We start from the raw sequence: 57,671 nt of genomic DNA on the forward strand, positions 1-57,671 counted from the left end.
CCCTGTGCATCGCGGCATACGGGTTTCTGATGGCTGAGCGAATGACTGCCGAGAAGCCCATCGGCGGCAAAAAAAACTTCGCCATCCGCGCGTTGCCTGAAGTTCCCGAAGATTACGTCCCGAGGGGTAGCCCAGCGCGCTCAGCGCCACGTGCCGACGTCAATCACGTCCTTGCGGCACCTGCTGAGCTATGAGTTGAACCTTCGATTGGGCTCATGCACGTGTTGCGGCCGAACGTCGCCATTTTTATGACACAGTAAGACTGGTGGCAGGGCTGCTGAGCCGCCTCGCGTTGTTTTGATTGATGCGAATGTGTTCTTCGCACCTCGGATGAGAGACCTCGTCATGCATCTGCATGCGGAAGAGCTCATCAACATCCATTGGACGAAGGAAATCGAAGCAGAGTGGGCGCGCAACGTTGTCGCCAAACAAGACGCTGACGCTGAGGGCATTCAGGCCTGCCTTCGCGGTATGCGTGACGCTGTTGACGGCTGGGAGGTGACCGGATACGCCAAGCACGTCCCGAAGTTTGAAACCGTTGACCCGAAGGACCAGCACGTAGCTGCTGCCGCGTACAAGCTGTCGCTCGATGACTGGCCAGGTCAACCGGTGGCTCTGGTGACCAAGAACGTCAAGGACTTCCCCGCAACTGCGTTTGCAGACACGCAGCTCACCCGCTACTGCCTCAGCGGGTACATCGACGCGCTCTATGCAGCGGAGCCAGAGCGAGTTATCAAAGTCGCCGAGGGCTGTCGCAAGAAGCTGAAGGCGCCGACCTTGGACAAGGAGCGCTATGTGGCCGTCTTGATGACCCACAAGTGCGTCGGCCTGGCGCAAGGTCTTGCAAAGGCGTGGGGCGTGGAATGTCCGGTGGTCGACAAGGACGGAACCTTGTACTACGAGTCCGACCGCTCAAAATTCAAGGCGCCTGCAAAGAAGGCGGCCGCCAAGAAGGCAGCGAAGCCCTAACGCTCGGCGCTGTCGGCAGCGACTCGGGGGTGACTGCATCCAAGGCGGAAAGCTCGGCGTCGAGAAGATGAATCTTTTCGGGCAGCATCGCTGCCTGGTGACGACACCGATCGACTTGGCCTCGCAGCCCTGCGTGCCATGCTGCGCCGGGCCGTGGTGGCGTGGTTCGCCTACGTGTTCCTGCGCGTGGCTGGGGCTGCCGGGCGCTACTGAGCGTCGGTCGTCAGGGCAGGGGATTGGTGCTGACCGCCGCATCGAAGCGGCGCAGCCACTCCGGCGCCACCTTCATGCTGCAGGCCAGGTGGCGCTGGGGCGGCGCCGGCATGCCGGGCAGCAGCACGGCTTCCAGCGCCTGGGCATGGGGCTCGCCGCGGCGCTGCCATTCGCGCAGCTCGCCGGCCACCGAGATGGTGAAGTCCGCATGGCCGCGGGCCAGCATGGTCGGCGGGTGGGCGCTGCTGGCACTGGCCCGCAGTGGCGCAGGGTTGCGCTGGGCGATCCAGCCATTCAGCGTCGCGCCGTAGGCCACGCCGTCGTACACCAGCAGCTTCAGCTGCGGGGACAGCACGGCCGCGCGTGCGCTGAGCAGGGCTCGCAAGGTGGGCGCCGCGTGGCGCGCGACCAGGAAGACCTGCTGCTCCTCCTGGTGGATGGGCCGTGAGAAGCGCGCGAAGCGCCGGCGCTCCGGCGTGTCGAACACGCCCAGCACGCACAACGGTTCGGTGTTGCGCTGCAGCGCCTGCAGGCTGCGCTTGAGCGGCACGGCCTCCCAGCGCAGTGCCAGTCCGGCGCGGTGGGCCCAGGTGGCGACACGGCCGGCCATGGGCAGTGCGGGCGCGCCGTCCGGCCCGCTGCCGGGCAGGGGGATGTGGTGCACCACCATGACCGGCTCGGTAGCCGGCGCAGCAGCGGCCTCACCGGTCAGCACGGCGAGGGTGGCGACAAGGGAGCGGCGCAGCATCGGGGTGGAAGCCAGGGCTGCCCCGATTCTGCGCCTCGCCGGCGCGGGGCGACTCAGCCCGCGAAGCGAGGCGCGCCGGGGGCGGCCAGCGCGTCGGCCTGCACCAGCGCGGCCGCCCGCTCGATGTCGGGCGCCAGGTAGTGGTCGGCCGGCATGCTGGCGCAGTGCTGGCGCAGGCGCGCATGCAGTGCTTCCACGGCGGGCGAGCTGGTCAGCGGGCGCAGGAAGTCGATGCCCTGTGCGGCGGCCAGCAGCTCGATGGCGACGATGTGGGCCGTGTTGTCCAGCATCGCGTGCAGCCGGCGCGCGCCGAAGGTGGCCATGGAGACATGGTCTTCCTGGTTGGCGCTGGTGGGCAGGCTGTCCACGCTGGCCGGGTGGGCCAGGCTTTTGTTCTCGCTGGCCAGCGCCGCCGCCGTCACGTGAGCGATCATGAATCCACTGTGCAGGCCGGCATCGGCCGTCAGGAAGGGCGGCAGGCGCGAGATGCCCGGGTCGATGAGCATCGCGATGCGGCGCTCTGCGATGGCCCCCACCTCGGCGATCGCCAGCGCGAGGTTGTCCGCCGCGAAGGCGACGGGCTCGGCGTGGAAGTTGCCGCCCGAAATGAGACCCCCACGCCCCTGCGGGGCTGCCCCCCGAGGGGGCTCGCCGCCTGCTTGGGGCGGCCCGGCGCTGGCGTCGGTCATGCAGTCGTCAAACACCAGCGGGTTGTCGGTCACGGCGTTGGCCTCGCGCACCAGCACCAGGGTGGCGTGGCGGGCCTGGTCCAGCGCTGCGCCCATCACCTGCGGCTGGCAGCGCAGGCAGTAGGGATCCTGCACGCGCTCGTCGCCCTCCCGGTGGCTGGCGCGGATGGCGCTGCCGGCGGCCAGCGCGCGGTAGATGCCGGCCACCTCGATCTGGCCGGGCTGGCCGCGTACCGCGTGGATCCGGGCGTCGAAGGGGCCGTCGCTGCCACGGGCCGCGTCCAGCGTCATCGAGCCGCTGGCCAGCGCGGTGGCGAACAGGCCCTCGAAGCGGATCAGCGCGTGAAGCGCCAGCGCGGTGCTGGCCTGTGTGCCGTTGATGAGGGCCAGGCCTTCCTTGGCAGCCAGCGTCAGCGGTGCCAGGCCCAGGCGCGCGAGCTCGGCGCCGGCCGGTACGCGCTGGCCGTCCACCAGCGCCTCGCCTTCACCCATCAGCGCCAGCGTCAAGTGGGCCAGCGGGGCCAGGTCACCGCTGGCGCCCACCGAGCCTTGCGCGGGCACGTAGGGAATGAAGCCGGCGTTGAAGGCGTCGAGCAGCGACTGCACGACGACACGGCGCACGCCCGAGAAGCCGCGCGCCAGGCTGCCGGCCTTGGTGGCCAGCATCAGGCGCACGACGGGCGGGCTCATCGGCGCGCCCACGCCGACGGCGTGACTGCGGATCAGGTTCAGCTGCAGCGCGGCGAGCTGGTCCTTGGCGATGCGGGTGCTGGCCAGCTTGCCGAAGCCGGTGTTGACGCCGTAGACCGGCGCGTCACCCGCGGCGGCGGCGGCCACCAGCGCGGCGCTGGCGTCGACGGCCGCCCAGTCGTGCAGTTCAAGCGTGATGCCGCCAGCCGCGATGTCGGCCAGCTGGGCCAGGGTCAGGTGTCCGGGGTGGAGGTTCATAGTGAAGGCAGCTTGAGTTCGTTCTGGCGGGCGCAGGCGATGGCTGTGTCGTAGCCTGCATCGGCATGGCGCATGACGCCGGTGGCCGGGTCGTTGAACAGCACGCGCGACAGCCGCTGGGCAGCTGCCTCGGTGCCGTCGGCGACGATGACGACGCCACTGTGCTGCGAGAAGCCCATGCCGACGCCGCCGCCATGGTGCAGGCTCACCCAGGTGGCGCCGCCGGCGGTGTTGAGCAGTGCGTTCAGCAGCGGCCAGTCGGAGACGGCATCGCTGCCGTCCTGCATGGCCTCGGTCTCGCGGTTGGGGCTGGCCACCGAGCCGCAGTCCAGGTGGTCGCGGCCGATGACGATGGGGGCCTTGAGCTCGCCGGTCCTCACCATCTCGTTGAACGCCAGGCCGGCCAGGTGGCGCTGGCCCAGGCCCAGCCAGCAGATGCGCGCCGGCAGGCCCTGGAAGGCGATGCGCTCGGCGGCCATGTCCAGCCAGCGGTGCACGCGCGTCTCGTCGGGGAAGAGTTCCTTGATCTTGGCGTCGGTCTTGCGGATGTCTTCCGGGTCGCCGGAGAGCGCCACCCAGCGGAACGGCCCGCGGCCCTCGCAGAACTGCGGGCGCACATAGGCCGGCACGAAGCCGGGGAAGTCGAAGGCATTCGCCACGCCCTGGTCCTTGGCGACCTGGCGGATGTTGTTGCCGTAGTCCACCGTGGGCACGCCCAGGGCCTGGAAGTCCAGCATGGCCTGCACATGCACGGCGCAGCCCTGCGCAGCGGCGGACTTCAGCGCGGCGTGCTGGGCCGGGTCGGCCGCAGCGGCCCGCCATTGAGCCACCGTCCAGCCGGCTGGCAGGTAGCCGTTGAGCAGGTCGTGAGCGGAGGTCTGGTCGGTGACGATGTGCGGGGCGGGCGCGGTGCCCGCTTTCACGCGCCGCACCAGCTCGGGCAGCAGCTCGGCCGCATTGCCCAGCAGTGCGATGGAGATGGCCTTGCCCTCAGCGCCGTAGCGGCGCAGGCGCTCGATGGCGTCGTCCAGGTCGGTGGCCTGCTCATCCACGTAGCGGGTCTTGAGGCGGAAATCGATGCGGCTTTGCTGGCACTCGATGTTCAGCGAGCTGAAACCCGCGAACGTGGCCGCCAGCGGCTGCGCGCCGCCCATGCCGCCCAGGCCCGCCGTCAGCACCCACTTGCCGCGGGCATCGCCGCCGTAGTGCTGGCGGGCGGCTTCGGCAAAGGTCTCGTAGGTGCCCTGCACGATGCCCTGGGTGCCGATGTAGATCCAGCTGCCGGCCGTCATCTGGCCGTACATCATCAGCCCGGCGCGGTCGAGCTCGTTGAAGTGCTCCCACGTGGCCCAGTGCGGCACGAGGTTGGAGTTGGCCAGCAGCACGCGCGGCGCATCGGCATGTGTCTTGAACACACCCACCGGCTTGCCGCTCTGCACCAGCAGCGTCTCGTCGTCGCCCAGCGTGCGCAGCGTGCCCAGGATGCGGTCGAAGGCCTCCCAGTTGCGCGCGGCCTTGCCGATGCCGCCGTACACCACGAGCGCATCCGGGTTCTCTGCCACTGCGGGGTCGAGGTTGTTCTGCAGCATGCGGTAGGCGGCCTCGGTCAGCCAGCTCTTGCAGTGCAGCTGGGTGCCGGTGGGCGCTTTGACGGGGCGGGGCAGGGCGGTCATGGGTACTCCTGTGGGGCGCGTTGGACTCTAGTTGTCTATACAAGTCAAGTCAACTAGCATCCGGACATGCCCAGAATCGCCAGCCCCGAGCCCCAGTACCTCAAAGTCAAGAACCACCTGCGCGAAGGCATCGCCAGCGGCCACTGGGTGGCGGGCGACCTGCTGCCCAGCGAGGGGGCGCTGGTGGCGCAGTTCGAGGTCAGCCGCATGACGGTGAACCGCGCGCTGCGCGAGCTGGTGCAGGAGGGGCTGATCGAGCGGGTGCAGGGCGTGGGCAGCTTCGTGGCGCAGCTGCACCGCATCTCCTCCACGCTGAACGTGCGCGACGTGCACGAAGAGATCGTCGAGCGCGGCGGCCAGCACGAGGCGCGCGTGCATGCGCTGCTCAAGGGCAAGGCCACGCCGCAGCAGGCGGCCGAGCTGGGTCTGAAACGAGGGGCGCCGGTGTTCCTCAGCCTCATCGTGCACCTGGAGAACGGCCAGGCCATCCAGTGCGAGGAGCGGGCCGTCAACCCGGCCTGTGCGCCGGACTACCTGGCGCAGGACTTCACTCGCATCACGCCCACGCATTACCTGCTGGACGTGGCGCCACTGTCGGAAGCGCGCTACATGATCGAGGCGGCCCTGCCCGGCGAGGTGGAGGCCAAACTGCTGGGCATCGGCCGGCGCGACCCCTGCCTGGTGGTCAAGCGCATCACCTACAGCCGTGGCGTGGCCGTCACGGCGGTCAAGCTGACCCACCCTGGTGCACGTTACCAATTGCAAGGGAGCTTCTCGGCATGAGGTTTGCCGGCCAGTGCTGCCGACAATCCGCGGCGAGCCACTGAAGCGGGAACGAGAACATGAGTTGGAGCAAGGTCAGCGCGGCAGACGTCCAGCCGCAGGCCTGGAAGAACGGCGGCGGCACCACGCGTGAGCTGCTGGCCTGGCCGCATGCGCACGACTGGGTGCTGCGCGTCAGCGTGGCGCGCGTGGACCGCGATGGGCCGTTCTCGGCCTTTCCCGGCGTGCACCGCCAACTGGCGGTCATCGGCGGCGCCGGGCTGCGCCTGTTCGACTGGCCGCAGAGCATGGGCGACGAGCCGCTGGGCTTCGACGGCGGGCTGGCGCCGGACGCCCAGCTCATCCGCGGCGCGACGGACGTGTTCAACGCCATGGAGCGTCACGGCAACCTGGAGGTCATGCCGGCCAGCCGGGTGTTGCTGCCGCGCACGCCGTGGGTGGGCCTGTTCACCGTGGAAGGCGGGCTGCTGGAGCATGGCCACCGCGCCATGCCGCTGGCGCCGCTGACGCTGGCCTGGTGCGAGGCGCCTGCCGCGCAGAGCTGCGTCTTCATGGGACCTGACGCCACCGCCAGCCATGCCTGGTGGCTGACCTGGAGCGCCGACACATGAAGCTGTGGCGGGGTGGGCGCCTGGCCACGCTGGCCGGGGACCGCGGCTGGGGCCTGATCGACGATGGCGCGATGCTGGTGGATGGCGGCGTGCTGCGCTGGGTGGGGCCGAGCGCCGAGGCGCCGCCGGCCGACGAGGTGGTGGAGCTGCATGGCGCGCTGGTCACGCCGGGGCTGGTGGACTGCCACACCCACCTCGTCTATGGCGGCAACCGCGCGCAGGAGTTCGAGCAGCGCCTGCACGGCGCCAGCTATGCCGACATCGCCCGGGCTGGCGGGGGCATCCGCTCGACGGTGGCGGCCACGCGTGCCGCCAGTGAGGCCGAGCTGCTGGCCTCGGCCACGCGCCGCGCCCAGGCGCTGATGCGCGAGGGCGTGACAACGCTGGAGGTCAAGTCCGGCTACGGGCTGGACGCCAGCACCGAGGCGCGCATGCTGCGCGTGGCCCGCCAGCTGCGTGGCGTGGACGTGCGCACCACCTACCTGGGCGCCCATGCGCTGCCACCCGAATTCAGCGACGCCGATGCCTACATCGACGCCGCCTGCGCCTGGCTGCCGGCGTTGCATGCCGAGGGCCTGGTCGATGCGGTGGACGCCTTCTGCGAGAACATCGCCTTCAGCCCGGCCCAAGTGGCGCGGGTGTTCGAGGTGGCCGGCCGCCTGGGCCTGCCCGTCAAGCTTCATGCCGAGCAGTTGAGCGACCAGGGCGGGGCCGCACTCGCCGCCCGCCACGGTGCGCTGAGCTGCGACCACCTGGAGTTCCTGAGCCCGGCCGGCATCCAGGCCATGGCCCAGGCCGGCACCGTGGCCGTGCTGCTGCCCGGTGCCTTCTACGCGCTGCGCGAGACCCGGCTGCCACCCGTGCAGGCGCTGCGAGATGCCGGCGTGCCGATGGCGATCGCGACCGACCACAACCCGGGCAGCTCGCCCACGCTGTCGCCGCTGCTGATGCTGAACATGGCCTGCGTGCTGTTCCGCCTGACGCCCGAGGAGGCCTGGCGCGGGCTCACCGTCAATGGGGCGCGTGCCCTCGGGCTGCGCGACCGCGGCCAGCTCGTCGCCGGCCAGCGCGCCGACTTCTGTCTCTGGGATGGCGCTCATCCGCGGGAGCTGGCAGCATGTTTTGGGCATAACCCGCTGATAGAACGGGTGTGCCAGGGAGGAGCATGAGCGTCTATGAACTGCAGCGCGGTCGCGTGCCGCTGCTGATCAGCCTGCCCCACGTGGGCACCGACATCCCGCGGGCGCTGGCCGACAGCCTGGTGCCCCGTGCGCTGGCCAGCGAGGACACCGACTGGCACCTGGCGCGCCTGTACAGGCCGCTGGCCGAGGCATTGGGCGCCAGTCTCATCGTGGCGCGCTACAGCCGCTACGTCGTCGACCTGAACCGCCCGCCGGACGACCAGCCGTTGTACCCGGGCGCGTCGGGCGGCACGGGCCTGGTGCCCACGCGCTTCTTCAGCAGCGAGCCGCTGTACCGCGACGGTGCCGAGCCCGATGCTGCGGCTGTGGCCGAGCGCCGCACGGCCTACTGGCAGCCCTACCACGACGCGCTGGCCGCCGAGCTGGCGCGGCTGCGCGCCGCGCACGGCCGGGCGCTGCTGTTCGACGGCCACAGCATCCGCTCCGAGCTGCCCTGGCTGTTCGAGGGACAACTGCCGGCGCTGAATCTGGGCACGGCCGATGGTGCGTCCTGCGACCCCGCCATCACGCGCCGACTGGGCGCGGTGCTGGCCGCGCAGGCGGCCTACAGCCAGGTGGTCAATGGCCGCTTCAAGGGCGGCTACATCACGCGCCACTACGGTCAGCCCGGCCGGGGCGTGCATGCGGTGCAGCTGGAGATGTGCCAGCGCTGCTACATGGACGAGGCGCGCGATCCGCGCGAGGCCTATGACGAGGCCGCCGCCGCCCGCGTGGCGCCGCTGCTCGAACAGCTGCTGAAGGAGATGCTGGCATGCTGAAGCAACTCCACGCCCCCCTGGCCTGGGTCAACGGCGGCTGGCAGCGCGATGTGCTGCTGACCGTGGACGGCAGCGGCCACTGGGCCGAGATCACGGTCAACCACCCGGCACCGCCCGGCGCGGAGCTGCTGGCCGGGCCGGTCATCCCCAGCCTGGTCAACGCGCACAGCCACGCCTTCCAGCGCGCCTTCGTCGGCATGGCCGAGCGCCGCGAGGCCGGGCAGGACGACTTCTGGAGCTGGCGCGACCGCATGTACGCGCTGGCGCTGCGCATCTCGCCGCAGCAACTGCGCGCCGTGGCCAGCCAGCTCTATGCCGAGCTGCTGCGCGGCGGCTACACCCAGGTCTGCGAGTTCCATTACCTGCACCACCCGGCCGCCGGCCAGGCGTTCGAGGACGAGCTGGACATGGCCTGGGCGCTGGCCAGCGCGGCCGAAGACACCGGTATCGGCCTGACGCTGCTGCCGGTGGTCTACACCCGCAGCGGCTTCGCCGCTGCCGGGTTGCGCCCCGACCAGCATCGCTTCGCGGCCGACGCCGACTGGGCCTGGCGGGCCTGTCAGCGCATCAACGCGGCCGGGCTGCCGCGGGTCAACGCGGGTGTCGCGCTGCACTCGCTGCGCGGCGCGTCGCCGGCCGACATCAAGCGGCTGCGCGACGTCATCGGCGGCCACGACCTGCCGCTGCACATCCACGTCGCCGAGCAGACGGCCGAGGTGGCCGACTGCCTGGCCGCCACCGGCCAGCGGCCGCTGCAATGGCTGGCCGAGGGCGGCCACCTGGACACGCGCTGGCAGCTGGTGCATGCCACGCATGCCGAACCGGCCGAGATCGAGGCCGTGGCGGCCAGCGGCGCCGGCATCGTCATCTGCGCCGGCACCGAAGCCAACCTGGGCGACGGTTTCGCTGATCTGCCGCGTTGGCTGCAGGCCGGGGTGCCGCTGACGGTGGGTTCGGACAGCCAGGTCACGCGCGGCTGGGTGGAGGAGCTGCGCTGGCTGGAGTACGGTCAGCGATTGCTGCACCGGCAGCGCAACATCGCCGCGCTGCCCGGCGTGCAGCCGTCCAGCGCGGCCCGGCTGTTCGAGGCGGCCGTGCATGGCGGCGCCCGCGCGGCTGGTTTCGCGGCCTGGGGCCTGACGCCCGGCGCCCGAGCCGATGCGCTGGTGCTGAACCGCGATGCCGATGGCCTGCGCGGGCTGCCGGACGACGCGCTGCTGGACGCCGTCGTGTTCGGCAGCAACGGCACGCCGTGGCAGTCGGTGTGGGTGGCGGGCCGGGCGCGGCCCTGGCGCGAGCCGCAACGCGTGGGCGACGCCTTCCAGCAAGCCATGCGTGATTTGTGGCTTGGCGAAGGGATCGCCAGCCGCTAGTCTCCCGCCACAACCTACGAGGGAGTGGCGATGAAGCTGAGTGATTTCACGATCAAGGCGCGGCTGCTCGCGCTGGCGGCTCTGGCGGTGCTGGGCATGCTGATCGTCGGCATGCAGGGGCTGCGCAGTCTGTCCCAGTCCAAGGCCGACTTCGTCCACTACGTCGACAACGACGTGCAGGCGCTGACGCTGCTGGCGGGCATCCGCGCCGGGGTGGGCAACCTGCGGCGCTACGAGAAAGACCTGCTCATCAACCTGGCCGATGCCAAGGCCGTTGAGCGCTACCGCAAGGACTGGACGACCACCTTCGACAAGGTCTCGGACAGCCTCGGGCGCATCGCCAAGCTGGACATGCCGGCGGACGTCAAGCGCATGCCCGAGGAGCTGCAAAAGGCGCTGCAGGACTACCGGGGCGGTTTCTCCGGCGTGCTGGACCGGCTGGGCCGGGGCGAGTTCGCCGACACGGCCGCCGCCAACCAGGCCATGGAGCCGGTCAAGGCGCCGGTGCGGGCGATGGACAAGGCGCTGGGCGAGATGACCGACCGCATCGACAAGCATTCGGCCACGCAGGTGGAGCAGGTCGATGCGCACCAGTCCAGTATCCGGCGCAACTTGCTGCTGGTGGTCGTGGCTGCCGTGCTGCTGCTGCTGGCCTACACGGTGGTCAACATCCGCTCCATCCTGGCGCCGCTGGCGGCGGCCGTGCAGGCGGCCGAGCGCATCGCGGCGCACGATCTCAGCCAGCCCGTGCGCGCGGACGGCCGCGACGAGACCGCCGCGTTGATGCGCGGCGTGCAGGGCATGCAGGCCTCGCTGGTCCAGGTGGTCAGTGGCGTGCGCTCCAGCACCGACAGCATCGCCACCGCGTCACGCGAGGTCGCGACCGGCAGCCAGGACTTGAGCAACCGCACCGAGCAGGCCGCGTCCAACCTTCAGGAGACGGCCTCGGCCATGGAGGAGCTGACGGTGAGCGTCACGCACAACGCCGAGTCCGCGCGCCAGGCCCAGCAGCTGGCCAGCGATGCGGCCGACGTGGCCCGGCGCGGCGGCGCCGTGGTGGACCAGGTGGTGAAGACCATGGGGCGCATCAGCGCTTCGTCCGACAAGATCGCTGACATCATCTCCGTCATCGACGGCATCGCCTTCCAAACCAACATCCTCGCGCTGAACGCGGCCGTCGAGGCCGCGCGGGCCGGCGAGCAGGGCCGGGGCTTCGCGGTGGTGGCTGGCGAGGTGCGCACGCTGGCCCAGCGCTCGGCCGAAGCTGCCAAGGAGATCAAGACGCTGATCACCCACAGCGGCGAGAACGTGGACAACGGGGCCGAGCTCGTCACGCAGGCGGGCCGCACCATGCAAGAGATCATCGAGGCGATCGCCCGCGTCAGCAGCATCGTGTCGGAGATCAGCCATGCGACCGGCGAGCAGAGCACCGGCATCGGCCAGATCGGCCAGGCCATCGCGGGCCTGGACCAGATGACGCAGCAAAACGCCGCGCTGGTGGAGGAGTCCGCCGCCGCGGCCGCCAGCCTGCGTCAGCAGGCCGACGAGCTGGCGCGGTCGGTGGCGGTGTTCAGGCTGGGATGAGAGGCGGCCGCCGCCCAGGTGGGGCGGCTGTCGATTCAGCGCGCGGCCTGGCGATCCGTCGCGGCGCGCTGGGGCCGGGCCTGAGGGCGGCGCACCATGCGTGCATCGCAACCCGAACCGCAAGGAGCCACCCCATGAACACCGACCTCAACAGCACCGACCTGCAAGCCCTGGCCCAGCGCCGCGTGGACATCAAGCTGGGCTTCCTGATCCATCTGGGCGTGTTCCTGGCGGTCAACCTGGGCATCTCGCTGGCCCGCTACCTGGCCGGAGGCAGCTTCCAGCCCTTCTTCCCGGTGTGGGGCTGGGCCATCGGCCTGGTGGCCCACGGCGTGGGCACGGCGGCCGCCCTGATGGGCTGGAACCTGCGCGAGCGCCTGGTGAGCGCCGAGATGGCCTCGCTGCAGCGCCGCTGAGCGAGGCCGGGCGCGGCCTCAGAGGGTGAGAGTTTTTCGGCCGTGCTCGAAAGGCGCGTCAAAGCGCCCGCGAACTAGGCGCAAAGCGCAGCCATAGCTCGGGCTATGGCGAGCATTTGCAACGAAGGGCGAGGGCGTTTTGGCGTGCAAGGCGGGCATGGGTGAAAGGCTCTCACCCTCTCAGGCCGCGGCCGCTGTGCCGCGCTTGCGGCTGAACTTCTGGATCACGTCGTCCACGATCTCGTACAGCACCGGGATCACCAGCAGGCTCAGGAACGTGCTGGTGATCAGCCCGCCGATGACGACGATGGCCATCGGGGCCCGGAAGCTCGGGTCGGTGCCGAAGCCCAGGGCGATGGGCATCATGCCCGCGCCCATGGCCAGCGTCGTCATGACGATGGGCCGGGCACGCTTGTGGCAGGCGTCCAGCAGCGCGTCCAGGCGGCTCAGGCCCTGCTCGCGCTGCGCGACGATGGCGTACTCCACCAGCAGGATGGAGTTCTTCGTCGCGATGCCCATCAGCATGATCATGCCGATCATGGCAGGCATGGACAGGTCAGTGCCCGTCGCGAACAGCGCCAGGATGGCGCCCGGGACGGACAGCACCAGCGCCCCCAGGATGGTGACCGGCTGCACCCACGCGTGGAACAGCAGCACCAGCACGATGTAGATGCACGCCACGCCCGTGCCCATGGCCAGCAGGAAGCCCTGGCCCAGCTCCGCGAAGGCCTCGGCGTCGCCGATCTCGGCCTTGGTGACGCCCGGCGGCAGGTTGTTCAGGCTGGGCAGCTTGTCGGCCGCGGCCTGCACGTCGGACAGCGACTGGCCGTTGAGCTCCAGCTCGAAGTTGACGTTGCGAAGCCGGTCATAGCGGTCGATCTGCGCCGGGCCGCTGGCCAGCTGTAGCTCGGCCACCTGGCGCAGCGGCACCGGGCCGCGTGCACCCGGCACGGTCAGCTCGCCCAGCAGCGCGAGGTCGGCGCGGGCGGCGTCCGGCAGGCGCACGACGATGGGCACCTGGCGCTGGCTGAGGTTGAGCTTGGGCAGCAACTGGTCGTAGTCACCGGCCGTGGCGATGCGCAGCGTGTCGGCAATCGCCGCCGTGCTCACACCCAGGTCCGCGGCGCGGGCGGCGTCGGGGCGCACGATGAGCTCGGGCCGCTGCAGGCTGGAGCTGCTGGTCACCTGGCCGATGCCGGGCAGGCCGCGCAGCTCGCTCTCCACCTTGGCGGCGTGCTGGGCCAGCGTCTCGCCGTCCTCGCCGGCGAGCACCAACTGGTACTTCTCGTTGGAGCCGCCAAAGCTCACCTTGATGCGCGCACCGGCGATGCGCTCCAGCTCGGCGCGAAGTTCGCGCTCGATCTGCTGCTTGCTGGTGCCGCTGCGCTGCTGGCGCGGCGTGAGGTTGAGCGTCAGCGTGGCCTTGCGGGACTCGGCCGCGCCGCTCATCGCGAACGGGTCGCCGCCCGCGCTGCCGCCGCCGACGGCCGTGTAGATCAGCTTGACGTGGCCATGCGTGGCCGCCACGGCGCGGGCCTGCTCGGCAATGGCGCGCGTTTGCTCGTAGGTGCTGCCGGGCGGCAGCTCGATGCTGATCTGCGTCTGGCTGAGGTCGTCCGGCGGGATGAAGGCGCTGGAGATCTTGTCCATGAACAGCGGTGCGCAGGCGGCCACGCTGAAGGCGGCCGTCAGCGCCATGGTCTTGCCCTTGTGCGTGAACGACCAGCGAGCCGCGCGCAGGTAGGCGGGCATCCAGAACGGCTCCTTGTGCGCGTGCTTCGGGGGCTTGAGGATGTAGGCCGCCATCATGGGCGTCAGCATGCGGGCCACGACCAGCGAGAAGAACACCGCGATGGCCGCCGTCCAGCCGAACTGCACGAAGAACTTGCCCACCACGCCGCTCATGAAGGCCGTGGGCAGGAACACCGCGATCAGCGTGAACGTGGTGGCGATGACGGCCAGGCCGATCTCGTCGGCCGCCTCGCGGGCAGCTTCCAGCGGTGTCTTGCCCTGCGTCAGGTGACGCATGATGTTCTCGATCTCGACGATGGCGTCGTCCACCAGCACGCCGATGACCAGCGACAGCGACAGCAGCGTCACGACGTTGAGCGTGAAGCCCATCAGGTACATCACGTAGAACGCCGGCAGCGCCGACAGCGGCAGCGCCACCGCGCTGACCAGCGTGGCCCGCCAGTCGCGCAGGAAGAACCACACCACCACGACGGCCAGGAAGGCGCCTTCCAGCAGCAGCTTCATGCTGCCGTCGTAGTTCTCGATGACGGGGTCGACGAAGTTGAAGGCCTCGGTGACGGTGATGTCCGGATGCGCCGCCTTCAGCTCCTCCAGCGCCGCGCGCACGCGCTCGGCCACGTCCACCTCGCCGGCGCCCTTGGCGCGCACGACCTCGAAGCCCACCACCGGCTTGCCGTTGAGGAAGGCACCGGCACGCCGCTCAGCCAGCGTATCGCTGACGGCAGCCACCTGGTCCAGCCGCACGCGGCGGCCGTCGGCCAGCGGGATGTCCATCGCCGCCAGTTCCTCGGCGCTCTGCACGGTGGCGATGGTGCGCAGCGACTGCTCCGCGCCGCCCAGCTGGGCGCGGCCGCCGGGGGCTTCTTGCTGCACGTTCCTCAGCTGGCGCGACACCTCGGCGGCGGTCACGCCCAGCGCCAGCATGCGCGACGGGTCCAGCTCCACGCGCAGCTCACGGGTGACGCCGCCCACGCGGGCCACCGAGCCCACGCCGCGCACGGCCAGCATGCGCTTGGTGACCTGGTTGTCGACGAACCAGGACAGCGCCTCGTCGTCCATCGCGCTGGACGAGACCGTGTAGGTCAGGATGGGCATGCCCGACAGGTTCATCTTGGTGATGACCGGGTCCCGCAGGTCGGCAGGCAGGTCGGCGCGGATGCGGGCCACCGCGTCGCGCGTGTCGTCCAGCGCCTCCTGCAGCGGCTTCTCCAGCCGGTACTCGACCGTGATGCTGGCGCTGCCGTCCTGCACCTTGGTGTAGATGTGCTTGACGCCCTGGGCCGACGCGACCGAGTTCTCGATCTTGCGGGCCACCTCGGTTTCCATCTGCGCGGGCGCGGTGCCCGGCAGCGAGGCGGAGATGACGATGGTGGGCAGTTCGATGTCAGGGAACTGCTGGATCTTCATCTGCTTGAAGCCGTACAGGCCGGCGGCCGTCAGCATGATGAAGAACATGATGGCCGGCACCGGGTTGGCGATGGACCAGCGGGAGACGTTGAACATCGGGGTCGCTCCTTACTTGGGCGCGCGGGCGGCGTCGCCCGTCGCGGTGGCGACCAGCACCGTGTCGCCATCAGCCAGGAAGCCCACGCCCGACTCCACCACGGCAGCACCCGCCGCGAGGCCCGCGCGGATCTCGATGCGCGCGCCTTCGCGGCGGCCCACCTGCACCTTCTGCTGGCGCACCTTGTTGCCGTCGATGCGGAACACGTAGCTGAAGCCGTCGCGCAGCAGCACGGCGCTCTGCGGCAGCGTCAGCGCGGCGCTGTCGCCCAGCACGAACTCGCCGCGCGCGAACAGCCCGGCGCGCAGCGCCTCACCGCCGCCGCTGACGTCCACGTAGACCAGGCCGTTGCGGGTCTGCGGGTCGATCTGGGGCGCGACACGGCGCACGCGGCCATCCACCGGCGGCGCGCCGCTGGGCTGCACGCGGACCTTCTGGCCGACCTTGAGCTGGGCCAGTTCGGCCCCAGGCACCTCGGCACGCCATTCCAGCCGCCCCTGGCGCTGCAGTCGGAACAGCTCCTGGCCCGGCTGCACCAGCGCGCCGGGCGTGGCGATGCGGGCGGTGATGACGCCGTCGTCCGGCGCCGTGACCTGCGTGTAGGACAGGCGCAGCTGGTCGGCCTGCACGCGTGCCTTGGCCGCAGCCACGCGTGCCTGCGCGGCGGCGTCGGCGGCCAGCGCCTGGTCGATGGCCTGCGGCGACAGTGCGTCGCTGCCCTGCAGCGTCTTCACGCGCGCTGCTGTCTGGCCAGCCTCGCGGGCGGCGGCCTCGGCTTCCAGCAGCGCGGCCTTGCTGGCGGCGAGGTCGGCTTCCAGCGTGCCGGGGCTCAGTCGGGCCAGCAGCTGGCCTTTCTTGACACGGTCGCCCACGTCGACATTGAGCGCGGCCAGGCGCTGGCCGCCGATCTCGGCGCCGATGACGACGTCCTGCCAGGCCGCGATGGAGCCGGTGCCGGCGAGCGTCTGCGGCCAGGTGGCCGACTGGGCCAGCACGCGCTTGACGGTCAGCGCCGGCTTGGGCGCCGCACTGGCGGCGGCCTGCTGGGCCTCGGCCGGGCCGGACAGCGCGATGACGAAGGCCGCGGCCAGCGCGAGCGTCAGGGTGGCGGTGAGGAGGGTGGGGATGCGGGTCTTCATGTCAGTGATCCATGGCGATGTCGTGGTTCGACGGGCGTGCGGTGCGGCGGGACGGCGCGTCATCGGGGCCAGCCGCCGCCCAGGGCGCGGTACAGGCTGATCCAGGCCAGCGCCTGCTCGGCGCGCACGCCCAGCACGGCGTCGTACGCGGCCAGCGCGTTGCGGTAGGTGGTGTTGCGCTGCAGGCCGCTTTGCAGGCCGGCCTGGGCCTGGGCGCCGGTGCGCAGCGCAATGCCTTCCCATTCGCGCTTGACGGCGTCGATCTCGCGCTCGCGCTCGGTGCTGGCGGCCACGCGTTGCAGTTGCTGCTCTACCTCGGCCACGGCCTGCTGCCAGCGCGCCTGCAGCGCAGCGGCGGCTTCGTCGGCCGCGGCCTCGGCGCCCTCGGCGCGGGCCTTGCGCAGGCCGGCATCGAACAGCGGCAGGCTCAGTGACGGTCCGAAGGCCCAGGTCGATGCGTTGCTGGTGATGCCACCGGCGCGCAGCCGCGTCTCGCCGGCCAGCGCGGCCAGGCTGAGTTGCGGCCAGCGCTGCGCCTCCACGCTGCGCTGCTGCTGCACGCTGGCGATCCAGCGTTGGTGCGCGGCGGCGAGATCGGGCCGCTGGGCCAGCAGTTGGGCAGGCAGGCCGGCCACGTCAAAGGCGGGCGCGCGGGGCTGGCTGCGGCGCAGTGCGATGCCTTCCGGCGCGACGGCCGGCGGTGCTAGTTCGGCGGCCAGCACCTCGGCGCGCTCGCCGCACAGCAGGGCCAGCGTCTGCAGCGCGATCTGCGCCTCGGCCCGCCACTGGCTGCGGTTGGCCGTGGCCACGGCGCGCTCGGTGTTCAGCAGCGCGGCGTCGCTGGCGCTGAGGAGGCCGGCCGCCTGCTGCTGGCGGCCCCAGGCGGCGGTCTGCTCGGCGAAGCGGGTGTCCAGCTCGGCGCTTTCCTCACGGGCCTGGGCCAGACGCAGCTGCACATAGGCCTGGGCCAGGTCGGCGGCCAGGCTGACGCGGGCGGCATGCCAGTCGGCCGTGGCGGCCGAGGCCTCGGCGGCACCGGCCTCGGCGGCGGCGCGCTGGCCGCCGAAAAGGTCGATCTCCCAGCTGGCGTTCAGCGTGGCGCCGGCCTGCGTGCTGTTGCCAGGCACACCGTTGAGCGCACGGCCGCGCTGGGCCTGGGCGTTGGCGGTCAGCGCGGGCAGCAGCGCGGCGCGGGCCTGTGCAGCACCGGCCTCGGCCTGGCGGCGGCGTGCGGCGGCCTGGGCGAGCGTCGGGCTCTGGCCTTGCGCGCGCTCGATGAGGCGGGCCAGGGCCGGGTCGCTGAAGGACTGCCACCAGGTGCCCAAGGCGGCTGTGCTGCCGCCATGGGGCAGTGGCGAGCGCCAGGCGGCGGGGATGGCGGTGGACGCCGGCGGCGCGGCAGGCGGGGCCGTGGTGCAGGCCGCGAGCAGCGCCAGCAGCGGGGCAGCGAGCAGGAGTCGTGTGGTCATGGGTTCAGGTGGCGTTGGCGTTCGTAGTCGACCAGCACGCAGCCCCAGTCGGCCAGGCGGTGGCAGGTCTGTTCCAGGTGCGGGTCGTCGGCGAGCAGCTCGGGGTGGAAGGCGTCGAGCACGGGGCGGCTCAGCGCGTAGTCGTGCGCCATGGCTTGCAGGCCCATGGCGAGCTGGTGTAGCGCGGCGTTGGGCGCGTCCATGCCGGCGTGGCGGGCCAGCAGCTGCGCGAAGCGGTCGAAGATGGGCCCGATCTCACCGGTGACCATCTCCATGAAGATGCGGCTGGGCGCCACCATCTCGCGCAGAAAGAGCTGGGTGCTGCAGCTGCCGTCGTCGAACAGGAAGGGCCGCACGAAGCGGCAGATGGCCTCGTGCAGGCTGATGGCCGGGTCGTCGAAGCCGGCCATGCTGAGCTGCAGGTCGCGCACCGGGCCGCGCAGCACCTCGGCGTACAGGCCGTCCTTGTCACCGAAGTGGTAGTGGATGGCGCCCGGGTTCACGCCGGCCGCGCTGCAGATCTCGCGGGTGGTCACCGCGTCGAAGCCGCGCTCGCCGAACAGCCGCATGGCTTCAACCAGCAGGCGCTCACGGGCGGGCAGGGCAGGCGCAGGAGCGGCAGCGGTTGGCGCGGCGGCAGGGGCGGGCGGCGGTCGGGCAGGCATGGCGGCCGCACTGTAGCGCCAACCAAGCGCTTGCTTGGTCTCGTTTTGTATCGTTTTTTACGTCGGATTGAGGACGCCGCCGAGCGCGGCGGCCAGTGGCGCGGCTGGCCGCAGGCGGCCCACCTCGGTACCGCGCCAGTTGCGCAGCACGGGGTGGTGCAGGCTTTGCAGCAGTGCCGCCTGGCGGTCGTCCAGCGCCGGCAGCAGCGCGGCGGCCAGGCTGGCCATGGCCGCCTCGGCGGCGCGGGCCGCGCCGTCGTCGATCTTGAGCGCCACGCCCAGCCCTAGCGCGGGCAGGGCGGCGCAGTACACGCCCTCGGCGCCGATCTTGCAGAACAGCTGCTCACCCAGCGCCTGCATGACGACGGTGTCGAAGCGGTCCGTACCGCCGACCATGAAGGGCGCCGCGGTCACCGCGCGGCGCAGCCGCCGCGCCGCGTGGGCATGGGCCTCGGACAGGCCCTGGCCGGTGCCGGCACGCGCGAAGGCCAGCGCCAGCGCGCGCAGTGGCAGCGCGAAGGTGGGGATGGAGCAGCCGTCGATGCCGCGCGGCGCGCGTTCGACGTCCACGCCCGTGGCGGCAGACAGCGCGGCCGACACCTCGCGCATCACGGGGTGTTCGGCGGCCACATAGCCGCGGGCGAACGCGGCCGGCTCCGCCCCGGCCTGGCGCGCCATCAGGCAGGCCACGCAGACGAAGCCGCTGTGCTTGCCCGAGCAGTTGTTGTGCAGCGGCGTGGCGACGTCACCGCGCGCCGCCATGGCGCGCAGCACTGGCTCGCGGCCGGGCCATTGGGTGCCGCATTCCAGCGCGCTCGCGTCCAGCCCCAGCTTGGCCAGCACACCGGCGGCGGTGGCCACATGCGCGGGTTCGCCGCTGTGCGAGGCGCAGGCCAGCGAGAGTTCCTCATCGGTCAGCGCGAAGGCGTCGGCCGCGCCGCTGGCCACCAGCGGTAGCGCCTGCAGCAGCTTGACGGCCGAGCGCGGGAACACCGGCCGGTCCACGTCGCCCAGGGCCGTATGCACGGCGCTCGACGCGTCGACGATGGCCAGGGCGCCGGCATGGCAGGACTCGACGGCGTTGCCGCGCAGGACTTCGATGAGGGTGGGGTGGCTCACGCAGGTCTCCGTTGGATTGATGATGTTCTCTGACCCTGAGGAGGCGCCATCGACGAGCGACAGCGCGCCCATGGCCGGGTCGCGGGGCGGGGGCGTCCAGTACCGGGCGCTTCTACCGCGATAGTTCTTACGAGCTGACGACCTTGCATTGCGGCTGCGTTGACCAGCTCAGCCGTCGACACGGGGTCGACGATCTCAGCCGGTGCACGCGGGTTCATACGCAACTGAAGGCTCGTTTGTACGCGCAGGCGTCAGTCTCGACAGGCAGACGCCTGCAGAGGCGAGCACATCGCAGTCTCCACCATATTCCGAGCGTGAGGCCCAGCGTCAAGCCGCCGAGTGACGTTATGAAATGAAGCTGCGACCGGCGGCCCGAACAGGGTGCCGAGCGTCCAGACGACCCAGAAGTCCTTCTCCAGCAGATGGGCTGGGCGGCTGGTCCGCTCCCGTCCCACTTCGAGGACTTCAGCTCGTCCAGTCGCTGAGGGAGAAGCAGGAATCAGCCACGCAGCGCTTCTTCGCCAATCGCCCTGGCCATCCACGAGGGCAGGCTGGCACGCCCCGACGCCAGCGCCTGCCATTCCGTGGAAGGAAGCGTTCGCCGCAGGGTGGCCAAGGACTCGCGCACATGCGATGGTCCCATCCAGGCCAGCGCCCGCACGGCCGCACCCGCTGGACCAACGCCCAGCGCCAGCATCCAGCGGGGGACATGCTTGACCGTCACCTCGTAGCGACCTAGCTTCAGCTTGCGTCAGCCGCGCCGGACGGCCGCGCCTGCCCATCCGGCACTTGGTCTCGCGGCTTCTTCCCACCTCGCCTGGGCGGCGGATAGACGCTATGACCTGGTCGCCGACCGCCAGGTTCCATGTTGGATGTGTCGCGATTCCATTTGCGAGACAGTTTATCTGTCGCGATAATGTGATTTCGTGGAACAAACTGTCGTGATATGCCTCGCGTGACACCGCCGCAAGAGCTTGATTCGTTGGTCGAGCTGATCCAGGCCGCGCCAGAGGGCCTCAGCATCGAGGCGCTATCGCGGCAGTTGGGCGACCACCATCAGCGGCGCACTCTGCAGCGGCGACTCGCGTTGCTGGTGGCCCAGGGGCGCATCACGATTCAGGGAGAAGGGCGGGCCACCCGCTACCACCGCAATGCGCAGTCGGAGCAAGGCGATGCCGGCGGCCGCTCCGCGACTCAGATTCGCGGCACCGAGCAAGCAGTTCAGGCGGCAGGGCAGCCGGCGTACGTGGTGACTTCCGCAGAAGGGGCTGAGATCCGCGCGTATGTCACCCAGCCCCGCCACTTGCGCGCCCCTGTGAGTTATCGGTTGCAGTTTCTGGAGCAATACCACCCCAATCACACCGCGTACCTACCGCAAGGCCTGCGGGAGCAGTTGCACGCGCTCGGGCGCTCACCGGCCGACCAAACTCCCGCGGGTACGTTTGCACGCGACATCCTGAACCGACTGCTGATCGACCTGTCGTGGGCATCGTCTCACCTGGAAGGGAACACCTACAGCCGTTTGGACACGGAGAAGTTGATCGAGTTCGGTCAGGCCGCCGAGGGCAAGGACGCGCTCGAAACGCAGATGATCCTGAATCACAAGCAGGCCATCGAGTACCTGGTGCTCAACCCGGAGCATGCGCGGGTGGATGCCGAGACCTTGGTCGCCCTGCACGCCTTCCTGTCGGACGGTTTGATGGCTGACCCCGCAGCGGTTGGGCGCATCCGCCGCCGCGCCGTTGAAATCGGCGGGAGCGTCTATCTGCCTGCCGCGCTGCCGCAGAGGCTGGAGGAACTGTTCGGCATCGTCGTGCGCATGGCGGCCGAGATCGCTGACCCCTTCGAGCAGGCCTTCTTCCTGATGGTGCACTTGCCCTATCTGCAGCCCTTCGAGGACGTGAACAAGCGGGTCTCGCGGTTGGCGGCAAACATCCCCTTCATCCGCCACAACCTTTGCCCGCTGTCCTTCATTGACGTGCCTCAGCAGGCCTATGTCGATGCCATGCTGGGTGTGTACGAGCTCAATCGTGTGGAGCTGCTGCGCGATGTCTTCGTCTGGGCCTATGAACGTTCTTGTCAGCAGTACGTTGCGGTGAAGCAAACCCTGGTGCCGCCAGACATCTTTCGTCTGCGCCACCGCCAAGCCCTGGCCGAGGTGATTGCTGCCATCGTGCGAGCCGGCGACGCTGCGACGGAGCAGGCGGTCAAGTCGCGAATGCCTGGTGCCATCCCGGTCGCAGATGAAGACCACTTCGCGAAGCTGGTGCTGGCGGAGTTCACAGCGCTGCATCCGGGCAACGCGGTGAGATTCGGCTTGAGGCCCTTGGAGTTGGCTGCATGGCAGGAAGCGCAAGGGCCTCGGCCGTTGTGACCGCTGGGCGCCGGCCGGGTCAGCATGCGGCTGGTTGAGTCAGTCGACACCGACTCGGCGAAGCGAGTGGGTTGTCGGGGGCCGGCGTCTCTGCAGCAAGTGCCGCTCGTCGTCTCTTTGAGCCAGGCTGACTGCTCGGCTCCCGGATAACGAACGTGCAGAGACTTCCGGCGGACTGAGCGGCCCTACGCTCATCACAAGGTGGCGTGTGATGGCCACCGGATGGAGAGCATCTGCCCATCAAGCACTGGGAGCACTGTGTGTATGTGCAGTTTTTCTATCGGCAGGCCACTCTTTCATGCACATCAGCATGAAGGGGCGCGCTGGAGGACTTCCGTGTACCACTGTCGGCAGCACTTCGCATGCTTTCGGTCTTTGCGAAGGCATGTGCCACGGCGTAGGAAGTCGGTACGTTTCCGCCCAGGCAGCTTGCATGGAGCCAGCGTCGCTGGCGATCGGCCATGCGCAAGGCACCAGGGGCCGCAGGGTAGGGCGACGTCAAGGGTCTTGATCTGCATTTCATGCCATTTCATGCCGTCTTCAAGACGCGTTCCGTGGGCGCGGGCGACAGTCTCGACACACCAACACACCGAGCTTCGTACACCATGCAAACGCCCCATCTCCTCGTCGCCGTTGCCACCGCGCTGGCCAGCCTGATGGCCACCAGCGTCCAGGCTCAGACGGCCATCTACCCCAGCGTCAACCCAATCAACATCACCGTGCCCGGTGCCTATAAGCTGATGGGCAACATCAGCGTGGCCGTCGGCAAGGTCGGACTGACCGTGACGGTCGACAACGTAACCATCGACCTTAACGGCCATACGATCACCGGCAGCACGCGCCGCTGCGAGCAAACGCAGAGCGCCTTCGAACAGACCTGCACGCTGGCCTTCACCGCCAACGAGAACATTCCGGGCATCGCCGGCCGTGACAACCTGGTAGTCCGCAACGGCAGCGTCCAGGGCTTCGGCATCGGGGTGCAGTTCACTGGCGGCGGTCGGGCTGAGAGCCTGACGCTGCGCCACAACCAAGTTGGCCTCTCGCAGAGGCTGGCCTATCCGACCACAGTGAGCGGCATGGGCGGCCTACAGGTGTCAGAAGTCACCGCCGAGTTCAACCAGTGGGGCATGCAGTTGAGCAGCGCGATGGTCGACCGTGCGCTGGTCAAGAGCAACCAGTACGGAATCACGGCCATCAATGGCGCGTTCCCGGTGCTGGTGCGCAACAGCTTCATCGTGGGAAGCGAGGTTGGGTTGCAGTTCGGCATCGTCGATCCGAGTACGCGCTTCACGGGGAACCTCTACCCGACCCGAAGCACGGTCTCGTTCTGAGAGCCCATTCGGACGATCCGCACGACAAATCCGCACGACAAACATGATGCAAACCCTGAAAACCCTGAAATCCCTGTTGATATGCCCGGCACGCCATGGCGCCTGCGCCGCAGCACTGGCCCTGGCGAGCTGGCTGCCCACTGCAGCCAACGCGGCCCCTGTCACGCTGGACTTCAACGACCTGGCCACCACGGACCTCGACGTCCTTGTAGGCAATAGCTACACGCGCAACGGCTTCGTGCTGTCCACCGACAGCACTTTCGGCTTCATCGTGATCGGTCCGGGCTTGATCGACTCGTACGCCGGCAGCGCCGGACTGTTGGCCTGGGGCGGCACCGGCAATGGCGGTGCAGAAGCGCCGGGCACGCTGCAACTTCAGCGTGCAGACGGTGGTGTGTTCGACTTCAACGGCCTGTCGCTTGGCGCCGGTTCGGCCTATGTGCCGGCTGACGTCACGTTCAAGGGCTTCGATGCGCTGGGCCGACTGGTCAACAGCATCACCGTGCCCGGCGCTTCCATCGGAGTCGGCCAATTCAACGCCATCGATTTCGATGACCGATTTATCGGCGTCTCGCGGGTCAGCTGGCAGCAGTCCGGCGTGGCCTGGCAAGCGCACCAGGTCGACGATGTACGACTGGACCAGGTGACTGCGGTACCTGAGCCCGGCTCGCTTGGGCTGTTTGGCGTGGGGCTGCTGACCCTGTGCGCGCGGCGGCGCTGGCGCGCGGCGTAGGCCACTGTCCCCGGGCGGCCTGCCGGGCCGGCCTGAACAGCGCGCCACGCGGTTCATCTCGCTTCACGGCGCTTTCATGACTTGCCAGATGCGCCGCGCGACAGTGGCTGCACCGGCCTCTCAACCTCCAAATCCAGGAACCAACCCCATGTCCTTCTTCGCTCGCCCCATCCTTGGCATCGCCGCGCTGTTCGCGATGTCCGGCGCCTTTGCCGCCACGCCCACCGTGCTGGACTTCCAGAACCTCACCCATGCAGGAAGCGGCACCTCGATCGGCCAAACCTACCTCGCCAGCGGTTACCGCTTGTTCACCGGTGCGCAAACCGGCTTCACAGTTCCGGCGGTGGGTGCGGCGGACTACGTCGGCAGCACGGCGCTGTGGGCCGGCGGCGGCGCCGGTGCTGATCAGGGTGTGATCACGACGCAATTGCAGCGCACTGACGGCAAGACCTTCGACTTCGACGGCCTCTCGCTCGCGGTACCTGTCGGCAACCAGCCGGCCGCCATCACATTCCTGGGCCTTGATGCCTGGGGCAACGTGCTGGCCAGCCAGGTGGTGGACGCCACCCAAGTCGGCACCGGCAGTTTTTCGGCGGTCACGTTCGGCAGCGCTTTCGACAAAGTCACGCTGGTCAGTTGGCGCCAGGCAGTCGATTCGGTCAACACCTACCAATTTGACGACATCCGCCTCGACGGTGGCGTAGCTGCCGTTCCGGAGCCGCAGACCTACGCGCTGATGGCGGCCGGTCTGGGCGTCATGGTGTTCCTGTCGCGCCGCCGCACCCGCGCCCGCGCCTGACGCGCTGGATCGGCCTTCATTGTCACTCTCTGAACTTGAAATGAATCAGGAAATAACCATGCGCAATCCGACGCTGAAGACCTTGGCCGCTGCGGCGGTCGTCGCCCTGGCAGCCGCCACCGGGACCGCCCAGGCGGCCTTGCATGCACGCGATGGCGGCATGGTGTATGACGACGTGCTCAACCTCACGTGGCTGGCTGACATGAACTACGCCCAGACCAGCGGTCAGTCCCGCGACGGCCTGATGGACTTGGCCACTGCGAAGGCCTGGGCCGAGGGCCTGAACTACGGCGGCCTGGGCGGCTGGCGTTTGCCCACACTCAATCCGGGCGATACCAGTTGCGGCAGCAGCGTCAACGTCGGGGGCGGCTTCGGCACGCAATACGGCGGCTTCAACTGCACCGGAGGTGAACTGAGCCACCTGTTCGCCGTTGACCTGGGCAACAAGGCCTGGGAAACGGTGCTGAACCCGACCGGCGACACCACGGAACAGCAGGCGAACCTGGCCTTGTTCAAGAATGTGCAGGCTTACGTCTACTGGTCAGGTACCGAGTACGCTCCGACGCCTGGCAATGCATGGATCTACACCACCCATCAAGGGGCCCAAGCCACTGCTGGAGAACTCGCCGAGTTCTATGCCGTGGCTGTGCATTCCGGCGACGTGGCCGCCGTACCGGAGCCGCAATCCTATGCGTTGCTGATAGCCGGGTTGAGCGTCCTCGCGCTGACCGTTCGACGACGGTCGCGTTGAGGCTGGGCCCTGGTGCGCCGCGGCCAACGCCCGCTTTGGCGGGACACCCGTATGCTCGCGCATCCGGTCCGTTGGCTGTGTCCCGTGAATCCTTCTTCTGTCCTTCACTTCGATCGTTATGAACTGCAGATCGATGAGCGTCGATTGCTGTGCGACTGTGAGCCTGTGCCGTTAGGTGCGCGGGCTTTTGACCTGCTGGTCGCGCTGACTGCGCGAGCCGGCCAGCTCGTTACAAAGGACGAGTTGCTGGACGCCGTCTGGCCGGGCCTGGTGGTGGGAGAGAACAACATCGCCGCCCAGGTCGTCGCGCTACGCCGCGCGCTGCACAGCGAGTTGATCGTCACGGTGCCCGGGCGCGGATACCGCTTTACGGGGCGGCCCAGAACGGGCGGTGCTGCGTCGGCAAACCTGCCAGCACCCACCGCGTCGCAAGCGTCACCAATGACGGCTCGTACCGCGCCGCGACTGTTCGGCCGCGAGGCTGATCTGCAGCGCCTGAAGTCCATGCTGCAGCTGCCGGGCTGCGTCACGCTGATCGGCCCGGGTGGTGTCGGCAAGACGGTGCTGGCGATGTGCGCCGTGCACGATCAGGCCGTGCACTGGATCGACCTTGCACCGCTGGTTGACGGCTCCCAGGTTCTGGCTGCGGTGCAACGCGCCGTCGGTCAGCCGGACGCTGACCCGCCGGCCGTCGCCGGTGCCGCGCCGCTTGTGGTGCTGGACAACGCAGAACACGTGATCGATGCGGTCGCCGCGCTGGTGCCGCGGCTGCTGGCCGCAACACCGGCACTGCGACTGCTGGTGACTAGCCAGGCTCCGCTGACGATCTCCGGCGAGCGAGTGGACCGACTTGAGCCGCTGGCCCTGCCCGCGCCCGATCTGCCCGATGCCGAGGCCCTGGCCACGGCAGCGCCAGCGCTCTTCATTGAACGTGCACGAGCCGCGAACTCGCGCTGGCAACTCGCCGCAGATGGCGCGCCGCAGTTGCGCGCGCTGTGCGCCGAGCTGGACGGCTTGCCGCTGGCGCTGGAGATGGCGGCCGCGCGGGTGCCGGCGTTGGGCCTGGCAGGCGTGCGCTTGGCAATCGCCGAGCGTTTCTCGCTCCTGCGCAAGACCGAACGCGACGCCCCGGCTCGACAGCGCACGCTGCTGGCAACGCTGCAATGGAGCCATGCGCTGCTGGACCCGCACGAGCAAAGACTGCTGCGCACGCTGGGCGTGTTTGCCGGCGGCTTCACGCTCGACCTAGCGGCCACGGTGGCCACCCCGGACGGCAGCGATCGCTGGGACACGATCGACCGCCTGGCCGTGCTTGTGGACCGGTCCCTGGTCGCGCTCGACGGGCAGGATCCGCCGCGCTACCGCTTGCTCGACACCACACGCCAGTTCGCGCTAGACCGACTGGCAGAAACCGGCGAAGCCGCTGCGGTGCACCAGCGCCACGCCTTGGCGCTGGATGAGTTGTTCGCAGCCGCGGTACCCACCTCAACCCACCGCCCCGACCCGGCTAAGCGCGCCCTCGCGCAGGCCGAACTGGACAATGTGCGCGCAGCCGCACGCTGGGCCGTGGCGCACGACGCTGCCTGCGCGCTGCGCCTGAGCGCGGCAGCATCTGCCTCCTTCGACTACACCTGGCGCGCCGACACGCTGGAGCTGCTGGCGGCCTGCGAGCCGCTGGTGGACCAGGTTCCAGACCTGCGCCTGCGTGCGCGCTGGTGGACCGAGTTCGCCCAGCAGAGCCTATTCGCGAACAGTTCCCGTGCCCCCGAGGTTGCCCAGCGCGCCGTGGCTGCAAGCCGCGCCGCGAATGACGATTGGATGTTGCTGTGGTCGCTGATCGCGCTTGTGCGCGGCAGCCGGAGTCCCGATGCGCAGTCTGCAGCCGCGTTGCACGAGATGCAGGCCTTGCTGGAGACCAACCCCGGCTGGCGGGTGCAGGCACGCATCGTAGCGCTAGGAACTCTGGCCTTTGCCTGCCAGGTCGCGGGAGACCTGCCGGCTGCGCTTGCCCACCGAGAAGCCGAGCTGGCGCTGGCCGAGCGTGCCGGTATCACCGGCCACATTGGCGTGGCGGTCGACAATTTGGCCACCGTGTTGCGCATGCTCGGCCGATACGACGAAGCGTTGCGGCGATTGGAGTCGTGGCTGGCGCAGGAGTCCGAACAAGGCAGCTTCAGTGCGATCTATGCCCGCGGCAGCGTATTGCGCGTGATGGTTGAGCAGGGGCGCCTCCGCGACGTGTTCATGCGCCTGCCAGCCCTGCTGAACGACGCCCAACGCATTGGCCTGACCGTCAGCGCAGACTTGGCGGCCTGGGTGCTGGCGCGGGCCGGCCGGCACCGCGACTGTGCTTGCTTCGTCGGCCACCTGCTGCAGCGCCGCAGCAAACAGCCGCTGCGTGTGGCCGACACTGGCGACGACCTGGCGCTGGCAGAGTCGCTGGCGCGCGCAGCGCTGGGCGATGCCGACTACTATGCGCTGGCGGCGCAAGGCGGACGGCTAGACGAGCGTAACGCACTCGCGCTCTTGGATCTTCAATCGCAAGCAGGTTGAGTCGCGCCGGCCAGGTGGGACAAGATCGGTCCGATCTCCTCCGCTTGTGCAGTGACCTTATCCCCGAGAAACGTAGTTCTTAGCTGATGGTGAAATCACAGCAAAGAACCGGAGATGACGAGCAGGTTCGAGGCAAGTACACCCAGGACTTCAAGCTCGACGCCATGAAGCTGGTCAAGGGCGGATAGTCGGTGGCGGTGGCGGTGGCGGTGACGGCGAAGGTTCTGGGCATCACCAAGGCGAGTCTGGGCAATTGGGTGCGTTTGGGCGAGGCCGGAACGCTCACCGGGGCTGGCGGCAAGCCAGTGACGCCCGAGTAGATGGAGTTGGCCCGGCTGCGTGCCGAGCTAGCCCGCACGATGATGGAGCGTGTGCGTCAGCTGATGCAGCGCCACGGCATTCGTGCCAGACGCAAACGCAGGTTTGTTGTGACCACAGACAGCGAGCGCAGCCTACCGCTGGCACCGAATCTGCTGCCCATCGGCTCAGGCCGACGATGAGCCCAGCCGGGCCGGCTCCTACCGGCCTCATGCCCTGTCCACCGGACAGGGCCCCGAAAGAGGGACTCTCGTCGCGCGAAGGCCGCTTTTGGCTGGCCTCAGGTCGGCGGCGTGTTGCCTGTTGTGGCGAGCCGACGCTTCGGGTGTTTCGTGTTGGGCGGTCTGCGGCGCGCTTCTTGCTGGTTCCAGAATCGCGCACTTTTTCCCGCTTCTCCAACCCGACGAGGTGACATCACTGTGAACACGACCCGCCGCCTGCCCCTGCTGCCACTGGCCGCAGCCCTGCTGACCTGCTTCTCCCCGGCCCTGTGGGCCCAGGCCACGAGCGGCGATGGTGCGGCAGGTGGTGAGGCGGCCGACAAGGCCTCGCTGGCCCGCGTCACGGTCACCGGCTCCAACATCCGCCGCGCCAGTGCCGAGACGCCCAGCCCGGTGCAAAAGCTCAGCGCCGCCGACATTGCCCGCAGCGGCTACAGCACGCTGGGTGAGGTGCTGCAGCACCTGTCGGCCAACAACATGGGCTCGCTGGGCCAGGCCACGCCGGGCGCTTTTGGCGCCGGCGGCAGCGGCATTTCGCTGCGCGGCCTGACGGTGGGTGCGACCCTCGTGCTGATCGACGGCCACCGCATGGCGTCCTACCCGCTGCCGGACGACGGCCAGCGCGATTTCGTCGACATCGCGTCCATCCCGGTCGAGGCCGTCGAGCGGGTGGAGGTGCTGAAGGACGGCGCCTCTGCCATCTACGGCTCGGATGCGATGGCCGGCGTTGTCAACGTCATCCTCAAGCGCAGCCATGAGGGCACGACGCTGCAGGCCGAGGTGGGCAGCGCGTCCAAGGGCGACGGCCGCATGGTCAAGGTCTCGGGCATCCGCGGCTTTGGCGATCTCACGCGCGACGGCGTCGCGGGTTATCTGAGCGCGGGCTTTCGGCGCCAGAACGCGGTGTTGTTGAGTGACCGGCCGGCGCTGGGCGGCTCGGACTGGACGCGCTACGGCGGCGAGGACCTGGGCCTGGTGGCCAACCCCGAGCTGCAGGTGGCGCCCGAGACGCGCACCTACAGCCTGCTCGGCAAGGTGACGGCGCTGCTGCCGCACGATTGGACGCTGTCGGTCGCTGCCTCGGTGCTGGGCAGCCGCGCCACGCAGGTGGGGCTGCTGAACTGGGTGTCGCCGGATGGCGGCATCACCACCTTCAACTTCGGGCCGAACCACCCCAGCCCCCTGCCCACGGTGCTCAACGGCACCAACGTCGTCGATCCGGCCACCGGCAGCCCGGTGGACTATGAGTTCACCGACCTGCCGGCCCAGCGCTCGCGGACGTCCACGCAGTCACAGCGCCTGGTGGCCGAGTTGTCGGGCGGCATCGCGGGCTGGGATCTGCAGGCCACGCTCGGCCTGACCCGTGTGGCGACCGACCTGACGCTGAAGAACATCGTCAGCCTGCCGGCGCTGCAATCTGCGCTCAGCAGCGGCAAGTACGTCATCGGTGCCAACAACCCGGCCAGCGTGCTGGCCAGCCTCACGCCCGAAGGCCGCTCCACGTCCACCAACACGCTGAACTTCATCTCGCTGCGCGCCAGCCGCGACCTGATGAAGCTCGGCGGCGGCAACCTGGCACTGGGCACCGGCGTCGAGTTCAGCAAGCGGTCTCTGGACGAGCGATTCCCCGAGGGCTTCTCTAGCGGCGCCCAGGCCAGCAACATCTACGCCTTCGGCGTGGGCAAGCAGACCATCACGGCGGGCTATGTCGAGCTGGCGGCGCCGCTGACCCAGCAGCTGGAAGTGGACGCTGCGATGCGCGTGGACCACTACGACACCTATGGGTCGTCCGTCACGCCCAAGGCCGGCGTGAAGTACGTGCCGATGAAGGAGCTCATCCTGCGCGGCACCTGGGCCGGGGGCTTTCGCGCGCCCAACCCGGTGGAGATCGGCACCAGCGGGTCGAGTGCGGGCTACCTGCCGCCGCTGGTGGACACGGCGCTGTGCAAGCTGGTCCAGCCTGGCCAGCCCTGCGACATTGGCGTGGGCGGCACGCAGCTGCAATTGCCGGGCAAGGACCTCAAGCCGGAGAAGTCGCGCTCCATGACGCTGGGCTTCGTGTTTGAGCCCCTGCCGACCATGAACGTGTCGGTCGACTACTACGACATCAAGATCCGCAACCAGATCGTTTCGGTGGGCCTGTTCGGCCAGGGCCAGATCGACACACCCGAGGCCTACGGCACCCGGATCTACCGCGTGAACAGCCCGACAACGCCCAACGCTGCGCCCACGAGTGCTGACGACACCATCCTGTACGGCACCTACCCCTTCATCAACCTGGGCAGCGCGCGCACCAGCGGCGTGGATGTGGACTGGCGCATGAAGCTGGATGCCGGCGCCTGGGGGCAGTTCACGCCGCAGCTGCAGTGGTCGCACATGATCCGCTACACCATTGACCGCGGCCCGGGCCAGGTCTACGAGATGGCGGGCACGCACGGCCCGAGCTTTGTCTCTACCAACACCGGCACGCCCAAGGACCGCGCCTCGCTGGGCCTGGCCTGGGCGCGCGGGCCGGTGGAGCTGAGCGGCACGCTGAACTACGTGAGCGGCATGAAGGTGGAGGACAGCAGCTACAACCTGCCCGACTGCGCCTCGGCCCTGTCCACGGTCTATCCCAACGGCCTGCCGGCCACGGGCTCGCCGCTGTGCCGCGTGCCGTCTTTCACCACGGTCAACCTCAACGCCAGCTGGCAGCTCACGCCGGGCCTCAGCCTGCGCATGGCGGTCACCAACCTCTTCGACCGGGCCGCACCCATCGACGCCTTCGCGTCCGGATCCAGCGGCGGCGGCGTGTCCTCGGGCGGCGCGCACTACAACCCTTCGCTGCACCAGGAGGGGGCCGTGGGGCGCTATCTGAGCGTGGGCGCGACCTGGCGCTTCTGAGCCGCGCCGGCCGGCAGGTCGGCACGGCGCAGGCGCTGACCCAGCGCTGAAAGGGGTGGGGAGGGGGGCCGGCGAGCGGCGAACCTGGGAGGCTCTGCGCCCGGCGGCCGAGCTGCATTACTGGGCGTTCACCTTCAGCCAGTTCAGGTTCCACTCCTTGCCCACCGACTTGAGCCGCAGCGTGTGGTTGCCGGCGGACAGCGGGAAGGCCGCGCTGGTCTGCGTGACCCAGGTCTGCCAGCCGCCGGTGTTGGGCACGGCCATCGCGTTGAGCACCTTGGCGCCGTCGACCCACACCTCGAAGCCGGTGCTGCCGGCCGCGGTGGCCAGCCGGTAGTCGAGGGTGAAGTTGCCGGCGGTGGCGACGCTGATCTTGAACTCGATGTAGTCGTCGGGGTCGAAGTGGCCCACGTTCTGGCCGCCACCGGTGTCACTGCTGTTCTCCAGCTGCACGCCGCTCATGGCCGTGAAGTTCTCGGCCTGCAGCGTGGCCGGCACGGGCACGTGGGCGATGGTGGTGCTGATGGGCTCGCTGTCATAGCTCTCGTTCACCGCCGTCAGCGCCGTCACCACGTAGTAGTAGGTGGTGCCGGGCGTGGCGCTGGTGTCGGTGTAGCTGGCGGTGCTGACCTTGTCGGTCAGCCGGGCATAGCTGCCGGCTGCGCTGGTGGCGCGGTAGACGCTGTAGCCCGTGACCTTGGCGTCGGTGCTGGCCGTCCAGCTCAGCGCATTGCCGCCGGCGCCCTCGGTGAGCTTGAGGCCGGCCGGGCGCTCGGGCAGCTGGTAGACCTCCGGCGCGGTGGCGCTGGTCATCCACTGCGACAGGCCGCTGTGGACTTCATAGGCCTGGGTCGCATAGCCCTTGAACAAGGTCTCGATCTGGGCGACGGTCGCGGTGGCGAAGTCCACCTTGCCGGTCATGTCGACGATGTCCTTGCCGGTCACGGGCACCGTGTCCACGAGGTACATCTCGGCCCAGGTGTTGGCGCTGCCGTTGTCGCGGAACAGGCCGCTGAGCGTGTAGCTGCGCCCGCCCTGCAGCGTGATGGCCTGGTAGATGCCGCCGTTGACCTCGCCCGTGCTGCCGGCCGGCCGCGTCACGCGCAGCATGGCGCCGTCGCTGCCGGTGGGCGCCTTGTCGGCGCCGGTGTAGTTGAAGTCCAGCTGCAGTGCGCCGCTGATGGTCAGTGGCGTCCAGCCGGTGGCGCTGCCGAAACCGCCGCTGGCAATCAGCTCGGCGTTGCTGGTGGTGTCGACGAGGCTGATCTTGTCGAAGCTGACGTCCGGGTTGCTGCCGCCCAGCGCGCCGGTCTTGATGACGAAGTAGTAGGTCTTGGGGCCGGTGCCGCCGACCTTGATGGTGGGCGCCTTCGTCGCGCAGGCATTGGCGAAGCTGCTGTTCCAGCCGGCGCAGTCCCAGGTGCTGGCCTTGGTGACCATGCCCACGCCGGTGTCCAGGTTGGTGTTGGGCGCATTGGTGACCATGCCCCAGGTGCCCTTGCCCGAGCCACCGGCCGCGCTGACGACCTTGTAGGCCCACGAAGTGGACGCCCAGCCGTACTTGGCATAGGTGTCGTAGGTGGCGCGGCCCATCTGGCCGCCCAGGTCCAGGCCGGCGCCTTGCCAGGGCTGGAACTCACCCACCAGCATCGGCACCTTGAGCGCGCTGACCTGTTTGTCGTAGGCGCACACGCCGGTCGTGCCGGTGGGGCCGCAGCGCAGCCAGTCGCGGTGCACCTTGTAGTGCGAGTCGCCCGGGCGATCGCCGAACAGGCCAGGGTAGGGGTGGATCTCGAAGGCCACGTTGGTCATGCCCTTGGCCGTCGGGTCGCCGTAGGCGTCGATGCTGCCGTAGTGGCTGGGCAGCAGCACGATGTGCTTGGGGTCGATGGCCCGGATGGTCTTGTAGAGGTCCTCCACGCGGGTGACCATGGCCTCGGCCGTGGAGCCCCAGGGTTCGTTGAGCGGGTCATAGGCCGCCACGACCGGCTCGTCCTTGTACTTGGTGGCGATCTGCTGCCACACCCAGCGCGTGCGCTCCTGCGCGTCGGTGTCAGTCCAGTACTTGTTCTGGCCCGAGCAGCCGGTGTGGTCGTTGGGCGTCTGGCCGCCGTGCGCGCCGTGCAGGTCCAGGATCACGTACATGCCGCGCTTCTTGGCCTCGGCAATGCTCCAGTCCAGGTACTTCCAGGCGTCAGCGCGCAGCGTCTTGGGCTTCTTCTCGTCCTCGATGACGCTCCACAAGATGGGCAGGCGCACGACGTTGAAGCCGAAGGCCTTCATCTGGTCCCAGTCCCGCTCGGTGAGCCAGCTGTCGCGGAACAGCTTGATCAGCCGCTCCTTCTCGTCAAAGCCGAAGCGCTCGGTCAGCTTGGCCTCCAGCGTGCACTGGTCAGTCACGCCGTTGCCGCCCTGGCCCATCATCCAGAACTCCTGGACCAGCCAGTTGCCGAGGTTGGTGCCCTTGAGCAGCACCTGCTTGCCGTCGGCGTCCACCCACTGGGTGCCGCTGGTCTTGAGCAGGGTCAGCCCAGCGGGAGGCGGTGTCGGGGTCGGCGTGGGCAGGGCGGGTGTCGCCGCCTCGGTGCCGCCGCCCGAGCCGCCACAGCCGGCCAGCAGGGCGGCGCCGATCAGGGCGCCCAGCCCGGTGCGGCGCATGCCGCGGCTTGCGCGGCCGAGATGGCCGGCCGCGCCCTTGATGAAGTCTTCCTGGTACACGTCTTTTGTCTCCGTTGTTGTGTGAGTTGGAACCGGTTCCAAATCAGTATCCAGGAGCTCGCTTCGACATGTCAACTGCCTGAACCCGCAGGCCGGCCGGCGCCTGGCTGGGCCACGCTGGCCATGGACATCCCCCTGATCGCGTGGCCAGCCGGTGTCGGGCGACGGATGGACTGTCGTGCTGGCGCGGCAACACTACGGCGCGCCGCCTGCTGTGCTGCCCCGCAGCGCAGCAGGCGTGATCCATCACGACCGAGGAGACCCCGATGACCCTATCCCGCCTGGCTGCCACCGCAGTGGCCACAGCCGCGTTGTGCTGCGCTGGCGCTGCCCACGCAGCCGAGACCTGGAGTCTGGTCGGCGACTACGCGCCGGCCAGCAACCCCAATGGCCCCTGGACCTATGGCCAGCTCATCGACGGCCGTCAGGACCAGTTCAGTGCGCTGGCTTGGCATGCCGCCACGGCCAGTTATGGCATCGCCGCGTCAGGCCAGGTCTTCATCTACCGCAACAACGGTGCGGTGACCGACTTCGGCATCGCGCCCGGCCAGGTCTCGCTGGAGAGCGACTGGGGCCATGCCGCCGTGCAGTGGACGGCGCCCAAGGCGGGCGACTACCGCGTCGTCGTCGAGCTGGGCGGCACCCTCGTGGGTGGGCCGGGCGGCTATGGCAACAACTTCGCCCAGCATGGCGGCGTCGCGGTCGACGGGAGCAAGCAGGGCGAGATCTCGTTCATCAACAACGTCAAGCAGTGGGACTTCACCGTCAGCCTCGCTGCGGGCAGCACCGTGCTGACCTATGTGCTGAACCCGGGCTTTGCCAACGGCGGCAACACGCAGACACAGATCACGGTCAGCGCGGTGCCGGAGCCAGCGTCCGCGCTGATGCTGGCGGTGGGCCTGGGTGGGCTGGTGGCGTGGCGCCGCCGCCGGGCCTGACGGGCCACACGCGCAACACCGGCCTGAACGGACGCGGGGCGAGGCCTCTCAGTCCACGTGCACGCGGTTGCGGCCGGCGCGCTTGGCCGCGTAGAGCGCCTGGTCGGCGCGCTCCAGCAGCGTGTCGGCAGACTGCGGCGGCACGCCGCCGGCCAGCCCGACACTGACCCGCACCGCCAGGCCCGGCGTGATGGCGGGCCAGTCGTGCTCCACGACGGCCAGGCGCAGCCGCTCGCAGATCTCGGCCGCCTGCTGCGGCGCGATGCCCACCAGCACGGCGAGGAACTCTTCGCCGCCCACGCGCGCCATCAGGTCGGCACTGCGCAGGCGGTGGCGCAGCAACTGGGCCAGCTGCTGCAGCACGGCGTCACCCACGGCGTGACCATGGGTGTCGTTGATCTTCTTGAAGTGGTCCACGTCCAGCATGGCCACGCTGATGACCTGGTTGGCGACGCGCGCGCCCTCCACCAGCAGCGGCAGGGCGAACTCGGCGTGGCGGCGGTTGTGCAGGCCGGTCAGCACGTCCTCATGCGCGGCGCGGTCCAGCGCCATGGCGTGCTCGCGCAGGCGCTGCTGCTCGTTCTCCAGGTGGGTCGCGCGAGCGCGCTCGCGACGTGCGTCCGCCGCGGCGCTGTCGGCACGGGCCTGGGCCTGCTCGACCTGGTCGCGGATCAGGATGACCTCGGTCTGCAGCACCAGGTTGTCACGGCTGAGCTGGCGGTCCAGGCTCACCAACTGCTCCAGCCAGGCCAGCGCCTCGCGGTGCTGGCCGCTGGCCTTGTGCGTCTCGTACAGCGAGCGCACGAGCAACCGGCGCAGCTTGGGCGGCGGCGCGGTGGTCGCGTTCAACAGGGCCTCCAGCATGCGGGCCGCCTGCTCGGGCTCGCCCTTCAGGCTCAGGAAAGCCGCGCGCTGGGCATCGGCCTCGATGGCCAGCATGCGGTAGCCGTGGTCATGGGCCAGGTGGCCGAACTCGTTGAGCAGCGGCAGCGCTTCGTCCAGCCGACCACCGGCCAGCAGCGCGTTGATGACGTTGGACACCGACACGGCCACCGCGTACGGACTGCCCGAGGCGCTGCGCGCGAGCGCGGTGGCCTGCTCCGCCGTGTGGCGCGCCTGGCGGGCGGCCTCGGCCAGCGCCGGGCGGTCGCCCAGCACCTTGGCCTCCTCGACGCGGCGCAGCCAGAAGTAGGCGAGGTTGTTCAGGCAGGCGATGCGCACCTCGTCGGCCTGGGCGGCTTCGGCAATCTCCAGCGCCTGCTCGGCCGAGGCGCAGGCCTGCACCGGGTTGTCAAGGCTGGCATAGGCGATGCCCACGCGGCACAGCGCCCAGGCCTCGCGCACGGCGTCGCCGGCGCGGCGCGCGGCCGCCAGGCCCTTCATGCCGGCTTCCAGCGCCTCGCGGCCCATCAGCAACTGGCCGTACACATAGGCCTGCGCCGTCAGTGTGTCGGCCAGCAGAACGTCATCACTCAGGCGCTGCGCCAGCGCCAACGCCTCTGACGCGCAGCGCGCACCGGCCGTCAGGCGCCCCAGCCTCGGGTACTGCTGCGCCAGCAGCGCCAGCACCTCGCCGCGGCGGCGTGTCTCTTCGGGCGGGCAGGATTGCAGCAGTCGCGCCAGCCCGTCGCTGGCGGCTTCGCAGGCACCGGCTGCAGCCAGTTGGCGCTGGGCCGCGATGGCGGCGTCAAACCTGTCGGGTTCGAACGCGACGGGCATGACGGGCAGAGCGGGGCGGTCGATCAGATCTGACATCAGAGAGGCGCATTCTGCCCACGCTGAGAATGGCATCCATGCAAGAGCGCAGATTTTTCGGGGTTGACTTCACGAGCGCGCCACGCCGCGCCAAGCCCATCACGGTGGCCGCCGGCGGGTTGCACGGTGCTGTTGTTCGGCTGCACGGACTGACAGCGTTGGACAGCCTGGAGGCCTTCTCGGCGTGGCTGGCGCAGCCCGGGCCCTGGCTGGGCGGCTTCGACCTGCCGTTCGGCCTGCCGCGCGAGCTGGTGGTGCAGCTCGGCTGGCCTACCGACTACGCGGCGTTGATGGCCCACTATGCGGCGCTGGACCGGGCCGACATCCGCGCGCGCTTCGCCGCCTTCTGCGATGCGCGGCCGGCGGGCGCCAAGTTCGCGCACCGTGCCTGCGACGGCCCGGCCGGCGCCAGCCCCAGCATGAAGTGGGTCAACCCGCCGGTGGCCTGGATGCTGCATGCCGGCCTGCCGCGCCTGATCGCGGCCGGCGTGCACCTGCCGGGCCTGCTGGCCGGCGACGAGGCGCGCATCGCGCTGGAGGCCTACCCGGGCCTGCTGGCGCGCGAACTCATCGGCCGGCGCTCCTACAAGAGCGACACCAAGGCCGCGCAGACGCCCGAGCGGCTGATCGCCCGCAAGGACATGGTCGACGCGCTGGAGCAGGGCCGCACGCAGCTGGGCCTGCGCCTGAAACTCAGCCACGCGCAGCGCGATGAGTTGGTGGCCGATGCCAGCGGCGACCGCCTGGACGCCGTGCTCGCGCTGCTGCAGGCCACCTGGGCGGCCGGGCAGCCGCGTTATGGCTGGCCCGAGGGCGTGGACCCGCTGGAGGGTTGGATCGCCAGCGCCTGAGCGGCCTCGGCGCTGGGCGTCCACGAGGCCAGGCGGCCGGCCTGCATGCTGCCCATGAAGTCCGCAAAGCGCGCGCCCTCGGCCGCGTTGTGCGTCACCAGCAGCGCGGTCTGGGCGGCGGCGCGCAGCATGTCGCTGACTTCCACCGTCAGCCGCTCGCGGGCGTCGCCGTCCAGGCTGGAGAAGGGCTCGTCCAGCAGCAGCAGCGCCGGTTTGGTGGCCAGCGCGCGGGCCAGTGCGATGCGCTGCTGCTGGCCGCCGGAGAGTTCGTGCGGGTGGCGCCGGCCCAGGTCGGCCAGGCCCACCAGCGCCAGCATCTCCGCCACGCGCGCGTCGCGTTCGGCCGCCGGCCAGCGGCGCAGGCCGAAGCCCACGTTCTGCGCGGCGGTGAGGTGGGGAAAGAGGGCGTAGTCCTGGAACATCAGCCCGACGTGGCGGCGCTCGGGCGGCACATGCGCCTTGGGCGACGACATCAGTTCGCCGCCGATGTGGATCTCGCCGCGCCGCGCATGCTCGAAGCCGGCGATGGCCCGCAGCAGCGTCGACTTGCCGCAGCCCGAGGGGCCCAGCAGGCAACCGATGCGGCCAGCCTCCAGCGACAGCGACAGGCCGTCCACGACGGGCTTGAAGCCCTCGCGGCCGTCGTAGCCCAGGGTCAGGTCGGCAATGTGCAGCGCGGCACTCATGGGGTCGTGTTCGGGGTCGAAGTCAGGGAGCTGCGCGACAGCAGGGCCACCGGCGCCAGGCCGGCCAGCACGATGGCGAAGGCCGCCAGCGCGCCTTCCTCGTAAGTGCCGCGTGCGGCCTCAGCGTACAGCAGCGTGGCCAGGGTCTCGAAGTTGGCCGGGCGCAGCAGCAGTGTGGCGGGCAGCTCCTTCATCGCGTCCACGAACACCAGCAGCGCGGCGCTCACCAGCGCCGGGCGCAGCAGCGGCAGGTGCACGCGGCGCAGCGTGCCCGTGACCGTCTCGCCCAGAGCGCGTGCGCTGTGCTCCAGCGACGGCGGGATGCGCGCGAGGCCGGCGTCGATGCCGCCCACCGGCATGGCCAGGAAGCGGATGGCGCAGGCCACGGCCAGCACGACGCCCAGGCTCATCAGCGGCAGGCTGCGCAGGCCCAGCAGGTCGGCCAGTGCGTGGTCGGCGGCGAGTGCGGGCGTCAGCAGGCCGATGGCCAGCACGGTGCCGGGCAGCGCATAGCCCACCGAGGCCAGGCGCGCCTGCCAGTGGTCGCGGTTGGCGACGCTGCCCTGGTTGCGCGCCGTCCAGGCCACCACCAGGCCGGCCGCCAGCGTGGCCGCCGTCACGCCCAGGGCCAGGGCCAGCGTGTTGCCCAGGCCCTGCAGCAAGCCCGCCGAGATGCCGCCGCCCTGCAGCAGCCGCTCGGCCGACTCCCAGGCCAGGTAGGCGGCCGGCGCCGCAAAGCCCAGCAGCACCGGCAGGCTCAGCGCCAGCGTGGCGCCCCAGGCCCGCGCGCCGCGCAGCCGGCGCGGGCGGATGCCGGCCATGCGGCGGGTGGAGCCGTAGCGCTGGTGGCGCCGGCCCTGGCGTTCCAGCCAGATCAGCCCGAACACCACCACCAGCGCGGCGCAGGCCAGCTGAGCCGCGCCGGCCAGGTCGGAGCGGGTGATCCAGGTGCTGTAGATGGCCACGGTCAGCGTCTGCACGCCGAGGAACTCCGACGCGCCGATGTCGTTCAGCGTCTCCAGCAGCGCCAGGCTCACGCCCACGGCCAGCGCCGGGCGCGTCAGCGGCAGCGCGACGCGGCGGAACGCGCCCCAGCGCGTCTCGCCCAGCGACTGCGCGGCTTCCAGCAGGTGGGCCGGCAGCGTGGCGAACAGCGCGCGGGCGGTCAGGTAGACGTAGGGGTACAGCACCAGGCCCAGCAGCACGATGGCGCCGCCCATGGAGCGCAGGTCGGGCAGGCGGAACTCGCGCGGGCTGTCAAAGCCCAGCAGCCAGCGGATGGCCCCCTGCACCGGCCCGATGGGGTGCAGCAGGTCCAGGTAGGCGAAGGCCACGATGTAGGTGGGCATGGCCAGCGGCAGCAGCAGGGCCCAGTGCAGCAGGCCGCGGCCGGGGAAGTCGTAGGCCGTGACGACCCAGGCGCAGCCGGTGCCGATCACCAGCACCAGCAGGCCCACGCCGGCCATCAGCTGCAGCGTGTTCCAGGCGGCCGTGGGCAGCACATGGGCCAGCAGATGGCGCCAGTGCTCGAACTCGCCGCCCAGCGCCAGCCAGGCCAGCTGCAGCACGGGCACGATGACGCCCAGCGCGATGACGATGGACGTGGCACGCCACAGCGGCCCGACGGACCGCTGCGCTGTCATGGCAGGCGCCGGCGCGTGGCGCGCTCAGGCAGTGGCGGGCGGCTGCGGCGCCCGGCCGTGGGGGCGGGTGTCACGCGTCAGCGGTCGAAGCCCAGTTTGTCCACCAGCACGCTGGCCTGCTTGCGGTGCTTGGCCATCTCGGTCAGCGACAGGCTGTCGGCCTTGAGCGTGCCGACGGCGGCGGCGATCACCGGGTCCAGCGTCACGCCGGCGCGCACCGGGTACTCGTAGTTGGCCTGGGCATAGAGCTCCTGGGCCGACGGCGAGGTCAGGAACTCCAGCAGCTTCACCGCGTTGGCGCGCTGCGGCGCATGGCGGGCCACCGAGGCGCCGCTGATGTTGACGTGGGTGCCGCCGGTCTTGGCGAAGGTGGGCTTGATGACCTTGATGGCGTCGCCCCACTTGCGGGCGTCGCTGCCTTCCTTGGACGTCTTGAGCTGGCCCACGTAGTAGGAGTTGGCCAGGCCGATGTCGCAGATGCCGCCGAGGATGTCGCGGGCCACGTCACGGTCGCCGCCCGCCGCCTTGCGCGCCAGGTTGGCCTTGACGCCCTGCAGCCACTTCTCCGTGGCGGCCTCGCCGTTGTGGGCGATGTGGGCGGCGATCAGCGCGGTGTTGTAGGGGTGCTGGCCGGCGCGCGTGCAGACCTTGCCCTTCCACTTCGGGTCGGCCAGGTCCTCGTAGCGCAGCGCGGTCAGCGGCAGGTTCTTCTCGGCATACAGCACGCGGGCGCGCAGCGACAGCGCGAACCACTGGCCGTCGGCGGCGCGCAGGTGGGCCGGGATGGCCGACGTCAGCTCGGCCGACTTGACCGGCTGCGTGACGCCGCCTTCCACCAGGTCCAGCAGGTTGCCCACGTCCACGGTCATCAGCACGTCGGCCGGCGAGCGGGTGCCCTCGGCCTTCACGCGCTCCAGCAGACCGTCCTTCACGAACACCGTGTTGACCTGGATGCCGCTGCGCATGCTGAACGCGGTCAGCAGCGGCTTGATGAGGCCGGGCTCGCGGGTGGTGTAGATCGTCACTTCCTCGGCAGCCTGCGCGGGCAGCGCGGCGGCCAGGCACAGCGTGAGGGCGGCGAAGATCGCGCGGCGAACGGGTGCGCGTTGAGCGATGGACATGCGTGGGTTCCTGGTGGCTGCGGCCGCCACGGCATGTGGCGGATTGGATGAGAACCATTATCAAGCAGGTCCGCGCTCACAAGTCCGTAATCACCTCAGGATGGCCGGCCAATGCCAGGTGCGTGACCAGCGGCAGCCCCGGCCCCCAGGCGTGGATCAGCCAGCCGGCCGGCTCCAGCGCCAGCGCCAGCGGGGCGCCGGGCGCCAGGTCCAGCGCCAGCTGGTGCGCCGTGGACGGCGCCGTCACCGCCGGGGCATGGGCGATGCGGCCCAGCGTCATGCGGTGCAGGTGGCCGCAGGCCACCAGTTGCACCTGCGGGTGGGCGGCGATCAATGCCTCGAAAGCCGGCAGGCCCTGCTGCAGCGCCATCGTGTCCATCACCGCCAGGCCGCTGGCGTGCGGCGGGTGGTGCAGGGCCACCAGCGTGGGCAGGTCCGGGCGGGCGGACAGCAGCGCGTCGGCCTGGGCCAGCCGGACTTCGTCCAGCCCGCCCTCCGGGCGGCCGGTCTGCAGGCTGTCCAGCACCACGAGGCGCAGCGGGCCGGGCAGGTCCAGCGCGTACTGGATGGCGGGAGCGTCGGCGTCGCCCAGATGCACGCCGGCCGTGCCGGCGAAGGCGGCCTGCAGCGCGCGGCGTTCGTCATGGTTGCCGGGCAGCAGGGCCAACGGCAGGCCGGCGTCCAGCAGCGGTTGCAGCAGCTCGCGCAGCCGGGCGTACTCGGCCGGGTGGCCGGCGTCCACCAGGTCGCCGGTGGCCAGCACGGCCACCGGGCGGGGCCGGATGGCCAGCACGCGGTCGACCGCATGGCGCAGCGCGGCGGCGGTGTCGACACGGCCGGAGATCAGCGTGCCGGGGCGGGTGATGTGCAGGTCGCTGAGCTGGACCAGCAGGTAGGGCGTGGCGTCCATGGGCGGCGACTCTAACGGCGTGTGACCCGTCGCCAGCCCGGCAAGCTCACTTCCTCATCAAGGTACTTTTCCCGAACAGCGATTCGATCAGGTCCACCGCCACCAGCGCGGTCTTGTTGCGCTCGTCCAGCGCGGGGTTGAGCTCCATGACGTCAAGCGAGGCCATGCGGCCGGTGTCATGGATCATCTCCATGCACAGGTGGGCTTCGCGGTAGGTGGGGCCGCCGCTGACGGTGGTGCCCACGCCCGGGGCCATCACGGGGTCGAGGAAGTCGACGTCGAAGCTCACGTGCAGGTGGGTGTTGTCGTCCAGCGTGGCCAGCGCCAGCTCCATCGTGTGGCGCATGCCCACCTCGTCGATGAAGCGCATGTCGAAGACCTCCAGGTCCTGCTCGTGCACGAAGCGGCGCTCGCCCTCGTCGACGCTGCGGATGCCGATCTGGCGCACCCACTTGGGGCTGATCGCCGGCGTCTGGCCACCGATCTCGATGAGCGCCTGCGGGCCGAAGCCGCACAGGCAGGCCACCGGCATGCCGTGGATGTTGCCGCTGGGTGTCAGCGCGCTGGTGTTGAAGTCGGCGTGGGCGTCCAGCCACAGCACGCGCAGCTTCTTGCCGACGTCGCGGCAGTGGTGCGCCACGGCCGCGATGGAGCCCAGGCCCAGGCAGTGGTCGCCGCCCAGCAGGATGGGCATGCGGCCGGTCTTGAGCTCGTCGTAGACGGCGTCGTGCACCGTGCGGTTCCAGGCCACCACCTCGGGCAGGTGGCGGTAGCCGTCGGTGGGCGGCAGCCAGGGGTTGGCGGGGCCGGTGAGGTTGCCGCGGTCCAGCACGTCCACGCCGCGCGCGCGCAACGCCTCGGCCAGGCCGGCCACGCGCATGGCCTCGGGGCCCATGCTGGCGCCACGAGCGCCGGCGCCGATGTCGGTGGGGGCGCCGATGAGGGAGACGTTGCGCAGTTTGGTCATGGCGTGGGCGGGCTGGACAGCTCGGGTTGGTTCTCGAGCACGCGCCAGGCTTCCTCGGCGGTCTCGACGTAGTGGAAGAGCTGCTCGTCGCCGGGGCTGATCATCCCGGTCTCCAGCAGCAGCTCGATGTTGAGCAGGCGGCTCCAGAACTCGCGCCCGAACAGCAGGATGGGGCGGCGGCGGCTCTTGCCGGTCTGGATCAGCGTCAGCGACTCGAACAGCTCGTCCAGCGTGCCGAAGCCGCCGGGGAAGCACACCAGCGCGACCGAGCGCATCAGGAAGTGCATCTTGCGCAGGCCGAAGTAGTGGAAGCGAAAGCACAGCTCCGGCGTGATGTACGGATTGGGGTACTGCTCGTGCGGCAGCACGATGTTCAGCCCCACGCTCTTGCCGCCCGCCTCGTAGGCGCCGCGGTTGCCGGCTTCCATGATGCCGGGGCCGCCGCCGGTGGCGACGACGACGGGGCAGCCGCGGTCGGCGCAGGCGGTCGTCACGAGCTGCGCGAAGCGGCGCGCCTCCTCGTAGTAGCGGCTCATGGCCAGCTTGCTGCGGGCGACGCGCAGCTGCGTCTCGTCGCCGCTGGCCTCGGCTGCGCTCAGCAGCGCCTGGGCGGCCTCGGCGCTCGGGATGCGGGCGCTGCCGAAGATGACGATGGTGGATTTCACGCCCTGCTCGTCCTGCAGCAGCTCGGGCTTCATCAGCTCCAGCTGCATGCGCACGGCGCGCATGTCCTGGCGCAGCAGGAAGCTCTCGTCCTTGAAGGCCAGCTCATAGGCGCTGCCCGGGCCGTCGTAGTCGGGGTGGGGCTGCAGCGTGCGGCATTCCTCCCGGGCGGTCGGGAAGTTGCGCGTCGGGACGTCGGTGGGCTTCATGGGCGGAGCAGATTCTGGGTGGGTCACCGCCGGATTTTGTGCCCCAAAACCGGGCCGCCGCCGGATTTCATCCAGCGGTTCTCCGCAGCTTCACGGGCCGACGAACTGGTTGCGCCCCAGCGCCTTGGCCCGGTAGAGCATGTCGTCCGCACCGGCCAGCAGCTCAGCGGCGACCAGGCCGTGGCCCGGGTCGCAGGTGATCAGTCCGCCGGACAGCGTGATGTGGCTGGCCACCTCCGACGCAGGGTGCGGCAGGGCCGCGCCCCGGAAGACGCGGGTGATGGCCTGCGCCAGCATGCGAGCGCCGGAGCGCGGCGTGTCGGGCAGGATGATCGCGAACTCCTCGCCGCCGAAGCGTGCCACCGAGTCCATGGGCCGGCGCGCCACCTGGCGCAGCAGGGTGCCGACCTGGCGCAGGCAGTCGTCGCCGGCACCGTGGCCCAGCGCGTCGTTGTAGCGCTTGAAGAAGTCCACGTCGCACAACATCAGCGTGATCGGGCTGCGGGTGCGGGCGCACATGCGCAGCGCCTCGTCGAGGTGGTCGTCCAGGCCGCGGCGGTTCAGCAGTCCGGTCAGGGCGTCGTGCGAGGCCTGGCGCTGCAGCTCCCGGTTGGCGCGGTGCAGCTCCTCGGTCACCGCCTGCAGCTGCGCGCGCATGGCGCGCAGGCGCTCCATGGCGTGCAGCTTGGCTTCGAGCACCACCGGGTGCACCGGCTTGGTCAGGTAGTCGTCGCCACCTGCGGCGATGCCTTCGGCCACCCGCGTGGCCTCGGAAATGCTGGACATGAAGATGACCGGCGTCCAGCCGTTGTGCACGCGTTCGCGCTCGCGAATCTGCCGTGCCAGCCAGTAGCCGTCCTCGACGGGCATGGCCACATCGGACAGCACGAGGTGCGGTTGATGGCGGTCGAAGAGTTCCAGCGCCCACGCGGCCCCGGAGGCCTCGATCACTTGATGGCCCAGCCGGTCGAGCACGTAGGCGACGCTGCCGCGCACGCTCTCGTCGTCATCCACCACCAGGATGCGCAGGCCTGTCGAAGTTTGGACCGTCATGGCGCGCGATGAGAGCACAAGGCGCAGCTCGGGTCGCGCTGCAGGGCGATCTCGCTCCACTGCATGCGCCGGCCGTCCAGCATCAGCAGCCGCCCGGCCAGCGGCTCGCCGATGCCGGCCAGAACTTTGAGCGCCTCGGCCGCCTGCAGGCTGCCGACGATGCCCACCAGCGGCGCGAACACGCCCATCGTCGAGCAGGCCGCGTCCTCGAAGCCCGACTCGGGCGGGAACAGGCAGGCGTAGCAGGGATGGGCGGCCGAGCGGCTGTCGTAGACGCTGATCTGGCCATCGAAGCCGATGGCCGCCCCGGAGACCAGCGGCTTGCCGTGCCGCACGCAGGCAGCGTTGACGCGGTGGCGGGTGGCGAAGTTGTCGGTGCAGTCGATGACGACGTCGGCCTGCGGTGTCAGCTCGTCCAGCAACGCCTCGTCGGCCTTCTGCGCCAGCGCGTGCACCTGCACGCCCGGGTTCAGCGCGGCCATGCGGGCGGCGGCGGACTCGACCTTGAGCCGGCCCAGGCTGGTCATGTCGTGCGCGATCTGGCGCTGCAGGTTGGTCAGCGACACGGTGTCGTGGTCCACCAGCGTGAGGCGGCCCACGCCGGCCGAGGCCAGGTACAGCGCCACCGGCGAGCCCAGGCCGCCCGCGCCGATCACCAGCGCGTGGGCGTCCAGCAGGCGCTGCTGGCCCTCGATGCCCATCTCGTCGAGCAGCAGGTGGCGGGAGTAGCGCAGCAGGTCGTCGTCGGTCATGGCGGGAGCTTAAGCGCCGCTGCCGGGCCCGAGCCGGTCCACCGCGTCGCTGATGACACCGTCCACGCCTTGGGCGATCAGCCGCGCGGCCTCGGTGGCGTCGTTGACGGTGTAGGCCAGCGCCCGCCAGCCGCTGGCGTGCAGCTGCTGCGTGAGCGCGGCGTCCATCAGCCGCCAGTGGGTGATCACGGCCACCACGCCCAGCGCGCGGGCGGTGTCGGGCCAGCCGGGCCACAGCGTGTCCAGCAGCAGCGCGCGGGGCAGGGCGGGCTCGGCATCGCGGGCGGCGGCCAGCGCCTCGGGCTGGAAGCTGCTCAGCAGCGGCGGCAGCGCGGCGCCGGCCCACAGCCGCGCGGCTTCGCGGGCCACGGCCGCGCCGGTGGCGGCCTCGGTGCCCGGGCAGGGCTTGATCTCGATGTTCAGCGCGCAGCCGTTGGCGCGGCAGAACGCGGCGATCTGGGCCAGCCGGGGCAGGGGCTCGGCGGCGTAGGGCGGGCTGTGCCAGGCGCCGGCGTCCAGGCGGGCGAGCTCGGCCCAGTCCTGCCCGGCCGGTGAGCCCTGGCCGCCGGTGGTGCGCTCCAGCGTGTCGTCGTGCAGCAAAAAGGCTTCGCCGTCGCGGCTCAGCTTGGCGTCACATTCGAAGGCTCGCCAGCCCAGCGCAGCCCCGGCGCGGAACGCCGCCAGCGTGTTCTCCGGGGCCAGCTTGCCCGCGCCGCGGTGCGCGAGCCACAAGGGGTAGGGCCAGGGCTTCATTTGCCGGATTCTGGAGGGAAATACCCCGCTGCGATAATTCGCCCCCTCTATGAACGCACCGCATCCCCTGATGCCGGCCGCCGCTGATGTGGCCGACACCGTCGCCCACGACGCCCCGCGCCTGCGCGAAATTCCGTACAACTACACGTCGTTCTCCGACCGCGAGATCGTCATCCGGCTGCTGGGCTCGCGGGCCTGGACGCTGCTGGACCAGCTGCGCGGCGAACGCCGCACGGGCCGCTCGGCGCGCATGCTGTACGAGGTGCTGGGTGACATCTGGGTGGTGCAGCGCAACCCCTATCTGCAGGACGACCTGCTGGACAACCCCAAGCGCCGTGCCCAGCTGATCGAGGCCTTGCACCACCGCCTGGGCGAGGTGCAGAAGCGCCGTGACCCTGGCAGCGACCCGCAGCGCGACGCTGCCGTCGGCGAGCTGCTGCAGGCGGCGCGCGCGGCGGTGGCCGAGTTCGACAAGTTCTTCGACAGCACGGCCACGCTGCGCAAGCGCGCCGCCAAGACGCTGGCCCGCCACACGGCCAAGGACAACATCAAGTTCGACGGCCTGTCCCGCGTGTCCCATGTGACGGACGCGACCGACTGGCGCGTGGAATACCCCTTCGTTGTGCTGACGCCCGACACCGAGGCCGAGATGGCCGGGCTGGTGGGCGCCTGCTTCGAACTGGGCCTGACCGTCATCCCGCGCGGCGGCGGCACGGGCTACACCGGCGGCGCGGTGCCGCTGGTGTGGAACAGCGCCGTCATCAACACCGAGAAGCTGGAAGCGCTGCGCGGCGTGGAGATGCTGCGTCTGCCGGGCCTGGACCGGGACGTGCCGACCATCTTCAGCGAAGCCGGTGTCGTCACGCAGCGCGTGGCGGACATGGCCGAGGCCAATGGCTTCGTCTTCGCGGTGGACCCGACGTCCGCCGAGGCCAGCTGCATCGGCGGCAACGTGGCCATGAACGCCGGCGGCAAGAAGGCCGTGCTGTGGGGCACGGCGCTGGACAACCTCGCCAGCTGGCGCATGGTGACGCCCGAGGCCAAGTGGCTGGAGGTGACCCGCCTCAACCACAACCTCGGCAAGATCCACGACGTGGAGGTGGCGAGCTTCGAGCTGCGCTACTTCGATGCGTCCGGCAAGACGCTGGAGCGCACCGAGCGCCTGGACATCCCGGGCCGCGTGTTCCGCAAGGAAGGCCTGGGCAAGGACGTCACGGACAAGTTCCTCGCCGGCCTGCCGGGCATCCAGAAGGAAGGCTGCGACGGCCTCATCACCAGCGCGCGCTGGATCGTGCACCGCATGCCGGCGCACACGCGCACCGTCTGCCTGGAGTTCTTCGGCAACCCCAGGGATTGCGTGCCCAGCATCGTCGACATCAAGGACTACATGTTCTCGATTGCCGACACGGGCGTGCTGCTGGCGGGCCTGGAACACCTGGACGACCGCTACCTGAAGGCGGTGGGCTACGCGACCAAGAGCAAGCGCGGCGGCTTCCCGAAGATGGTGCTGATCGGCGACATCGTCGGTGACGACGCGGACGCGGTGGCGCACGCCACCTCGGAAGTCGTGCGCCTGGCCAATGGCCGCTCGGGAGAGGGCTTCATCGCCGTCAGCGCCGATGCGCGCAAGAAGTTCTGGCTGGACCGCAAGCGCACCGCCGCCATCAGCAAGCACACGAACGCGTTCAAGGTGAACGAGGACGTCGTGATCCCGCTGCACCGCATGGGCGAGTACACGCTGGGCATCGAGCGCATCAACGTCGAGCTGTCCCTGCGCAACAAGCTGGAGCTCGTCACGGCGCTGCAGGCGCTGTTCACGACGGGCAAGCTGCCGCTGGGCAAGAGCGACGACGCGGGCGAAATCCCCAGCGCCGAGCTGCTGGAAGACCGCGTGCAGCAGGCGCTGGCGCTGCTGCGCGAGGTGGGCGAGCTCTGGCAGGACTGGCTGAACGGCCTGGACACCGGTTTCTTCGAGCAACTGCAGACGCATGAGCTGCGCGCCTCGTGGAAGACGCAGATCCTCAAGCCGCTGCAGACGCTGTTTGCCGGCGCCGCTTTCGAGCCGCTGCTGGCCGAGTGCCGCCGTATCCACAAGGACGTGCTGCGCGGCCGCGTGTGGGTGGCGCTGCACATGCATGCCGGCGACGGCAACGTGCACACCAACATCCCCGTCAACAGCGACAACTACCAGATGCTGCAGACGGCCCACGAGGCCGTGGCCCGCATCATGGTGCTGGCGCGCAGCCTGGACGGCGTGATCTCCGGCGAGCACGGCATCGGCATCACCAAGATCGAGTTCCTCAGCGACGACGAGCTGGCCAACTTCACGGCCTACAAGCAGCGCGTGGACCCCGAGGGCCGCTTCAACAAGGGCAAGCTGCTCAAGAACGACGCGCTGCCGGCCGACCTGCGCAACGCCTACACGCCGTCCTTCGGCCTGATGGGGCATGAGTCGCTGATCATGCAGCAAAGCGACATCGGCGCCATCGCCAACTCGGTGAAGGACTGCCTGCGCTGCGGCAAGTGCAAGCCGGTCTGCGCCACGCATGTGCCGCGCGCCAACCTGCTCTACAGCCCGCGCAACAAGATCCTGGCGACCTCGCTGCTGGTGGAGGCCTTCCTGTACGAAGAGCAGACGCGCCGCGGCGTGTCCATCAAGCACTGGCAGGAGTTCGAGGACGTGGCCGACCACTGCACGGTCTGCCACAAGTGCGCCTCGCCCTGCCCGGTGAAGATCGACTTCGGCGACGTGACGATGAACATGCGCAACCTGTTGCGCAAGATGGGCCAGAAGACCTGGCGCCCCGGCAACGCGGCGGCCATGTTCATGCTGAACGCCACCAACCCCGAGACCATCAAGCTGGCCCGCACGGCCATGGTGGGCGTGGGCATGAAGGCGCAGCGCCTGGCCGTGGACCTGTTCAGGCCGGCGGGCCGCAAGCAGACGGCGGCGCCGCGCGCGACCGTCGGCGCCGCGCCGATCAAGGAACAGGTCATCCACTTCATCAACAAGAAGCTGCCTGGCGGACTCCCCAAGAAGACGGCGCGTGCGCTGCTGGACATCGAAGACAAGGACTACGTGCCCATCATCCGCCCGCCGGCCACGCCGAGCGAGACGGAGGCCGTGTTCTATTTCCCCGGCTGCGGCTCGGAGCGCCTGTTCAGCCAGGTCGGCCTGGCCACGCAGGCCATGCTCTGGCATGCCGGCGTGCAGACCGTGCTGCCGCCTGGTTATCTGTGCTGCGGCTACCCGCAGCGCGGCTCGGGCCAGTTCGACAAGGCCGAGAAGATGATCACCGACAACCGGGTGCTCTTCCACCGCGTCGCCAACACGCTGAACTACCTCGACATCAAGACCGTCGTCGTGTCCTGCGGCACCTGCTACGACCAGCTGCAGGGCTACAAGTTCGAGGACATCTTCCCCGGCTGCCGCATCATCGACATCCACGAGTACCTGCTGGAGAAGGGCATCACCCTCGGCTCCAAGAGCAGCTACCTGTACCACGACCCCTGCCATTCGCCGATGAAGCTGCAGGAGCCGATGAAGACGGTGAAGGCGCTGGTGGGCCCCGAAGTCGTGAAGAGCGAGCGCTGCTGCGGCGAGAGCGGCACGCTGGGCGTGACGCGGCCCGACATCTCCACGCAGGTGCGCTTCCGCAAGGAAGAAGAGCTTCGCAAGACCGAGGCGCAATTGCGCGAGTCGGGCAAGGTCGGCGCGCAGGACAACCTGAAGATCCTGACCTCCTGCCCCAGCTGCCTGCAAGGCCTGACGCGCTACGGCGACGACCTGCAGAACGGCCTGCTCGAAGCCGACTACATCGTCGTCGAGATGGCCCGCCAGATCCTCGGCGAGAACTGGATGCCGGACTACGTGGCCAAGGCCAACGCAGGCGGCATCGAGCGGGTGCTGGTGTGAGCTGCGTTTTGTGTGAGAGCGACGGCGGCCTTGTCGTCGCACGCACGCCGCAATTCCGCGTCATCCGCGTCGTCGATGGCGACGAGGCACGGCGCTTCCCGGCCTTCTACCGGCTGATCTGGAACGCGCATGTCGCCGAGTTCAGCGACCTCCCGGACACGGACAGACACGCCTGCATGGACGCTGTCACCGAGATCGAGCGCGTTCTGAGGTCTTTGCTGGCGCCGACCAAGATCAACCTCGCCGCGCTGGGCAATGTCGTGCCGCATCTGCACTGGCACGTCATCGCCCGCTTCGAGTGGGACAGCCATTTCCCGGCGCCCGTGTGGGCCGCGCCGCAGCGGGACGAGGTGGCCGGTGGCGCCGCCGCGCGGCTGGCGCAGCCGCTGGCAGCGGTGGACGCGGCGATCGCGCAGGCGCTCAGCTGCCGCTGCTGATCCGCACGCTGCGCGCGGCGGTGCGCGTGCCGTCACTGCTGCGCTTGCCTTGGGGGTTAGGGTCGATGAGGGCGACGGTGAAGCGGTACACCTGGGCTTCAGCCGTCTTCTGCGCAGCGCAGTCCACGCGGTACATCGCGCTGCGGACGCTGCGTGCCACGGTGTTGGACACGCCCTTGGCAGTGACGGCGCTCACCTGCCCGTTCTCCAGCACGAACTGGACGTTCACTTCGCCGAAGCGATGGGTGTCGTGCCAGGTGCGTGCCAGCGCGCGTGTCAGTTCGTCGTCGATGCTCGGGCAGGCGACATGAACGTCGCTGCGCGGCACCGTCTCGATCACTCGGCCGCCTTGGACTTCCACGCGTTCCAGCATCGCCGACTGGGCGAGTGCCGGGCCTGCGGCCAGCGTCAGCGTGGCGAGAGCGGCGAGCAGGCGGCGGGTGTTGCGCAGGGTGTGGGACATGAGGGACTCCTTGATCGATGGGTGTTGCGGGAGACGACACTGAATTGCGTCGACCTGTGCTCAGGCTAGGGGCTCGGTCGAGCGCACCCAAGGCACTTGGGATGAGTTGCGTCTGCCGTGCGATGGCCTGTCGAAAACCGAGGCCGAACTGAGTTCGCGCCAAGACGGGCTGTCAGCCCTGGCCCATGTCATTCGTCACGGCCCTGCGCCATCCGGACTAGCACTATCGGGTGGGTTCCGTCCCTGCGTGGGGTGACAAGGTCGGCATGCACCCGCTGACAGACTTCGCCCCGCTTCGGAATGCGCCGGGCCGGCAGGGCAAGGGAGTGCGGGAGACCTGCCGGCAAGCCAACAACAAGGCGGCGCCGCCCAATGTGGAGATCCCACGGGCCGAGCCGGCCTGCCGTCCGCCACGGTGACTTTTGCGGAAACATCCCATGAGATTCGTTGTTGCAAACAAGAAGTCCCTGATCGCGCTGGCCTGCGGGCTGCTGGCGGTGGGCGCCGTGCAGGCTGGTGTGTCCAACGTGCAGGTCGATGTCGGGCTGGCCAGTGCCGTGCAGCGCGCCGCCCCGGCCACCGACCGCCTCATCGTCGGCTACCGCGATGCCGTCGAGGCCGACCTCGCCGACGCCCGCGTGCTGCGCGCCCGCAGCCTGGACGCGACCGCGCTGTCCAGCCGGCTGGGCTCGGTCAACGCCCGCCTGGCCCAGCGCGGTGCCCAGGCCCGGCTGCTGCGCCAGACCGGCACCGGCGCGCATGTCTTCAAGCTGGACCGGGCGCTGGCCAACGCCGACCTGGAGCGCCTGGCGGCCGAGCTGAAGGCGGCCGACCCCAACATCGCCTACGCGGAACCCGACCGCAAGATGTACCCGCTGCTGACGCCCAACGACACCAGCTACACCTCGCAGTGGGACTTGTTCGAGACCACCGGCGGCATCCGCGCGCCGGCGGCCTGGGACCTGGCCACCGGCACGGGCGTCGTGGTGGCCGTCATCGACACCGGCATCCGCCCGCACGCCGACCTGTCGGGCCAGACCGTCGCCGGCTACGACATGATCAACGACACTGCGGTCGCCAATGACGGCAACGGCCGTGATGCCGATGCCAGCGACCCGGGCGACTGGACCGCCGCCAGCGAGTGCGCCGCCGGCGACCCGGCCTCCGGCTCCAGCTGGCACGGCACGCACGTGGCCGGCACCATTGCCGCCAAGACGAACAACGCGGCGGGCATCGCCGGCATCGCCTTCAACGCCAAGATCCAGCCCATCCGCGTGCTGGGCAAGTGCGGTGGCTACACCTCGGACATCGCCGACGGCATGGTTTGGGCGTCCGGCGGCACCGTGTCCGGCCTGCCCGCCAACGCGACGCCGGCCAAGGTGCTGAACCTGTCGCTGGGCGGTGGCGGCGCCTGCACGACCACCTCGCAGAACGCCATCAACAGCGCCCGCTCGCGCGGCGCGGTGGTCGTGGTGGCTGCCGGCAACGAGAACCAGAACGCCAGCAACTCCAGCCCTGCCAACTGCAGCGGCGTCATCACCGTGGCGGCCACCGACCGCAACGGGGCACGCGCCTACTACTCCAACTACGGCACGGTCGTGACGCTGGCCGCCCCGGGCGGCGACGTGCGCTCGTCCAGCAGCAACGGCATCCTGAGCACGCTGAACGCCGGCACGCAGGCGCCGGGGGCGGACAACTACGCCTGGTACCAGGGCACCTCCATGGCCGCACCGCACGTGGCCGGCGTGGCAGCCCTGATGTTCAGCGCCAAGCCCACGGCGACGCCGGACCAGATCAAGGCCGCGCTGCAGAGCAGTGCGCGCGCCTTCCCGGGCAGCTGTTCGGGCTGCGGGTCGGGCATCCTGAACGCGCAGGCGGCGGTGCAGGCCATCACGGGTGCCACGACGCCGCCGACGGGCGCGGTCAACGAGACGGAGTCCAACAACACGCGGGCCACGGCCAACACCGTGTCCGCACCGGCGACCGTGAACGGCAGCATCGGCTCCACCAGCGACACCGACTACTTCAAGGTGACGCTGCCGGCCGGCAAGTCGCTGTCGGCGGCGCTGACCATGGGCAGCGCGAGCAACGACTTCGACCTGTACGTGCGCAACAGCTCGGGCACCATCCTGGCCCGCAGCGAGAAGGGTGCCGGCCAGGTGGACAGCGTGACCTACGCCAACGGCGGCTCGTCGGCCGTGACGCTGTACGTGCATGTGCAGCGCTACAGCGGCACGGGGGCGTATTCGCTGAGCCTGCAGTGGTGAGGTGGATCGGCTGATCCGTTGATCAGCTGATCGGCTTGTTGAGGGGGCGAGGTCTTGGGGCCTCGCCCTTTCTTGTTTGGGTTGCGGGGCAATGCCGCGTTGCCCGAGCGATGTCGTGGTATGGCGGGTCATGACCCGCCATCGGGCCGCGTGGCAACGGCGCCGGCGGGTCGCGACCCGCCCGACCCATGCCGTGTTTCCCGAGCGATGTCGTTGTAGGGCGGGTCATGACCCGCCATCGGGCCATGTGGCAATGGCGCCGGCGGGTCGCGACCCGCCCTACCCAATGCGGCGCTGCCCGAGCGATGTCGTTGTCGGGCGGGTCATGACCCGCCATCGGGCCGCGTGGCAACGGCGCCGGCGGGTCGCGGCCCGCCCTACCCAATGCCGCATTGCCCGAGCGATGTCGTTGTAGGGCGGGTCATGACCCGCCATCGGGCCGTGTGGCAACGCCGCCGGCGGGTCGCGACCCGCTCTACCCAATGCGGCGCTGCCCGAGCGGCGTTGTCTCGCTCACCAGACCGTCAGCGGGTCCTTGGCCACCATCGCGCTGCCTGGCTTGCAGGAGAAGGCCTGCGAGAAGTAGGGCGTGTTGGCCATCGGCGTCAGCACGCGGTACTTGGCCGGCGAGTGCGAGTCCGTGCGCAGCTGGTTGATCAGGAACTCCGTGCGCACCTTGCTGCGCCACACCAGCGCGTTGCTGATGAAGAAGCGCTGCGCCGGCGTGTAGCCCGCCGTCTTCTTGTCCAGCGGCGTGCCGCTGCGCTTGAGCGCGCGCAGCAGGCCCTCGTAGGCAATGGGCAGGCCCGACACGTCGGAGATGTTCTCGCCCAGCGTCAGCCGGCCGTTGATGGTGTAGCCCGGCAGCGGCGAGATGGCGCCGTAGCGCTCGGCCACCTTGTCGGCGCGCGCCTTGTAGCCGGCGGCGTCCTCGGCCGTCCACCAGTCGGTCAGCGAGCCGCCGGCGTCGAAGTTGCGGCCGCTGTCGTCGAAGTGGTGCGTGATCTCGTGGCCGATCACCATGCCGATGCCGCCGTAGTTGGCCGCGTCGTCGGCCGTGGCGGAGAAGAAAGGCGGCTGCAGGATGCCGGCGGGGAAGATGATCTGGTTCAGCCCGCCCGCGAAGGCGTTGACGATGTGCGGGCTGATGCGCCAGCGGTCGCGCTCCACCGGCGCGTCCAGGTCCTTGATCTGGCGGTCGCTGTGCCACAGCGCGGCCTTCAGCCAGTTGCCGGCGTAGTCGGTGCTGCTGAGCTGCAGGCCCTCGAACTGCGGCCACTTGGCCGGTGCGCCGATGACGGGCTGCATCTTGGCCAGCTTGTCCAGCGCGCGGGCCTTGGTGGGGGCGGTCATCCAGTCCAGCTTCTCGATGCGCTCCTTCATGGCGGCGCGCACGTCCTCCACCAGCTGCAGCGAGCGCTTCTGCGCCTCGGGCGAGAACGCGCGGGCCACGAACAGCTCGCCCAGTGCCATGGCCACCGGCTCGGTGCCGGTGCGGCCGCCGATCTGCAGGATGACGTCCTCGTTGCGCGGGGCCGGGGCCTGCAGGCCGGTGATGGCCTTGCCGCGGTACTCGAACGAGGCATTGGCCAGCGCCTTGGGCAGGCGCGGTGCCAGCGCGTCCAGCACGCGCAGCGCCAGGTAGCTGCGCCAGACGTCCAGCGGCGTCTCGGCCGCCAGCTGGCCCACGCGGGCCGCGAACTCGGGCTGGGCCACCAGCAGGCGCTGCGGCAGCTTGGCGCCGGCCGTCAGCACGGCCAGGTAGGCCGTCCAGTCCAGCCCCGGCGCGGCGGTGTTCAGCTCGGCGGGCGACATCGGGTTGTAGGCCGCGTTCGGGTCGCGCAGCTTGGCGCGCTCGCGCGAGGCCTCGGCCAGCCGGGTCTCGAAGGCGGCCAGCGCGTCCAGCTCGGCGTCGCCCGCGGCCAGGCCGGCGCCGGTCAGCAGCGCGCGGGTGTAGGTGCGGTAGGCTGCCTTGAGCGTGCGGGTGCGGGCGTCGTCGCGGAAGTAGTCGTCGCGGTCCGGCAGGCCCAGGCCCGACTGGCCCAGCCCCAGCACGTTCTTGCGGGTGTCCTTGCGGTCCGGCTGCACGCCATAGCCCAGCGGCGCGCTGACGCCGCTGCGGTTCAGCAGCGCCAGCAGCGCGGGCAGGTCCTCGCGGCGCTGCAGCGCGTTGATGCGGTTCAGCAGCGGCGTGGCCGACGTCAGCCCGCGCGCCTCGATGGCCGCCTCGTCCATGCCGCTGGCGTAGTAGGCGGCGATGAGCTTCAAGCCCGGCGTGGCCTGCAGCGACGGCTGGTCGGCCAGCTCCTTGAGCGCGCGGTTCAGCAGCTCGTCGTTGGCCTGGCGCAGCTGGTCGAAGCTGCCGATGCGGGCGCGGCTGGCGGGCAGCTCGGTGACGGCATCCCAGTTGGCGTTCACGAAGCTGTAGAAGTCGTCGCAGGGCGAGACCTCCCTGGACAGGTCGCGCAGGTCCAGGGCCGGGGCCTGGGCGGCCAGGCCCAGCAGGGTCGCTGCGAGGGCCAGGCGGGTACGGTGGAGGCGGGGCATGTGGATGGTGCTCAAAGCCGTGAAAACGCCCGATTAGAGCGGCTGCCCGGCCCGTCGGCCGGAAGCCACAGGGCATGATCCCGGGTTTACACCAGGATTCGCCACCGTTCATGAAGCCGTACCCGCGCCTGGCGCTCGCGCTTGCCGCCGTGTTGCTGTCGTCGTCCGCCGCCCTCGCCCAGCCGGTGCAGGGGCAGGGCGCCACCTTCCCTTCCAAGATCTACGACGCCTGGGGCCGCGCCTTCCAGAAAGCCGGCGGCGCCGCCGTGGCCTACAAGGGCACGGGCTCGGGCGACGGCATCAAGCAGATCACCGCCCGCAAGGCCGACTTCGGCGGCACTGACTCCCCGCTGCCTGCCGCCGAGCTGGCCAGCCGCAAGCTGGTGCAGATCCCCATGCTGGTGGGCGGCGTCGTGCCGGTGGTCAACCTGCCGGGGCTGGGCGCCTCGCTGCAACTGGACGGCGAGCTGCTGGCCGACATCTTCCAGGGCCGCGTCAAGGTCTGGAACGACGCGCGCATCGCCGCGCTCAACCCCAGCCTGGTGCTGCCGGTGCTGCCCATCCGGCGCGTCGTGCGGGCCGAGAAGTCCGGCACCAGCGAGGGCTTCAGCCGCTACCTGGCGGGCGCGTCGGCGCGCTTCAAGGCCGAGGTGGGCGCCAGCCAGGCACCGGCCTGGCCCGGCGACCCGCTCAAGGCCGAGGGCAACGACGGCATGGTGCAGACGCTGCGCGCCACGCCCGGCGCCATCGCCTACGTGTCCTTCGACCGCGTGCTGCGCGACCGCCTGCCCGCCGTCAAGCTGCGCAACGCGGCCGGGCGCTTCGTGTTGCCTACCGAGGCGGGTTTTCGTGTCGCCATCCTGGAGAGCGACATGCACCGCCAGGGCGACGACCTCGCCACGCTGCTGGACCGCCCCGGCAACGACGCCTGGCCCATCACGCTGACCAGCTTCGTGCTGCTGGACGCCGAGCCCGCCACCGCCGCCAAGGCGCTGGGCGCGATGAAGTTCCTGTACTGGTGCTTCATGCATGGTGACGACCTGACCCGCGGCACCGGCTTCGCGCCGCTGCCCACCAGCGTGCAGTCCCGCCTGGCGGCGCGCTTCACGCAGGTGCGGCCCAAGGACGGGCAGTTGCCGGCCTACCAGGCCTTCTGATCCGCCGTTCGGGTGGGTGCCACCCACCCGCCCGGCGAGCGGCGGGTCATGACCCGCCCTACGAATGCACCCGTAGGGCGGGTCGAGACCCGCCGTTCCGGGGGGGAGGACAGCCCCACCCACCTGCCCGTGCGGCCGGCGAGTGGCGGGTCATGACCCGCCCTACGAATGCACCCGTAGGGCGGGTCGAGACCCGCCGTTCCGGGGTGGAGGACAGCCCCACCCACCTGCCCGTGCGGCCGGCGAGTGGCGGGTCATGACCCGCCCTGCGAATGCACCCGTAGGGC

At 70.1% G+C, this 57,671-nt stretch carries 42 protein-coding genes and 2 pseudogenes; 23 read left to right on the forward strand and 21 right to left on the reverse strand.

Translation table 11 applies throughout. The features are described from left to right. Positions 1–194: pseudogene (locus ACG0Z3_RS21275) on the forward strand (IS701 family transposase); the annotation flags it as partial. A 151-nt stretch (positions 195–345) separates the two neighbouring features. After that, a complete protein-coding gene (locus ACG0Z3_RS21280; RefSeq protein ID WP_394401540.1) occupies positions 346–969 on the forward strand; it encodes a hypothetical protein in 624 nt (207 codons plus the stop codon). A gap of 223 nt (positions 970–1,192) precedes the next feature. Here ACG0Z3_RS21280 and ACG0Z3_RS21285 read toward each other — a convergent pair whose 3' ends face one another. Genes ACG0Z3_RS21285 through hutU form a run of 3 tightly spaced genes read right to left on the reverse strand, consistent with a single transcriptional unit; the run spans position 1,193 to position 5,240 of the window. Then, positions 1,193–1,930, reverse strand: coding sequence for a hypothetical protein (locus ACG0Z3_RS21285; protein ID WP_394401543.1), 738 nt, complete (start codon positions 1,928–1,930; stop codon positions 1,193–1,195). A 53-nt stretch (positions 1,931–1,983) separates the two neighbouring features. Continuing rightward, a complete protein-coding gene (gene hutH, locus ACG0Z3_RS21290; RefSeq protein WP_394401545.1) occupies positions 1,984–3,567 on the reverse strand; it encodes a histidine ammonia-lyase in 1,584 nt (527 codons plus the stop codon). Beyond that, positions 3,564–5,240, reverse strand: a complete 1,677-nt coding sequence (gene hutU / locus ACG0Z3_RS21295) for a urocanate hydratase (protein WP_394401547.1) — start codon at positions 5,238–5,240, stop codon at positions 3,564–3,566. The genes hutH and hutU overlap by 4 nt, the downstream gene beginning before the upstream one ends. A gap of 66 nt (positions 5,241–5,306) precedes the next feature. Between hutU and hutC the strand changes: the two genes are divergently transcribed. The 7 genes from hutC (at position 5,307) to ACG0Z3_RS21330 (ending at position 11,967) form a co-directional block, all read left to right on the forward strand. Beyond that, the gene (gene hutC, locus ACG0Z3_RS21300) at positions 5,307–6,023 is read left to right on the forward strand and encodes a histidine utilization repressor (RefSeq protein WP_394401549.1); all 717 of its coding nucleotides are present in this window, start codon (positions 5,307–5,309) and stop codon (positions 6,021–6,023) included. A gap of 59 nt (positions 6,024–6,082) precedes the next feature. Next, on the forward strand, positions 6,083–6,634 hold the full coding sequence (locus ACG0Z3_RS21305) for a HutD/Ves family protein (protein ID WP_394401552.1): 552 nt from the start codon (positions 6,083–6,085) through the stop codon (positions 6,632–6,634). Next, positions 6,631–7,803: an imidazolonepropionase gene (hutI, locus tag ACG0Z3_RS21310; protein ID WP_394401555.1), complete on the forward strand. Its 1,173-nt coding sequence runs from the start codon at positions 6,631–6,633 to the stop codon at positions 7,801–7,803. The genes ACG0Z3_RS21305 and hutI overlap by 4 nt, the downstream gene beginning before the upstream one ends. Further along, entirely contained in the window at positions 7,800–8,594 is a 795-nt protein-coding gene (hutG, locus tag ACG0Z3_RS21315; protein ID WP_394401558.1) for an N-formylglutamate deformylase, read from the forward strand. The genes hutI and hutG overlap by 4 nt, the downstream gene beginning before the upstream one ends. Beyond that, positions 8,588–9,967, forward strand: a complete 1,380-nt coding sequence (hutF, locus tag ACG0Z3_RS21320; protein ID WP_394401560.1) for a formimidoylglutamate deiminase — start codon at positions 8,588–8,590, stop codon at positions 9,965–9,967. The genes hutG and hutF overlap by 7 nt, the downstream gene beginning before the upstream one ends. 30 nt (positions 9,968–9,997) lie before the next feature. Then, positions 9,998–11,551, forward strand: coding sequence for a methyl-accepting chemotaxis protein (locus tag ACG0Z3_RS21325; RefSeq protein WP_394401562.1), 1,554 nt, complete (start codon positions 9,998–10,000; stop codon positions 11,549–11,551). 134 nt (positions 11,552–11,685) lie between these two features. Next, positions 11,686–11,967, forward strand: coding sequence for a 2TM domain-containing protein (locus tag ACG0Z3_RS21330; RefSeq protein ID WP_394401564.1), 282 nt, complete (start codon positions 11,686–11,688; stop codon positions 11,965–11,967). A 180-nt stretch (positions 11,968–12,147) separates the two neighbouring features. On the opposite strand, the gene ACG0Z3_RS21335 is transcribed toward ACG0Z3_RS21330, so the two are convergent. Genes ACG0Z3_RS21335 through ACG0Z3_RS21355 form a run of 5 tightly spaced genes read right to left on the reverse strand, consistent with a single transcriptional unit; the run spans position 12,148 to position 19,615 of the window. Further along, a complete protein-coding gene (locus ACG0Z3_RS21335; protein WP_394401567.1) occupies positions 12,148–15,222 on the reverse strand; it encodes an efflux RND transporter permease subunit in 3,075 nt (1,024 codons plus the stop codon). Positions 15,223–15,234: 12 nt separating this feature from the next. Beyond that, the gene (locus ACG0Z3_RS21340) at positions 15,235–16,362 is read right to left on the reverse strand and encodes an efflux RND transporter periplasmic adaptor subunit (RefSeq protein WP_394401570.1); all 1,128 of its coding nucleotides are present in this window, start codon (positions 16,360–16,362) and stop codon (positions 15,235–15,237) included. A 59-nt stretch (positions 16,363–16,421) separates the two neighbouring features. Beyond that, complete coding sequence (locus ACG0Z3_RS21345) at positions 16,422–17,831, reverse strand: efflux transporter outer membrane subunit (protein ID WP_394401572.1); 1,410 nt, start codon at positions 17,829–17,831, stop codon at positions 16,422–16,424. After that, positions 17,828–18,496 carry a TetR/AcrR family transcriptional regulator gene (locus ACG0Z3_RS21350; protein WP_394401575.1) on the reverse strand — a complete coding sequence of 223 codons (669 nt, stop codon included), beginning with the start codon at positions 18,494–18,496 and terminating at the stop codon, positions 17,828–17,830. The genes ACG0Z3_RS21345 and ACG0Z3_RS21350 overlap by 4 nt, the downstream gene beginning before the upstream one ends. Before the next feature lie 57 nt (positions 18,497–18,553). After that, the gene (locus tag ACG0Z3_RS21355; RefSeq protein ID WP_394401577.1) at positions 18,554–19,615 is read right to left on the reverse strand and encodes an asparaginase; all 1,062 of its coding nucleotides are present in this window, start codon (positions 19,613–19,615) and stop codon (positions 18,554–18,556) included. 946 nt (positions 19,616–20,561) lie between these two features. On the opposite strand from ACG0Z3_RS21355, the gene ACG0Z3_RS21360 reads away from it, so the two are divergent. From ACG0Z3_RS21360 to ACG0Z3_RS21395, 8 genes and pseudogenes are all read left to right on the forward strand, one after another. Then, positions 20,562–21,989 carry a Fic family protein gene (locus ACG0Z3_RS21360; protein WP_394401579.1) on the forward strand — a complete coding sequence of 476 codons (1,428 nt, stop codon included), beginning with the start codon at positions 20,562–20,564 and terminating at the stop codon, positions 21,987–21,989. Positions 21,990–22,594: 605 nt separating this feature from the next. Next, positions 22,595–23,320 (forward strand): hypothetical protein, encoded by a 726-nt coding sequence (locus tag ACG0Z3_RS21365; RefSeq protein WP_394401582.1) that lies wholly within the window; start codon positions 22,595–22,597, stop codon positions 23,318–23,320. Positions 23,321–23,366: 46 nt separating this feature from the next. Then, positions 23,367–24,053, forward strand: coding sequence for a PEP-CTERM sorting domain-containing protein (locus tag ACG0Z3_RS21370; RefSeq protein ID WP_394401585.1), 687 nt, complete (start codon positions 23,367–23,369; stop codon positions 24,051–24,053). Positions 24,054–24,201: 148 nt separating this feature from the next. Then, positions 24,202–24,852, forward strand: coding sequence for a PEP-CTERM sorting domain-containing protein (locus ACG0Z3_RS21375; RefSeq protein WP_394401588.1), 651 nt, complete (start codon positions 24,202–24,204; stop codon positions 24,850–24,852). Between the two features lie 58 nt (positions 24,853–24,910). Next, positions 24,911–25,603, forward strand: coding sequence for a PEP-CTERM sorting domain-containing protein (locus ACG0Z3_RS21380; protein ID WP_394401591.1), 693 nt, complete (start codon positions 24,911–24,913; stop codon positions 25,601–25,603). Between the two features lie 51 nt (positions 25,604–25,654). Beyond that, a complete protein-coding gene (locus tag ACG0Z3_RS21385) occupies positions 25,655–28,156 on the forward strand; it encodes an ATP-binding protein (protein WP_394401594.1) in 2,502 nt (833 codons plus the stop codon). Between the two features lie 164 nt (positions 28,157–28,320). Then, a pseudogene (locus tag ACG0Z3_RS21390) lies at positions 28,321–28,632 on the forward strand (hypothetical protein); the annotation flags it as partial. 261 nt (positions 28,633–28,893) lie between these two features. After that, the gene (locus tag ACG0Z3_RS21395) at positions 28,894–31,578 is read left to right on the forward strand and encodes a TonB-dependent receptor (RefSeq protein WP_394401597.1); all 2,685 of its coding nucleotides are present in this window, start codon (positions 28,894–28,896) and stop codon (positions 31,576–31,578) included. Positions 31,579–31,695: 117 nt separating this feature from the next. Here the strand turns inward: ACG0Z3_RS21395 and ACG0Z3_RS21400 are convergent, their stop codons facing one another. Beyond that, positions 31,696–34,296, reverse strand: a complete 2,601-nt coding sequence (locus ACG0Z3_RS21400; protein ID WP_394401599.1) for a cellulase family glycosylhydrolase — start codon at positions 34,294–34,296, stop codon at positions 31,696–31,698. Between the two features lie 266 nt (positions 34,297–34,562). Between ACG0Z3_RS21400 and ACG0Z3_RS21405 the strand changes: the two genes are divergently transcribed. After that, a complete protein-coding gene (locus ACG0Z3_RS21405; protein ID WP_394401601.1) occupies positions 34,563–35,234 on the forward strand; it encodes a VPLPA-CTERM sorting domain-containing protein in 672 nt (223 codons plus the stop codon). A 48-nt stretch (positions 35,235–35,282) separates the two neighbouring features. Here the strand turns inward: ACG0Z3_RS21405 and ACG0Z3_RS21410 are convergent, their stop codons facing one another. Next, positions 35,283–36,989, reverse strand: a complete 1,707-nt coding sequence (locus ACG0Z3_RS21410) for a GGDEF domain-containing protein (RefSeq protein WP_394401603.1) — start codon at positions 36,987–36,989, stop codon at positions 35,283–35,285. A 38-nt stretch (positions 36,990–37,027) separates the two neighbouring features. Between ACG0Z3_RS21410 and ACG0Z3_RS21415 the strand changes: the two genes are divergently transcribed. Further along, positions 37,028–37,840 carry a DUF429 domain-containing protein gene (locus tag ACG0Z3_RS21415; RefSeq protein ID WP_394401606.1) on the forward strand — a complete coding sequence of 271 codons (813 nt, stop codon included), beginning with the start codon at positions 37,028–37,030 and terminating at the stop codon, positions 37,838–37,840. Here the strand turns inward: ACG0Z3_RS21415 and ACG0Z3_RS21420 are convergent. The 9 genes from ACG0Z3_RS21420 to ugpQ all read right to left on the reverse strand — a co-directional run bounded on the left by ACG0Z3_RS21420 (position 37,786) and on the right by ugpQ (position 46,597). Next, positions 37,786–38,526: an ABC transporter ATP-binding protein gene (locus tag ACG0Z3_RS21420; protein ID WP_394401608.1), complete on the reverse strand. Its 741-nt coding sequence runs from the start codon at positions 38,524–38,526 to the stop codon at positions 37,786–37,788. The genes ACG0Z3_RS21415 and ACG0Z3_RS21420 overlap by 55 nt on opposite strands. Next, entirely contained in the window at positions 38,523–40,169 is a 1,647-nt protein-coding gene (locus ACG0Z3_RS21425) for an ABC transporter permease (RefSeq protein ID WP_394401610.1), read from the reverse strand. Before ACG0Z3_RS21425 ends, ACG0Z3_RS21420 begins: the two co-directional genes overlap by 4 nt. Before the next feature lie 77 nt (positions 40,170–40,246). After that, positions 40,247–41,290 (reverse strand): extracellular solute-binding protein, encoded by a 1,044-nt coding sequence (locus ACG0Z3_RS21430; RefSeq protein ID WP_394401612.1) that lies wholly within the window; start codon positions 41,288–41,290, stop codon positions 40,247–40,249. 76 nt (positions 41,291–41,366) lie between these two features. Next, positions 41,367–42,200 (reverse strand): phosphodiesterase, encoded by an 834-nt coding sequence (locus ACG0Z3_RS21435; protein ID WP_394401614.1) that lies wholly within the window; start codon positions 42,198–42,200, stop codon positions 41,367–41,369. Positions 42,201–42,246: 46 nt separating this feature from the next. Further along, positions 42,247–43,167 carry an arginase gene (gene rocF, locus ACG0Z3_RS21440; RefSeq protein WP_394401617.1) on the reverse strand — a complete coding sequence of 307 codons (921 nt, stop codon included), beginning with the start codon at positions 43,165–43,167 and terminating at the stop codon, positions 42,247–42,249. Beyond that, a complete protein-coding gene (locus tag ACG0Z3_RS21445) occupies positions 43,164–44,039 on the reverse strand; it encodes an LOG family protein (RefSeq protein WP_394401620.1) in 876 nt (291 codons plus the stop codon). Before ACG0Z3_RS21445 ends, rocF begins: the two co-directional genes overlap by 4 nt. 90 nt (positions 44,040–44,129) lie before the next feature. Beyond that, positions 44,130–45,092: a GGDEF domain-containing response regulator gene (locus ACG0Z3_RS21450; protein ID WP_394401623.1), complete on the reverse strand. Its 963-nt coding sequence runs from the start codon at positions 45,090–45,092 to the stop codon at positions 44,130–44,132. After that, positions 45,089–45,844 (reverse strand): HesA/MoeB/ThiF family protein, encoded by a 756-nt coding sequence (locus tag ACG0Z3_RS21455; protein ID WP_394401625.1) that lies wholly within the window; start codon positions 45,842–45,844, stop codon positions 45,089–45,091. Before ACG0Z3_RS21455 ends, ACG0Z3_RS21450 begins: the two co-directional genes overlap by 4 nt. Positions 45,845–45,853: 9 nt before the next feature. Beyond that, positions 45,854–46,597 (reverse strand): glycerophosphodiester phosphodiesterase, encoded by a 744-nt coding sequence (ugpQ, locus tag ACG0Z3_RS21460; protein WP_394401628.1) that lies wholly within the window; start codon positions 46,595–46,597, stop codon positions 45,854–45,856. A 70-nt stretch (positions 46,598–46,667) separates the two neighbouring features. Here ugpQ and ACG0Z3_RS21465 point away from each other — a divergent pair, with 70 nt between their 5' ends. Next, complete coding sequence (locus ACG0Z3_RS21465) at positions 46,668–50,513, forward strand: DUF3683 domain-containing protein (protein ID WP_394401631.1); 3,846 nt, start codon at positions 46,668–46,670, stop codon at positions 50,511–50,513. After that, positions 50,510–50,950 (forward strand): HIT family protein, encoded by a 441-nt coding sequence (locus ACG0Z3_RS21470; RefSeq protein WP_394401634.1) that lies wholly within the window; start codon positions 50,510–50,512, stop codon positions 50,948–50,950. Before ACG0Z3_RS21465 ends, ACG0Z3_RS21470 begins: the two co-directional genes overlap by 4 nt. On the opposite strand, the gene ACG0Z3_RS21475 is transcribed toward ACG0Z3_RS21470, so the two are convergent. Beyond that, positions 50,934–51,413, reverse strand: coding sequence for a hypothetical protein (locus ACG0Z3_RS21475; protein WP_394401637.1), 480 nt, complete (start codon positions 51,411–51,413; stop codon positions 50,934–50,936). The two genes, ACG0Z3_RS21470 and ACG0Z3_RS21475, sit on opposite strands and share 17 nt — an antisense overlap. A 437-nt stretch (positions 51,414–51,850) precedes the next feature. Between ACG0Z3_RS21475 and ACG0Z3_RS21480 the strand changes: the two genes are divergently transcribed. After that, positions 51,851–53,680 (forward strand): S8 family peptidase, encoded by a 1,830-nt coding sequence (locus ACG0Z3_RS21480; RefSeq protein ID WP_394401640.1) that lies wholly within the window; start codon positions 51,851–51,853, stop codon positions 53,678–53,680. A 513-nt stretch (positions 53,681–54,193) separates the two neighbouring features. Here ACG0Z3_RS21480 and ACG0Z3_RS21485 read toward each other — a convergent pair. Next, on the reverse strand, positions 54,194–56,227 hold the full coding sequence (locus ACG0Z3_RS21485) for a M13 family metallopeptidase (RefSeq protein WP_394401642.1): 2,034 nt from the start codon (positions 56,225–56,227) through the stop codon (positions 54,194–54,196). 110 nt (positions 56,228–56,337) lie between these two features. Between ACG0Z3_RS21485 and pstS the strand changes: the two genes are divergently transcribed. Then, positions 56,338–57,384, forward strand: a complete 1,047-nt coding sequence (gene pstS / locus ACG0Z3_RS21490; RefSeq protein WP_394401644.1) for a phosphate ABC transporter substrate-binding protein PstS — start codon at positions 56,338–56,340, stop codon at positions 57,382–57,384. The last annotated feature ends 287 nt before the right edge of the window (positions 57,385–57,671 follow it).

The organism is Pelomonas margarita (assembly GCF_043555875.1).
Taxonomy (GTDB): Bacteria; Pseudomonadota; Gammaproteobacteria; order Burkholderiales; family Burkholderiaceae_C; genus Pelomonas; species Pelomonas margarita.

Coding starts and splice junctions, on each gene's coding strand:
- ACG0Z3_RS21280 (WP_394401540.1), top strand. CDS start 346: ATGCATCTGCATGCGGAAGAGCTCATCAACATCCATTGGACGAAGGAA.
- ACG0Z3_RS21285 (WP_394401543.1), bottom strand. CDS start 1,930: ATGCTGCGCCGCTCCCTTGTCGCCACCCTCGCCGTGCTGACCGGTGAG.
- hutH (WP_394401545.1), bottom strand. CDS start 3,567: ATGAACCTCCACCCCGGACACCTGACCCTGGCCCAGCTGGCCGACATC.
- hutU (WP_394401547.1), bottom strand. CDS start 5,240: ATGACCGCCCTGCCCCGCCCCGTCAAAGCGCCCACCGGCACCCAGCTG.
- hutC (WP_394401549.1), top strand. CDS start 5,307: ATGCCCAGAATCGCCAGCCCCGAGCCCCAGTACCTCAAAGTCAAGAAC.
- ACG0Z3_RS21305 (WP_394401552.1), top strand. CDS start 6,083: ATGAGTTGGAGCAAGGTCAGCGCGGCAGACGTCCAGCCGCAGGCCTGG.
- hutI (WP_394401555.1), top strand. CDS start 6,631: ATGAAGCTGTGGCGGGGTGGGCGCCTGGCCACGCTGGCCGGGGACCGC.
- hutG (WP_394401558.1), top strand. CDS start 7,800: ATGAGCGTCTATGAACTGCAGCGCGGTCGCGTGCCGCTGCTGATCAGC.
- hutF (WP_394401560.1), top strand. CDS start 8,588: ATGCTGAAGCAACTCCACGCCCCCCTGGCCTGGGTCAACGGCGGCTGG.
- ACG0Z3_RS21325 (WP_394401562.1), top strand. CDS start 9,998: ATGAAGCTGAGTGATTTCACGATCAAGGCGCGGCTGCTCGCGCTGGCG.
- ACG0Z3_RS21330 (WP_394401564.1), top strand. CDS start 11,686: ATGAACACCGACCTCAACAGCACCGACCTGCAAGCCCTGGCCCAGCGC.
- ACG0Z3_RS21335 (WP_394401567.1), bottom strand. CDS start 15,222: ATGTTCAACGTCTCCCGCTGGTCCATCGCCAACCCGGTGCCGGCCATC.
- ACG0Z3_RS21340 (WP_394401570.1), bottom strand. CDS start 16,362: ATGAAGACCCGCATCCCCACCCTCCTCACCGCCACCCTGACGCTCGCG.
- ACG0Z3_RS21345 (WP_394401572.1), bottom strand. CDS start 17,831: ATGACCACACGACTCCTGCTCGCTGCCCCGCTGCTGGCGCTGCTCGCG.
- ACG0Z3_RS21350 (WP_394401575.1), bottom strand. CDS start 18,496: ATGCCTGCCCGACCGCCGCCCGCCCCTGCCGCCGCGCCAACCGCTGCC.
- ACG0Z3_RS21360 (WP_394401579.1), top strand. CDS start 20,562: ATGCCTCGCGTGACACCGCCGCAAGAGCTTGATTCGTTGGTCGAGCTG.
- ACG0Z3_RS21365 (WP_394401582.1), top strand. CDS start 22,595: ATGCAAACGCCCCATCTCCTCGTCGCCGTTGCCACCGCGCTGGCCAGC.
- ACG0Z3_RS21370 (WP_394401585.1), top strand. CDS start 23,367: ATGCAAACCCTGAAAACCCTGAAATCCCTGTTGATATGCCCGGCACGC.
- ACG0Z3_RS21375 (WP_394401588.1), top strand. CDS start 24,202: ATGTCCTTCTTCGCTCGCCCCATCCTTGGCATCGCCGCGCTGTTCGCG.
- ACG0Z3_RS21380 (WP_394401591.1), top strand. CDS start 24,911: ATGCGCAATCCGACGCTGAAGACCTTGGCCGCTGCGGCGGTCGTCGCC.
- ACG0Z3_RS21385 (WP_394401594.1), top strand. CDS start 25,655: ATGCTCGCGCATCCGGTCCGTTGGCTGTGTCCCGTGAATCCTTCTTCT.
- ACG0Z3_RS21405 (WP_394401601.1), top strand. CDS start 34,563: ATGACCCTATCCCGCCTGGCTGCCACCGCAGTGGCCACAGCCGCGTTG.
- ACG0Z3_RS21410 (WP_394401603.1), bottom strand. CDS start 36,989: ATGTCAGATCTGATCGACCGCCCCGCTCTGCCCGTCATGCCCGTCGCG.
- ACG0Z3_RS21415 (WP_394401606.1), top strand. CDS start 37,028: ATGCAAGAGCGCAGATTTTTCGGGGTTGACTTCACGAGCGCGCCACGC.
- ACG0Z3_RS21420 (WP_394401608.1), bottom strand. CDS start 38,526: ATGAGTGCCGCGCTGCACATTGCCGACCTGACCCTGGGCTACGACGGC.
- ACG0Z3_RS21425 (WP_394401610.1), bottom strand. CDS start 40,169: ATGACAGCGCAGCGGTCCGTCGGGCCGCTGTGGCGTGCCACGTCCATC.
- ACG0Z3_RS21430 (WP_394401612.1), bottom strand. CDS start 41,290: ATGTCCATCGCTCAACGCGCACCCGTTCGCCGCGCGATCTTCGCCGCC.
- ACG0Z3_RS21435 (WP_394401614.1), bottom strand. CDS start 42,200: ATGGACGCCACGCCCTACCTGCTGGTCCAGCTCAGCGACCTGCACATC.
- rocF (WP_394401617.1), bottom strand. CDS start 43,167: ATGACCAAACTGCGCAACGTCTCCCTCATCGGCGCCCCCACCGACATC.
- ACG0Z3_RS21445 (WP_394401620.1), bottom strand. CDS start 44,039: ATGAAGCCCACCGACGTCCCGACGCGCAACTTCCCGACCGCCCGGGAG.
- ACG0Z3_RS21450 (WP_394401623.1), bottom strand. CDS start 45,092: ATGACGGTCCAAACTTCGACAGGCCTGCGCATCCTGGTGGTGGATGAC.
- ACG0Z3_RS21455 (WP_394401625.1), bottom strand. CDS start 45,844: ATGACCGACGACGACCTGCTGCGCTACTCCCGCCACCTGCTGCTCGAC.
- ugpQ (WP_394401628.1), bottom strand. CDS start 46,597: ATGAAGCCCTGGCCCTACCCCTTGTGGCTCGCGCACCGCGGCGCGGGC.
- ACG0Z3_RS21465 (WP_394401631.1), top strand. CDS start 46,668: ATGCCGGCCGCCGCTGATGTGGCCGACACCGTCGCCCACGACGCCCCG.
- ACG0Z3_RS21475 (WP_394401637.1), bottom strand. CDS start 51,413: ATGTCCCACACCCTGCGCAACACCCGCCGCCTGCTCGCCGCTCTCGCC.
- ACG0Z3_RS21480 (WP_394401640.1), top strand. CDS start 51,851: ATGAGATTCGTTGTTGCAAACAAGAAGTCCCTGATCGCGCTGGCCTGC.
- ACG0Z3_RS21485 (WP_394401642.1), bottom strand. CDS start 56,227: ATGCCCCGCCTCCACCGTACCCGCCTGGCCCTCGCAGCGACCCTGCTG.
- pstS (WP_394401644.1), top strand. CDS start 56,338: ATGAAGCCGTACCCGCGCCTGGCGCTCGCGCTTGCCGCCGTGTTGCTG.